The 57,671-nt window shown below is 52.7% G+C and carries 38 protein-coding genes (2 of these 38 running past the window's edge); 13 read left to right on the top strand and 25 right to left on the bottom strand.

What is annotated here, in order from left to right; all coding sequences use genetic code 11:
* Positions 1–27 carry part of the coding region annotated (locus CA13_RS35750; RefSeq protein WP_473087496.1) for a beta/alpha barrel domain-containing protein on the top strand (this coding region is incomplete at its 5' end). The annotated region extends 627 nt beyond the left edge of the window, so 27 of the 654 annotated nt are shown.
* Positions 28–96: 69 nt separating this feature from the next.
* Here CA13_RS35750 and CA13_RS27920 read toward each other — a convergent pair.
* The 5 genes from CA13_RS27920 to CA13_RS27900 all read right to left on the bottom strand — a co-directional run bounded on the left by CA13_RS27920 (position 97) and on the right by CA13_RS27900 (position 6,557).
* Entirely contained in the window at positions 97–1,203 is a 1,107-nt protein-coding gene (locus CA13_RS27920) for an AAA family ATPase (protein WP_473087495.1), read from the bottom strand.
* Positions 1,204–1,286: 83 nt separating this feature from the next.
* Positions 1,287–2,720, bottom strand: coding sequence for a hypothetical protein (locus tag CA13_RS27915; RefSeq protein WP_146402296.1), 1,434 nt, complete (start codon positions 2,718–2,720; stop codon positions 1,287–1,289).
* Positions 2,720–4,516, bottom strand: a complete 1,797-nt coding sequence (locus CA13_RS27910; protein WP_146402294.1) for a DUF4129 domain-containing protein — start codon at positions 4,514–4,516, stop codon at positions 2,720–2,722. The genes CA13_RS27915 and CA13_RS27910 overlap by 1 nt, the downstream gene beginning before the upstream one ends.
* Positions 4,506–5,603 carry a stage II sporulation protein M gene (locus tag CA13_RS27905; protein WP_146402292.1) on the bottom strand — a complete coding sequence of 366 codons (1,098 nt, stop codon included), beginning with the start codon at positions 5,601–5,603 and terminating at the stop codon, positions 4,506–4,508. The genes CA13_RS27910 and CA13_RS27905 overlap by 11 nt, the downstream gene beginning before the upstream one ends.
* 45 nt (positions 5,604–5,648) lie before the next feature.
* A complete protein-coding gene (locus CA13_RS27900; protein WP_146402290.1) occupies positions 5,649–6,557 on the bottom strand; it encodes an RDD family protein in 909 nt (302 codons plus the stop codon).
* Positions 6,558–6,727: 170 nt separating this feature from the next.
* Between CA13_RS27900 and CA13_RS27895 the strand changes: the two genes are divergently transcribed.
* On the top strand, positions 6,728–7,732 hold the full coding sequence (locus CA13_RS27895) for a Gfo/Idh/MocA family protein (protein WP_146402288.1): 1,005 nt from the start codon (positions 6,728–6,730) through the stop codon (positions 7,730–7,732).
* A 121-nt stretch (positions 7,733–7,853) separates the two neighbouring features.
* On the opposite strand, the gene rimI is transcribed toward CA13_RS27895, so the two are convergent.
* Together rimI and CA13_RS27885 are read right to left on the bottom strand one after the other, a co-directional pair.
* Positions 7,854–8,330 carry a ribosomal protein S18-alanine N-acetyltransferase gene (gene rimI / locus CA13_RS27890; RefSeq protein WP_146403938.1) on the bottom strand — a complete coding sequence of 159 codons (477 nt, stop codon included), beginning with the start codon at positions 8,328–8,330 and terminating at the stop codon, positions 7,854–7,856.
* A gap of 571 nt (positions 8,331–8,901) precedes the next feature.
* Positions 8,902–10,464, bottom strand: a complete 1,563-nt coding sequence (locus CA13_RS27885) for an alpha-L-fucosidase (protein ID WP_146403937.1) — start codon at positions 10,462–10,464, stop codon at positions 8,902–8,904.
* Between the two features lie 345 nt (positions 10,465–10,809).
* On the opposite strand from CA13_RS27885, the gene CA13_RS27880 reads away from it, so the two are divergent.
* From CA13_RS27880 to CA13_RS27870, 3 genes are read left to right on the top strand one after another with little or no spacing between them, the layout of a single operon-like run.
* A complete protein-coding gene (locus CA13_RS27880) occupies positions 10,810–11,817 on the top strand; it encodes a proline racemase family protein (RefSeq protein WP_146402286.1) in 1,008 nt (335 codons plus the stop codon).
* An 11-nt stretch (positions 11,818–11,828) separates the two neighbouring features.
* Positions 11,829–12,782: a dihydrodipicolinate synthase family protein gene (locus CA13_RS27875; RefSeq protein WP_146402284.1), complete on the top strand. Its 954-nt coding sequence runs from the start codon at positions 11,829–11,831 to the stop codon at positions 12,780–12,782.
* Positions 12,783–12,784: 2 nt separating this feature from the next.
* Entirely contained in the window at positions 12,785–14,044 is a 1,260-nt protein-coding gene (locus tag CA13_RS27870) for an NAD(P)/FAD-dependent oxidoreductase (protein ID WP_146402282.1), read from the top strand.
* A 25-nt stretch (positions 14,045–14,069) separates the two neighbouring features.
* On the opposite strand, the gene CA13_RS27865 is transcribed toward CA13_RS27870, so the two are convergent.
* Positions 14,070–17,360, bottom strand: a complete 3,291-nt coding sequence (locus CA13_RS27865) for a mechanosensitive ion channel domain-containing protein (RefSeq protein WP_419194922.1) — start codon at positions 17,358–17,360, stop codon at positions 14,070–14,072.
* 252 nt (positions 17,361–17,612) lie between these two features.
* Here CA13_RS27865 and CA13_RS27860 point away from each other — a divergent pair, with 252 nt between their 5' ends.
* Positions 17,613–18,734, top strand: a complete 1,122-nt coding sequence (locus CA13_RS27860; RefSeq protein ID WP_146402281.1) for a PDZ domain-containing protein — start codon at positions 17,613–17,615, stop codon at positions 18,732–18,734.
* The gene (gene mutY / locus CA13_RS27855) at positions 18,731–19,906 is read left to right on the top strand and encodes an A/G-specific adenine glycosylase (protein ID WP_419194921.1); all 1,176 of its coding nucleotides are present in this window, start codon (positions 18,731–18,733) and stop codon (positions 19,904–19,906) included. Before CA13_RS27860 ends, mutY begins: the two co-directional genes overlap by 4 nt.
* A gap of 34 nt (positions 19,907–19,940) precedes the next feature.
* Here the strand turns inward: mutY and CA13_RS27850 are convergent, their stop codons facing one another.
* The 8 genes from CA13_RS27850 to CA13_RS27815 all read right to left on the bottom strand — a co-directional run bounded on the left by CA13_RS27850 (position 19,941) and on the right by CA13_RS27815 (position 36,193).
* Positions 19,941–25,616: a protein kinase domain-containing protein gene (locus CA13_RS27850; protein WP_146402279.1), complete on the bottom strand. Its 5,676-nt coding sequence runs from the start codon at positions 25,614–25,616 to the stop codon at positions 19,941–19,943.
* Positions 25,516–30,363 (bottom strand): beta strand repeat-containing protein, encoded by a 4,848-nt coding sequence (locus CA13_RS27845; protein ID WP_146402277.1) that lies wholly within the window; start codon positions 30,361–30,363, stop codon positions 25,516–25,518. The genes CA13_RS27850 and CA13_RS27845 overlap by 101 nt, the downstream gene beginning before the upstream one ends.
* A 306-nt stretch (positions 30,364–30,669) precedes the next feature.
* Positions 30,670–31,758 carry an isocitrate/isopropylmalate dehydrogenase family protein gene (locus tag CA13_RS27840; RefSeq protein ID WP_146402276.1) on the bottom strand — a complete coding sequence of 363 codons (1,089 nt, stop codon included), beginning with the start codon at positions 31,756–31,758 and terminating at the stop codon, positions 30,670–30,672.
* Between the two features lie 61 nt (positions 31,759–31,819).
* Positions 31,820–32,110 (bottom strand): putative quinol monooxygenase, encoded by a 291-nt coding sequence (locus tag CA13_RS27835; RefSeq protein WP_146402274.1) that lies wholly within the window; start codon positions 32,108–32,110, stop codon positions 31,820–31,822.
* A gap of 22 nt (positions 32,111–32,132) precedes the next feature.
* Positions 32,133–32,765, bottom strand: coding sequence for a 3-oxo-tetronate 4-phosphate decarboxylase (otnC, locus tag CA13_RS27830; RefSeq protein ID WP_146402272.1), 633 nt, complete (start codon positions 32,763–32,765; stop codon positions 32,133–32,135).
* On the bottom strand, positions 32,762–34,081 hold the full coding sequence (otnK, locus tag CA13_RS27825) for a 3-oxo-tetronate kinase (RefSeq protein ID WP_146402270.1): 1,320 nt from the start codon (positions 34,079–34,081) through the stop codon (positions 32,762–32,764). The genes otnC and otnK overlap by 4 nt, the downstream gene beginning before the upstream one ends.
* Positions 34,078–34,722, bottom strand: coding sequence for a cyclase family protein (locus CA13_RS27820; protein ID WP_419194920.1), 645 nt, complete (start codon positions 34,720–34,722; stop codon positions 34,078–34,080). The genes otnK and CA13_RS27820 overlap by 4 nt, the downstream gene beginning before the upstream one ends.
* Positions 34,723–34,807: 85 nt before the next feature.
* On the bottom strand, positions 34,808–36,193 hold the full coding sequence (locus CA13_RS27815) for an MFS transporter (protein WP_146402268.1): 1,386 nt from the start codon (positions 36,191–36,193) through the stop codon (positions 34,808–34,810).
* 289 nt (positions 36,194–36,482) lie between these two features.
* Between CA13_RS27815 and CA13_RS27810 the strand changes: the two genes are divergently transcribed.
* Positions 36,483–37,424 (top strand): SMP-30/gluconolactonase/LRE family protein, encoded by a 942-nt coding sequence (locus CA13_RS27810; RefSeq protein ID WP_146402266.1) that lies wholly within the window; start codon positions 36,483–36,485, stop codon positions 37,422–37,424.
* 91 nt (positions 37,425–37,515) lie between these two features.
* Here CA13_RS27810 and CA13_RS27805 read toward each other — a convergent pair whose 3' ends face one another.
* Entirely contained in the window at positions 37,516–38,271 is a 756-nt protein-coding gene (locus tag CA13_RS27805) for a 3-keto-disaccharide hydrolase (RefSeq protein WP_146402264.1), read from the bottom strand.
* Between the two features lie 359 nt (positions 38,272–38,630).
* On the opposite strand from CA13_RS27805, the gene CA13_RS27800 reads away from it, so the two are divergent.
* Positions 38,631–38,951, top strand: coding sequence for an HU family DNA-binding protein (locus tag CA13_RS27800; RefSeq protein WP_146402262.1), 321 nt, complete (start codon positions 38,631–38,633; stop codon positions 38,949–38,951).
* A gap of 193 nt (positions 38,952–39,144) precedes the next feature.
* Here the strand turns inward: CA13_RS27800 and xseA are convergent, their stop codons facing one another.
* The 5 genes from xseA to CA13_RS27775 all read right to left on the bottom strand — a co-directional run bounded on the left by xseA (position 39,145) and on the right by CA13_RS27775 (position 47,393).
* Positions 39,145–40,353, bottom strand: coding sequence for an exodeoxyribonuclease VII large subunit (gene xseA, locus CA13_RS27795; RefSeq protein WP_146402261.1), 1,209 nt, complete (start codon positions 40,351–40,353; stop codon positions 39,145–39,147).
* The gene (dapF, locus tag CA13_RS27790) at positions 40,350–41,195 is read right to left on the bottom strand and encodes a diaminopimelate epimerase (RefSeq protein ID WP_146402259.1); all 846 of its coding nucleotides are present in this window, start codon (positions 41,193–41,195) and stop codon (positions 40,350–40,352) included. Before dapF ends, xseA begins: the two co-directional genes overlap by 4 nt.
* A 116-nt stretch (positions 41,196–41,311) precedes the next feature.
* Positions 41,312–42,523 carry an aminotransferase class V-fold PLP-dependent enzyme gene (locus CA13_RS27785; RefSeq protein ID WP_419194919.1) on the bottom strand — a complete coding sequence of 404 codons (1,212 nt, stop codon included), beginning with the start codon at positions 42,521–42,523 and terminating at the stop codon, positions 41,312–41,314.
* A 183-nt stretch (positions 42,524–42,706) separates the two neighbouring features.
* Positions 42,707–46,015: a protein kinase domain-containing protein gene (locus tag CA13_RS27780; RefSeq protein WP_146402257.1), complete on the bottom strand. Its 3,309-nt coding sequence runs from the start codon at positions 46,013–46,015 to the stop codon at positions 42,707–42,709.
* 52 nt (positions 46,016–46,067) lie between these two features.
* Positions 46,068–47,393, bottom strand: coding sequence for an ATP-binding protein (locus tag CA13_RS27775; protein WP_146402255.1), 1,326 nt, complete (start codon positions 47,391–47,393; stop codon positions 46,068–46,070).
* Between the two features lie 343 nt (positions 47,394–47,736).
* Between CA13_RS27775 and CA13_RS27770 the strand changes: the two genes are divergently transcribed.
* The 3 genes from CA13_RS27770 to gluQRS all read left to right on the top strand — a co-directional run bounded on the left by CA13_RS27770 (position 47,737) and on the right by gluQRS (position 51,300).
* Complete coding sequence (locus CA13_RS27770) at positions 47,737–48,864, top strand: EAL domain-containing protein (RefSeq protein WP_146402253.1); 1,128 nt, start codon at positions 47,737–47,739, stop codon at positions 48,862–48,864.
* Between the two features lie 94 nt (positions 48,865–48,958).
* Positions 48,959–50,356: an asparagine--tRNA ligase gene (gene asnS, locus CA13_RS27765; RefSeq protein ID WP_146402251.1), complete on the top strand. Its 1,398-nt coding sequence runs from the start codon at positions 48,959–48,961 to the stop codon at positions 50,354–50,356.
* Entirely contained in the window at positions 50,356–51,300 is a 945-nt protein-coding gene (gene gluQRS, locus CA13_RS27760) for a tRNA glutamyl-Q(34) synthetase GluQRS (RefSeq protein ID WP_146402249.1), read from the top strand. Before asnS ends, gluQRS begins: the two co-directional genes overlap by 1 nt.
* Before the next feature lie 18 nt (positions 51,301–51,318).
* Here the strand turns inward: gluQRS and CA13_RS27755 are convergent, their stop codons facing one another.
* Genes CA13_RS27755 through rho form a run of 3 tightly spaced genes read right to left on the bottom strand, consistent with a single transcriptional unit; the run spans position 51,319 to position 55,910 of the window.
* Positions 51,319–53,511 (bottom strand): hypothetical protein, encoded by a 2,193-nt coding sequence (locus CA13_RS27755; protein WP_146402247.1) that lies wholly within the window; start codon positions 53,509–53,511, stop codon positions 51,319–51,321.
* 20 nt (positions 53,512–53,531) lie between these two features.
* On the bottom strand, positions 53,532–54,515 hold the full coding sequence (locus CA13_RS27750; RefSeq protein ID WP_419194918.1) for an RluA family pseudouridine synthase: 984 nt from the start codon (positions 54,513–54,515) through the stop codon (positions 53,532–53,534).
* A 42-nt stretch (positions 54,516–54,557) separates the two neighbouring features.
* Positions 54,558–55,910 (bottom strand): transcription termination factor Rho, encoded by a 1,353-nt coding sequence (rho, locus tag CA13_RS27745; RefSeq protein ID WP_146402245.1) that lies wholly within the window; start codon positions 55,908–55,910, stop codon positions 54,558–54,560.
* Between the two features lie 976 nt (positions 55,911–56,886).
* Between rho and CA13_RS27740 the strand changes: the two genes are divergently transcribed.
* Positions 56,887–57,671, top strand: partial view of a hypothetical protein gene (locus CA13_RS27740; RefSeq protein ID WP_146402243.1) — the 5' portion only. Its footprint extends 718 nt past the window's final position; 785 of the gene's 1,503 nt are visible here — the first part of the coding sequence; it begins with the start codon at positions 56,887–56,889; its stop codon lies beyond the right edge, outside the window.

The following is a 57,671-nucleotide window of genomic DNA, read 5'->3' as shown; positions in this document are numbered from 1 at the left end:
CAACCGCCGATGACGGGTGAGGTTTAGGACGCCGGTTGTGAATTGAAACGCAATGGCCGAGGGGCACCGCGAGCGTCTCGCCGTTCGGATTGCGTCTCAATCTCTTGGCACTTCGATACCTCGTATCAGCGACTGCAACTCTTCGTCAGTCGAACGGCCTTCGATCTCGGCCTCCGCAGTCAATTGGACGCGGTGACGGAGAGCCGGCAGAGCAATTTCAACGACATCATCCGGCACTGCATAATCGCGACCGGAAAACGCGGCGAGCGTTCGCGCCGATTGCATGAGGGCAATTCCTGCACGTGGCGACGCGCCGATATGGAAGGCGGGCCACGTCCGGGTCGCTCGAACAATATTGTTGATGTAATCGACCAAGCTCTCTTCGACCAATACTTGGCCACACATCTGCATTGCCTGCAAGATCTGTTCCGGGTTGGTGATCCTTTGAATCTCATCGCGTAGTCGCTGGTTCAAATCGACCTGCTTACTATGCATTTTTAAGATCTCGGCCTCTTGGGCTAACGACGGATAATCGACTCGCAACTTGAACATGAATCGGTCGAGTTGCGCTTCGGGCAAGTTATAGGTTCCCTCGCTTTCAAGTGGGTTCTGAGTGGCCAACACCAAGAACGGCCGTGGCACTCGGTGGCTAGTGCCATCAACCGTCACTCGATATTCCTGCATGATTTCCAGCAGTGCCGCATGCGTCTTGGCAGGCGAGCGATTGATTTCGTCGGCCAACAATAGCTGCGTGAACACGGGCCCGGGGCGAAACCGAAACTCGCTTTTTTGCATGTCATAGACCGGTGCACCGGTAATATCCGAGGGCATCAAGTCAGCAGTGAATTGGATTCGCCCAAATTCACATCCCAAGGCTTGACCGAGCGTGCGCACAAAGAGCGTTTTTCCAAGTCCGGGCACCGATTCGATCAGCACATGGCCACCGGCGAACAGGGCAGTCAGAGTCCCGAGCACCAACTCGTCTTGACCGACAAACAATTTACTGATCTCGGTCGCGATTCGTTCGTAGAGTTTTTTGATCGGGGCCATCTTCGTAGACGCAGGTCGCTGAACCGCTGGAGCTGGAACCGCTGGAGCAGGAACCGCTGGAGCAGGAACCGCTGGAGCTGGAACCGCTGCTGAAACAGGCGTTTCTAACGGTGAGGCAGCGGCAGGCGATTCCGGAGTTGGCTCTGATTGCACCGGAGGTTTCTTTGGCTCACTCGCAAATTGGTTTGGACGTGGCGACGAACCTGAAGAGGACGATCCAGGAGGGGGCGGAGTACTCAAGAGCTAGCCTTATCGTGAGGTTTCGTTGTACTTGTAGGTTGGTGAGCAGTATCGGGTTGGATCCATGGCCCATTCGTTTCGCCATTGACTCGCTTCAAATATTCGCTAATTCGATTGCGAGCATACGCTTCGCCTTTCGCTCGATTCATCAAAGCAGCAACGGCGTCTAAGTGGTCGCCAAAGTTGCTGACATTGTTGTAACGAATTCGTTTAGGTCGCCCAAGTGACGGTAGTAACATCAAACAAACGATCAATCCCAGAAGTACCGAATGGATCGTCACCAAACAAATCGGCCATACCGTCAACAATTCCATTCCCGATGCTTTTGGAATACTCGGGTCCGACTCGCTGACGGGCAAATCGGACGAAGGCGAACTGATGAAACCAACTTTCGGCTGCGAGACAAATTGAGTCGCGACACTCGCTTCGGCGTCGAGCAGTTTTTCCGCCGTCACTTCCTGCGGGACTCCCGGCACGGAAACACGCACAATTTTGTCCGCCAATGCTACTGAGAACGGTTTGGCCAAGGCGAAGTTGGTTAGTAATGAACCACCTGCAACGACAATCATTTGTGAGCCACGCCATTTGTCGCTATGAATCCGAGCGACGATCGTTTCTCCCGATGAGTCCTTTAGCAGGGACTCAAACTCGACTGGCGTTGTGGTCACCGTCGCCGTCCCAATGAAAACCCAATTCGGCGAACCGGGACCCGTCGGACCTGTGTTAACGGTTGCATTATTGGTATTTGTGTTTGCCGCTGTAGTCGTGGTATTTGTTGTTGAGGTTTTTGTTGCTGATTTGTCGGATTCATAGGGATTAAGGGCATATTCCAAACTGAGTTCCGTGGAATGGCCATCCGATGGTTTCACTCGATCGGCCCATACACCTTGGGTCTTCCCAATTTTCTGTTGAGCCATTTTTGGCTCCAATTCAAACCATCCATTGGTCTTGATCGGAAGCCGGTTCAGTCGCCACTGAATCCGCTGGTTAATACTGCGTCCGGCGCGCCGACGAAATTCGACACGTTTTTCCGGAGGCGCGATTTTCATTGCTTCATTCCAATAATCGACCTCACTGCCGCTGTCGGGAATCACGTACACAAGCGTTCGTTCGCCCCGACGGAGCCACGAATCGAACCAATCCGTCACTTCGTAATTGATCGGTGTCGCATATTCTGGGGTCCATACAATCGTATCGCACCGCTCGACTCGGTCGGTCAACCGACGAATATCACGATCGTAAACACCGGCATTGGTGAAAGCGTTTCGCAGGGCACCGAAACCATTGAGGCTTTGCTGCGCGGTTCGACCAGACGATTGACCGTAGTCACTCGACAATTGCCCGCAGCCGACCGATAATACCATCGCAAACACAAGGATCGCGCACGCGCCCCTACTAAGTCGAAAGCGATTGGAAGCTGTCTTTTTCATCACGCGGCCACCTCGTGCCGAATCCGAACCATTTCTTCAAGCTTTTGGTTCTGGCTCCATAGAGAATCAAATTGGTCGCGGGTCAACGAATGTCGACCGAAGTAAGATCGCTCGAACGCGTCGGTTGTTTGCCGAAGAATTATCCCCATTTGTGGATCAACCGCCTGTGTTTCTCGCACATATTTCCCATTGGTCTTGCCACGGTTAAGCCGCAGAATCCCTGCTCGGTCGAGCAGCAGCAGTTGGTGACCAAAAAGCAAGATGACCGCTTGATTAAATTCGCCAAGCTGCATCAAACGCATTGCTTCACTTCGCAAGTCGACACCGGTACGTCGAAGTTCAGCCGGCAAGTGCTTCATCCGCGCGATGGTCTGCTCGTCCAACGATGGTGTCGTACCATTAGACTTCGATCGCGATTTCGCATTCAAATCGATTTCCGTTTTCGATAACGCATAGACAAGCGCTCCGACAACCATGACGACAATCAGAACGAGCAAAGCCCAGCCAAACAAATTGCCGAGTGTCAGGTTTGTCCCAAACCAACCGCTACCAAACCAACTGCCACCACTATTGCCACCCGCGGCGGGCGCCGTGGATGCTTTGGGCTGAACAACCTTTTTCGGTTTCGGCAACCATCGACTATCGCGGTTCACCGAATCATCGACCGTCGTGCGAACATTTACTGGAACGAGTTCGCCTGCGCCGGAGTCATACCACGGCGTGTTTGAAAGCGCATTGCGAGCAAACGATGGATCTTGCTGAGGCGTTTGCGCCATCGATGCGGAACAGCCAAACGAAAGCAGGAAACCCAAGAAAAGGATCCGAACACTGGCAGTCGTCTGTTTAGGCAAACGCGATGAAGTCTTCGATTCAGGAATCACCAACACCCCGGCTTCTTCCCCGAATTGGCGCATTGCCTCCGCCCGGACTGCGAGTTCGACTTCCCAGCCTTCCAAACGAATTCTTGTATCGAGATAGTTCAACAAACGAACCACCACGCTGACTCCCGCAATGATCCAAAGTGCTGCAGGGAAGATTCCTAGCAGGAAAACCAAGTCCCAATCCCAATTGCTGGTCGCAATACCGCGTGCCCAAACCAACGTATAGAGGACACTTAGGAACAAAAAGAACAGCACAAACGAAACGGCCAAATAGCGTCCCGCCAAATCGCTTGCCATCGGTTGATGCAACGACTTTGACCGACGCCCAGCCGTGATGACGGAGTCAGAAGATGAGCGCAAAGGACATTGTTCGAGCAACAGTATCTCAGGCATGAAGGGTCGATTACTGCGAGCAATCATCATCGCAATGACGATCAAAAAAGGAACCATCCCATCAAAAAAACCATTCGCAGGTTGGCCAAATCGAAACGCCAAGAAAACCATCGTTGGAACGGCAAACCGAACAATCGCCAAAGACCAAAACCAACGCCAAAAATGGCGACGAACTTCACTGAATACACTTTTCCACGTCGGTTGGCTCTCGAACACCGCTTGCCCCAAATACAGTGTCGTCGCGACCCCGGCTGCGGGCGTTTGTAATGTGACCAACAACGCCATCCAGGTGATATACCGCCAAACTTCCACCAACGCCTCTTCGTCACCCAGCCCAAACCGAGCTTCCGCGATCGGAATCCAATAGAGCAGCGTTCCGTTGACTGCAACCCACGGCAACGCCCCAACCAAAAAGCCCACAAAAATTGCGGCGGGATAGCGGTGCAGCATCACCAACGCCAAGTCACCGATCTCGGCAAGCGTCCGTCGACGGATCACCACATGCGTTCGATCAAGTTGCATTCGCAGTGTCCTCAATCAATTGATCTTCGAACACAGTGTTTCCATCCTCTGCGTCGTCCCAAACGTGCCGCGTTCGGTTCGCAAAATAGTCGCTTGGACCTTCCTGTCTCGGGAAACCAAGTACAACGAAATAGAAACTGATCAATCCCGATGACATGATCGCCCAACCGGCTTTGAACACATACGGCGCGGGACTTGGCGAGAGAAATCCCTCCGTGAAGGCGGCTAGAACAAACAGCATCGCGGAAGCAGCCATAACAGGGACCGCCCGGATGGCACTTCGCCGAATCGAGTCATACCGCGTCAACCCACCCGTACGAAACGCACCAAGGCCAAGGCGAAGTCCTGCGCCAGCGGAAAGTGCGATCGCCGTCAATTCAAACGGGCCGTGTGCGGTGACAAAGTGAAAAAAGTGGTCGCCACCGGTAACATCCGGACGCGCCATGTAACCAAAAATCGTCCCCAAAGAGATCGCATTGTAAGAAAGAATGAAAACGCAGGGGATGATCAGAATGCCGAAGGCGAAACATTGCAATCCGATGCCCGTGTTATGGTTGATATAGAACCCAGCCATGGTGACGTAATGGTCGAGCGAACCGGACAACGGCTTCTCGTACATGTCTTCGACTTGTTCCAATTGGCTTGCGCCGACCATCGCGTTAGCAAACTCAGGAAACAATGCTTCGTTGTATCCGAGGTACATCGACAACGCGAACAATCCGAAAAAGATCAATGTAGCCACACGTACGCAAGGATCCGCAAAAATTTGTTGAGGTGCGTCATGAAAAATCACATCGATCCAACTTGACGGTTGAAACTTAGTAGCCCGGTAAAGTTGGTTGTGAGCGCGGGCCACAAGTTGATGCAGATAAGTGACCGTGTTTGGCGGCAATTGATATGCGTCAGCCAACGCCAGGTCAGCACATGCGGCGCGATACAGCGTCGAGAACCGAGCAACGCCTTGCGCCCCACGATGCTCGCCACCCGACACATTGTCCGTTCGCCCACGATTTTCCATCGCATCGCACAACCGTTCCAGTTCATTCCACTGGACGCGTCGCTTTTCAAGTATGGATGCAACATTCATGCGGGTGGATAAATCGGATAGGAGTGAAGGAGCACGATAGCCATTCTAAATGGTATCGCTTAGCCCCGTTGGCTTGTTTACATCGCGTTGCAGAGGGCTATATCCAGCCAATGGCCCAAGGTCCGCGATCTCGGTCGATGATTCGGCAAGGAAAGTCTTATAGTATAAGGAATACATCAACAGGTCTGGGTCGACGTCTTTGCGAAACTCAAAGCGGTCAAGCAGCGGAATCGTCAAATGTTTTGCAACTTCACGGCGACGAGCTGGCGTCAAATAATGGCGTCGTTCGGCATAGATTGCCAACGTCCGGGCCATGCTTCGGGAAATCCGATAGTCGCCGGGAATAAAGGATGCCAACGCGGCGACGCGAGGATCGTCCACTTTAGCGATAGGCAACCGCCAACTTCGTTCGTCAATGATCACCATCGTCCCCGCCGCAAGATCGCCAAGTCGTTGCATCCGCCTTGTGAAAATCATCGATAACAAGCCAATCATCGCCGTCGGAATCAAGAAGGCTGGCGGAGCGTCTTCCGCACCCAATTGACTCAGTGCTGCCATCGGTGCCAAGTCCGCCACACGAAGTAAGTTTCGGATCAGGGCACGAGTCCCGCTAATGGGGTGACCTTCGACATCAATGACACGGATTCCGGTGGCCCATTTCCCCACGGTACGACCATTATAGTAGGTTTCTAGAATCGTTCCGTAAAACCAACTGACCGCGAAATTCAAGATAAATGCTGCCGCCACCACGAACGGGCCCAAGAAACTAATGTCAATCATCAACCCTAGCAGCAACATCACGATGACGACGCCAATGATGACGACCCACCGGACGGCAAAGTCGATCAGGTAAGCCGGTAAACGACGGAACGGACCAGCAAGTTGATAGTTGAACGCAATATTCTCAGGCGTTACCACTGCAATCGTCGTATCTAAAGCAGCGGCAGAGCTCATGACCAGCTATTACAAAAGTGGAGACAGTAAAAAAACAACTCGCCACTTTTCTGCGAGCCCATGCTTCGATTATCGCTTGCGATCCGGTAACCTTGCAACCATGCTTGTCGTTCAAAACGCTTGCAATGCAGAAGTTCCCGCTATTCTCTTAACACAAGCGAAGTTCAAACGTGCACGACGAATCATCACCAAAAAACCGCACCTCGCCCGTTCGTTTTGGCGTGCTCGGCACTGGCCGTATCACTCGTCGGTTGGTAGCCGATCTGCAATCAACCGACGGCGTGGAAGTAACGGCCATCGCCAGCCGAACGGCTGAAAGAGCGAAATGGTACGCGGATCAATTCGGCATTGCCGCTGGAATCGCGGGATACGACGCGCTCATCAAACGTGAAGACGTCGATGCGGTTTACATCGCGCTGCCTCCTTCAATGCATGCCGAGTGGTCGATCGGTGCAGCGGCTCAAAAGAAACACATCTTATGCGAAAAGCCGTTAACGGTTTCGTGTGAGGAAGCCGACGCGTTGGACCGTGCTTGCCGTGAAAACCAAGTCCGTTGGCTCGACGCGACCGGATGGCTACATCACGAACGAACCGAGACGTTTGCAAAGTGGATCGCAGAAAAGCATTTCGGCGAGATTGGTCACATCAGTGCTGCGGTATCATTTTACCAACCGTTCCAATCGGACGAACACCGGCTCGATCCCAAACTCGGTGGCGGTTGCTTGCTCGACCTAGGCTGGTACTCCGGTGGCTTGATCCGCTTTGTCACCGGAAAAATGCCAACCGCAATCTATGCCGACTCGGTAATTCGCGAGGGAGTACCGCAACGGATCACGGCAATGATGTGGTTTGATAACAACGTAACGGCGACGTTATCATGTGGCTACGACACGGCCTCAAGAAAATGGTTCGAAGTGGCCGGCAGCGTTTCATCGTTAATCTGCGACGACTTCACGAGACCATGGGCCGACCGCCCAGCACGATGTTGGGTCCATGATGCCGCAGGAACGGCCCAAGAACACTCGTTTGAAGGACAGCAGCAAGAGCGGCGAATGATCGCAAAATTGATCAGTGACGAACCGCTTGAATCACTACAGCGGCAAGCACTTGATACGCAAAGAATCATCGACGCAATGGAGGAATCGATCCGCCAAGAACAGCGGATCGTGATCTAATCGTAGCACCCAATCTTTGTGGGCGTTTCGGACGTCGGGTCACCGAACGCCTTTCGAGAAACCGGGTCTGTTATTACCCGGGCTGGACACCAACTCACTCGCACAAACAGCGACGAATCGCTTAACCAGCCATCCGCGAGATGCGGTTGTGAGGCTGTGCCAATTCTTCGACAGTGGGTTGATAGCGGTACTGCATCAAATAGGCGTCCTCGACCGTGTCTTCGTAAAAGTCACGAAGAACCGAGATGGCACGGAAGCCAAGCCTCTTGAAGAAGAGCTGAGCCTCGAGATTCGTCTCACGAACTTCCAACATGATCCGATTGCGACGCTCCTGCGACAACTTGCCTAGCAGCTTATTCAGCATCGCATCGGCGACGCCTTTGCGGCGAGCGTCGGGGTGAACAGCAAAGTTCAAAATATGCAATCGGTTCTTGTGCAATTCATAGATCATGAATCCGACGACTTGGTCGTCCAATTCAGCGACCATCCCGATGCAATTCCGTTGACGAAGACAGCGAATGAAATCTTCTTCGGTCCACGCAAATTCGAAACTTTTGTTTTCAATCCCAAGTACAGCCGGCATATCGCGGCGAATCATCCAACGAATATGAACGCTGACAGACGTTTGTTTGGTATCCACGCTGGACTCCTTTCCACCTGAATGAACCATTTCACTCTTCTGTGGTGCGCCCTCTTGGCGTCCCTCGAGTTTCTGAAATGTGTCGCAACCAACGACGTAAGCGGAGATTAGCAGATCACCCAACCTGCACCAATACAGAAGTCTGATTTTCCCAAAATTTTAAAGCGACGAAAAATGCCGCCCCCAAAACGCGGGCGCAAATCGGATCCACCGCGTACGGAGTTAGCGAAAAACCGCTCAAAAGACCGGATGCAAACGTAGCGTTGCTACAATTCCGCTGCGTTCATTTGGAAAAGGGGGCATCCTGGCCGACGAATGCTTGTTTCAAAATGCTCGTTCATGCCCCTGACAACGTTCATGCCCCTGACAACGTTCATGCCCCCGACAACAAGGAACGCGGCATTCATGCTATTCCGAACGAGTTTTTGCCGAAGCGGAACGATATCAAACGAGCTGCTGGCGGGGTGAAAGTCTTCGATACGATCGAGACAATCCTCCCGCCGGAACAAACGCCTGAATTGGTGACGCGCTATTTCGTTACCTTCAAGACATATGCGAATTCCGAAGGCCTTTCGGTTGGCAACGCCACTTCCAGCGAATCGGAATTGCGAGTCCACTTCACGGTTTCGTCGGACCCGAGCATGGTGATCGTACCGATTTCGCCATCGTACAAGCCCGAATCTTTCCCAAGAGACCGAATGTTGATTCGGTTATTTTCGGGCCAAGCAAGCCCCGTGACGTAGAGCACACCATCGCGTGTGGTGAACCGCAAATCTCCCGCGGTAAACGGTTTGTCCTTGGCCTCCGAGACGTGTCCAGTAGAAACGGTGGTGGGGCCTTCGCCAAAGGTCTTCCAGTAGGTTGTTTCGTAGATCGATTCGCCGTTGATTTTCAGCCATCCGCCAATCGCTCGCAGAATCGCCTGATCTTGCTCGGGGATCGTGCCATCAGGACGAGGGCCGACGTTGAGCAGTAAGCACCCATTTTTGCTGACAATATCGACCAAGTCGTCGACCAACCGATCAGGATTCTTGTATTTCTGGTTTTCCGTGTAACCCCACGAACTCGAACTCACCGCGGTGTCGGTTTGCCAGAATGGCTTGCGGATCTCGGCCATCTTCGATCGTTCTTTATCAAGCACGGCGGCTGTCTCAGGAAACGCGTCGAATTTGTAGTTGATGACCCCAATCCCATCCTTCCACTTCGTCGACTGGTTGTAGTAGTAAGACGCAAACTTCTTCAAGTGCCCCGCATACGAGTTCTCTTCGTACGACAAATCACGTTTGGGAGTGATGGCAAAATCGAACCAAAAGACTTCGGGTTTGTATTTGTCAACCAATTCACATGAACGAGCCAACCAATCATCTTTGAATTGATCGTCTTGTGGCGGAAAGAAGTTTTGGTAGTCCCAAGCGTTCTCTTTAAACAGAAACGGCATTGGTCGCCCGTAGAGGTCCGCATACTGTGGATCGGCATTATCATACGATTCGTCGCGGACGTAGAACATCCAATTGAATGCACGGTGACTACTCAACCCGAACTTCATGCCTTCGTCACGAACGGCCTTTGACAACTCAGCAAGCACATCTCGCTTGGGCCCCATTTCCGATGCATCCCAACGCGTGAACGAACAATCGTACATGGGGAACCCATCATGGTGCTCCGCGACGGGAACGACGTAGCGTGCGCCGGTCTCCTTGAACAACTTCGCCCAACTGCTTGCATCAAACTTTTCAGCTTTGAATTGGGGAATAAAGTCTTTGTACCCGAATGTCTTTTGAGGGCCATACTTTTCCGAATGATGTTCAAAGAAGTTGCTACCTCGTCGCCCCTTGTTGATATACATTTGGCGTGGATACCATTCGCTGCCGAACGCCGGAACGCTGTAGGCACCCCAATGGATAAAGATGCCAAACTTGGCGTCCTTGTACCATTGTGGAACTTCATACTTCTTCAACGACGACCACTCCTCATCATAGGGTCCATCCTTGATCGCAGCGTTGATTTTCTCGACCGCTGGTGCAACAGCGGGATGAGGGGCAGTCGCAGGGTGTGGCGATTCCGCGGACACACATGCACATAACATGGTCATCGAAAGAACAGATGCCAAACGTCTCAAAAACATAAAATTGTCTCGCTAGAAAGCTGGGTCGTGGTGTTGACCGCACTGGTCAGAATTTTTGAAAAGTCCAGATGCAAAGGAACGGCGATACTCTAATCATCTGGGGGTCGAGATTATAGCAAAAAATCCCTTCCACTGTCCGGTGGTCGATTTTTTGGTACAAGAACATGAAGCGATGCCAAGACTTTGAAGTTGGCGACCAAGAGGCCCCTTGGCGAGACCACGCGACGCGGGGAATCGAGCCAGTATTTCGTGGTGTTTTGTGGTTTCGATTGGCTGATCACACTTGCGCTTTTTGCGGCTAACATACGAATTATGGTACATCAACGCAGCATCCGAATTGTCGACTCTCATACCGCTGGGGAACCGACTCGTGTGGTCATCGATGGCGGCCCCAAACTGACCGGACGAACGGCCTTTGAAAAACGGGAAGAACTTCGCCGGGATCATGATTGGCTGCGGACTTGCGGATTGAGTGAACCACGTGGGTACGAAGCAATGGTCGGCGCGTTGTTATGCGAATCAGACCGGGACGACTGCGTAGCGGGCGGGGTTTTCTTTAATAGCGTCGGCTACCTTAACGGCTGTATTCACGGCACCATAGGTTTAGTCCAAACTTTGGTTCATCTAGGAATCATATCTGCGGGGGACCACGGTATTGAAACACCCGCCGGACGCGTGACGGCACAAGTCGACGATAGCGGCTCGATCTCGGTTCGGAATGTCCCAAGCTATCGCATCGCCGCTGGGGTGTCGGTATCCGTGCCTGATTGGGGTACCGTCGTCGGCGACATCGCGTGGGGTGGCAATTGGTTCTTTCTGGTCAACAACACTTCGGGGTTTCCCTTGCATTTGGAACACGCAGGGAGGTTAACCCAGTACGCAATTGCGATTCGCCAATCACTCGCCGACCAAGGCATTGTTGGAACAGACTCGGCCGAAATCGATCACGTGGAAATATTTGATTCGCCCAGTGACCCGGCGTCAGCCGACAGCAAAAACTTTGTTCTCTGTCCCAGCAACGCCTACGATCGGTCACCTTGCGGAACCGGAACGAGCGCAAAGTTGGCTTGTCTATTTTCAGATGGCCGGCTCCATCTTGATCAAACTTGGCGACAAGCTGGAATCCTTGACACTCGATTCTATGGATCCGTCGAAATGGCAAACCAAGCAAACGATATTCCGCCTGGCAGCATCATCCCAACGATAAAAGGCCAAGCGTTTGTCAACGGCGAGTTAACATTGATCATTAACTCGGCAGACCCATTTCGTTTTGGCATCCCTTATCACCAAGCTTCACTGAATCAAAAACCTTCAACGTAAATAGTTTCCTGATGGCTGATTCCTCGAATATCTTTTGTGGCTGCGTTCCGGCACTGATGACTCCCTGTTCCGCTGACGGAACACCTGATTTTGACGCTCGCGTTAGGAAGGGGCGCGACCTGGTTGAAATCGGGATGCGAGCGGTTGTCTATTGTGACTCGATGGGTGATTGGCCACTGCTGACCGATACACAACGACAAGAAAGCGTTGAGCAACTTCTCAAAGCATGTGTTCCGGTGGTGGTTGGCACCGGGGCACAAAATCCGCATTTGGCGGTCGCTCACGCCGCACACGCCAATCAAGTCGGCGCTGCGGGGTTAATGGTGATCCCCCGATTACTTTCGCGGGGCAATTCCATCCCCTCCCAAAAAACTCACTTTCAAGCAATCTCAAAGGCCGCTGCCGACGTTCCCGCTGTGACTTACAATAGCCCCCACTACGGATTCCAAACTCGTGCCGATTTATTTTCCGATCTCCGTTGTGACAATCCAAACTTAATTGGCTTCAAAGAATTCGGCAGCTCCGATGCGTTGAGCTATGCGGCAGAAAACATAACCAGCGGCTCGGCGGACTTAACCCTGATGGTTGGCGTCGACACACAAGTGTTCCATGGTTTCGTCAATTGCGGTGCCAAAGGAGCGATCACGGGCGTCGGTAATGCGTTGCCGCGTGAAGTGCTACGGTTAGTGGAATTATGCGAAAGAGCGGCTTTAGGGGACGCCCAAGCAAGGCGATTGGCCACCGAACTTGATGCAGAGTTAAAAATCCTCTCGACGTTTGATGAAGGCCCCGACTTAATTCTCCACTACAAATACTTGATGGTCCTCGAAGGCAATCCGGAATACCAATACCAACTCAACCCATCAGATGCTCTTAGCGACAACCAACGTGAATTCATCCATGCCCAATGGACGTTGTTCAAAAGTTGGTACAGCAATTGGTCAGGTGGAACCAACAACGTTTGACGATGAACTCACCAACCCCCACCGAATCAGCCATTGTGGTCGGCGCGGGCGTGATTGGAATCGCGTCGGCCCACTATTTATCTAACGCGGGGATGCAAGTCACCGTGATCGATCGCTATCGAATTGGCGCGGGATGCTCGCTTGGCAATTGTGGTTACATTTCCCCAAGCCATGTGTTGCCGCTAACCGAACCTGAGGCGATTGGCGTTGCTCTGAAATCACTACTAAATCCTAATGCACCGTTTCGAGTAAAACCGCGGTTAAGTTTGCATCAGTGGAAATGGTTCTGGGAATTCACTCGCCGCTGCAATCGGCGACAAATGCTCGCAGCAGGGAAGCATCTAAAGGCGATTCTTGATTCGTCAATGAGCGAATATCGATCGATAGTTGCTGAACAGAAATTGTCGTGCCAGTGGAAAGAAACGGGACTGCTTTACGTTTTGCAAAGCACAGCGGGCATGCGAGCGTTTAGTCATACGGAACGGTTTCTGGCGGAACACTTTGGTGTCTCGAGCGAGCAAATCAGGGGTGGTGAACTCACCGATTTTGATACCGCGTTGAAACCAGGATTGGCTGGTGCGTATTATTTCCCGGGCGATGCATCGGTTCGCCCCGACTTGCTGTGTTCGTCGTGGTCAAATCAGCTGAAGAGTCGCGGCGTGAAATTCATTGAAAATTGCGAGTTGCAAAACGTGTCGAAAACGTCCGGCAAAATCACTGGCGTGCAAACTTCGCATGGCCCAATGACCGCCGACCACTACGTATTGGCAACCGGTGCCAAAAGCGTCCTTTTATCCAAGGAATTGGGGTGCCGCATTCCTATCGAACCTGGCAAGGGTTACTCGGTGACGATGGCCCGACCCAATCGGTGCCCTCAACACCCGATGTTGTTCCCCGAACACAAAGTGGGGGTTTCACCATTCGATGATGGTTATCGCCTTGGTTCGATGATGGAGTTTGTTGGCTTTGACGAATCGATTCCCGAGCGGCGTATTGAACAACTGCGGCGTTCGGCCAAACCCTATCTCGTCGAACCTTACACGCCTGGCAAACAAGAGCCATGGTTCGGATGGCGACCAATGACGTGGGATAGTTTGCCGATCATCGGGCAAGTGCCGAGACTATCGAACGCTTTTCTGGCGACCGGTCATAACATGCTCGGATTGAGCCTAGCGACAGCGACTGGAAAGTTGATCACGGAGATCATCCAAGGCCACCCCACGCACATCGACGCGACTGCGTTTTCACCAAGCCGGTTTTAGGGAATCGCTCGCATGGGAATCGGCTTTAGGCTGAACGTCTGCCGCTTCGAGTTCGTTTCCTTCCGTACGGATCATCTCCGTGTAAATCCTCGGTCGATCCATGGGCAAACTCGCTGATCGGTCGTTGGGGCGGTTGAGCGGGTGCTAGCCAATCGTTCTCACGCAAAAATTTGGTAACCAGCTTTAATAACGTCGACCGATAACTGGATGCATCGTGTCCCTCTTCGATCCATGCTTGAATCTCAATCCGCTGAAAACTTTTTCCAACGCATACCAACGTCGCTTGTGGTGACGGAGACAGCAAAACATCTGGCTGATCGATTACTAACTCTTGCAACATTCGACAAAGATCGGCGGGTCGCTCATCGCGAGTCGCAGCGACCTCGACTGGGATCACACTAAGTCGACCGGCGCCCATCCAATTGACAACATCTTCGCTGACGAAATTCTTGTTCGGCACAATCACCTCGCGTCCCTTTTCATCCGACAATACCGTTGTGCGAAGTTTTTGAGAGGCAACTCGTCCGGTTGCTTTACCGACGGTGATCAAATCACCGAGCCTCGCAGGTTTTTCAAATAGCACAATGATTCCGCCAAACAGGTTGCGAACGATATCCTGCAAACCAAAGCCGAGCCCGATGGTTAGGCCAACCGCCAACCACTGGATCGCTTGCCATCGAATGCCGATCCATTTCCCAGCCACAAAGCAACCAACGCCAAACAACAGGCATCGTCCGAACACCAATGAAAGATGCTCCATCCCTTCATCGAACGATACTCGTTGAAGCACCAAAGCGTCGAACAATCCGGGCAACAGACTGGCCAGTTGAAACGCAACGAACAACGTCGCTGCAGCCAACAACAAGTGCATCGCTGTAATCGGCGTTGTTTCGGTAACCGTCTCCATCACCGTCTCGCCACTGGCATCGACCAAGGCTTGTTGGACCGTATCGTCCACGGTCCAGACCACCGGATTTCCCATCCGAACATTTGGGAACACATCAATCCACAGCCATCCTAAGCTGGCAATCGCACCAACAACCAAAGCACATTGGCACAGAAACGCCATTTGGTGCTTAAGCTCAAGCGAATGTTCCGCCAACGTCCCGGTGACGCGTTCGGACTTGATCTCGCCATACTCATCGAATTTGCGTTCTTGCTTTGATCCGGTCAACCACAACCACGAAGTAGCAGAGAGAATTTTTACCGCCGACCATAGCGTGCCGCCAATCAAAACAGCAACCATCGTGATCATCGCACGCTTGACCAATTCATTGGCAGTGAACCCATACCCGAGTACCGACAAGACACAGACCGCAAGCGGAAAACCGATCGCGGCCAAATAGACCACCAAGCGAATACGATGGATCACGCTGCCGCCGTACTTTTCGATCAGTGGTTCTAAGAATCCGCCGGAGGGACGAAACGCTAAATGGAAGGTCCATGCAACCAATAGCATCGACGCCAAAAATCCGAACCGCGCAACACTGCCGCGCCACATTCCATGATCGATCAAACCCGACAGCGTGATCACGTAGGCCGCCAATCCCAAACCGATACCGATCAACATTAGATAAGTGCAAGCTCGTTTGCGGCGTGGCAACTCCACAGCAACGTGTTTGTCAAAGTACCCGAAGGTGCGAAACAATTGCCGCGGCACTTCGACGGACAACACGACCAAACATGCTGCATAGAAGGCACTGGACGCATTGAGCGTCGCTTCCGACACGTACCCTTCACCTAGCCACCGCGCAATGGAATACAGAATTGTCGGAAAAGCAATCGCAACAACGGTGGTTAAGATGCCTGCCGCAACCTTTCGCAACTCGTCTGTTGACTCACGCATACGAGTACGGCTACCGATTCCAACCAACCACGATTTTGCTCGCCATCGAATCATCAAAACCAAAACGATCCATGCCAATAGACCAATGCCCGCAACGGGATCGGTTCGCCATTTTTGGCCAAGCGAATACCCAAAGTCGGCACTACGCTTGGAATTAAAAAATGCTCCAAGCCCGGTGCTGAATTTGCGAACATCGTCCACAGCCAGCGCGTCGTCGCTGCGAATCCAGATAACTTGGCGATCGATTAAACGCTGGTAATCGTGAGTCAACTCGTGCAATGCAGTGGTCGACGAGTCAAGTTCACCCAATTTTTGTCGATAGTCTTGATAGCCTTCGCCCAACGCCACAAGCCAAAGTTTTCTTTGACGCAGCAATTCCTCAATTTGTGATGCCATGGCGGCGTTGGAGCCCACCATTCTATTGGGACCTTCCGAGGATTCGTATCGATTCGCCGCCATCATCTGCTGCGTCTGCTCGACCGGGTTAGAGCCATCATAGTGGACCATTTCGATGTCCAATTGCTCGGCTCGCGAGCGACTCAGTTCATCGTTGGTGAAAAGTGTCACGGTGTCATGAGCTTGCCAATGAGCCAATTGCTCCTTCTTGTGTCGCAACAACATCCCCACCGTCGGAGTCAAACCATAGTGATCAAGCTTGGCTTGGACGTCCTCGTAGTCGCGAGTGGTAGTGGCGAGTCGAGTGCTCGATTCGTGGACTCGATTGGAAAGAACACCATAGCGCTCGGCCAAGAGTGCCCATCGGTCTGCGAATTCGCTGTTTTCCGTAGCCACCGACGCGGTAATTTCCGAACCGACGCCGGATGCGTTTTGTGCAATCCGACGAAATTGGGCTGCACTAAGCCGAGCCGATTCGATCGCCGTTAGGTCGTACTCTGATTGATAGGGACGATCGTTGACCGAAGTGAACGGTGACGGCGCGATCGGTTGCGAGGTGAAGGTCTTAGGGGAATTCAACCAATCGCTTTGCCCGTGCCCGGTTTGTATGTCATACCGAGATGCCAGTTTTGGCTCGGCAATGGCTCTCCGTGGTAGGTCCGTTGTTGGAATCGTTGTGTTTGATGCTGTCGATTGATTCGATGCGGCGGAATGGACCGGAGTCGAGGCCACGGATGTTGATTGGGCAGGGTGCTCCGCCGGATAGGAGTTGGTTGGATAGGAGTTGGTTGGATACGAGTTGGTTGGATAGGAGTTAGTTGGATACGAGTTAGTTGGATACGAGTTGGTTGGATACGAGTTGGTTGGATACGAGTTAGTTGGATAGGAGCTCACCGGTTGAGAAGCGATTGGATACGAACTCGGATAGGTAACGTATTGGCCGTTGCATCGGTTGGTCCACGATTGAAAAGCAACCAAGATCATCATCGCGACACCAATAACGCCCTGGCGAGATATCGGGCCACCATCGTTCCAGCAGTCGAAATCGGGGGTGAGATCCAATCGAAAGGTCATAGTAGACCGCCTAATTCAGTGTCGAGGGCTTAACAGATGACTCGCGAAAATGCGAGATTTCAGACAATCGTGCCGCTCGGGCGCAGAACGGCGAATGGAGAAATACGCAAAATCAGGCAAAGAATCTAGCCCGATCGTGTTTCACAACGCTCATCCCGGACAACCGGGTTGGACCGTATCGGCGGTTGTCGATACGATACAACTGTCCCAGAAAAGCCAATCTTCGTTTTCGTCATCTCCATCGGTCGCCGCATGAATCGACTTTTGCTTGCTATTTTCCTAGCTTGCCTGACTGGCCCAATTTTTTTGTCAAAATTGACGGCGCAGGCCCCCCCGAACGATTCAATTACGAAGTGGGTCGAGCAACTCGGCGATGACCAATTCCACCGGCGAAAATCGGCAACCGGCAAACTCATTGATGCAGGTCCCTCGGCAGTGCCGAGGCTCGTGGGGGCACTCGACCGGGGCGATTTGGAAACGATTGACCGCGCCATTCATTGCCTGACAGAGATCGCGCTAAAACAGCCGCCCGACGAGGTGGGCGGCGCGTGGGACGCTTTGACAAAGGTGAGCGAGTCGGGAGCCACCAGCCGTGCATCGTTGGCAAAGACCGCAGTGGAAGAGATTCGCGAGATGCGCCAATCGCAAGCTGTCAATGTGTTAGCCCAGGCTGGCATCACGATTGGGATCGACAAATTCCTCGTTCGTGCCATCAGTACTCCTGAGATGGTCGTCCAGATTGACGAAGGTTGGTCGGGCGATCTAGAGCCTTTAGCTTGGCTTCGTTGGATTAAGAAGATTGAATTCGCACGTGTCAAAGGAACCGCAATTCGCTCCGAAGTGATCGAGCGGTTAGTCGAAATGCCCGACTTGAAGACAATCGCGATCGTCGAAGGAGAAGTCGACACCACCTGTATCCGGCCGCTCCAGCGAATGGAGCGAGTCAATTCGCTTGAATTTCGCTACGTTCATTTGACAGCCGAACTCGGTGATGAGATCACCAAGATTCCAATCGCCGTCTCATTGAGCCTAATGGGAACCGGCATACCCAAAGAGAAAGTCGATCAGATGCGGACGCAATTGCCCGGGCTGCACATCGATTTCAAACAAGGTGGCTTTTTGGGAGTACTTTGTTACAACGGAATGGACACATGCCGAATTAACGAAGTCACGCGCGGCAAACCAGCCGAACAGGCCGGTTTGCTTCGGGGCGACGAGATCGTTGGGATCAACGATACGACGGTCACCAAGTTCGAAGATTTGCAGGAAGCGATCAATCAAAAAATGCCCGGTGACGAAGTCGAAGTAAAATTCCGTCGAGGCGTAGAATTAAACAGCGTCATACTGAAACTCGGAAAGTACGACAACGAGTGAGCAAACGCAAAAAGCCGGCTAAAAAAGCGGCAAAATCCGATCCGCTCATGTCGTCCGATTTCCCGCCACATGATGTTGTGTGGCAAACATCAGCATGGCGAAGCCGAGTCCGCAAACGGCTGTTGGATTGGTACGCCTCTAACGCACGCGACTTGCCTTGGCGCAGTCGACCCGGCGAACCTCTAACGAGTCCCTATCGGGTTTGGGTCAGCGAAATCATGCTGCAACAGACTCAGGTGACAACGGTTGTTCCCTACTACGAGCGATTTACGACTCGTTTCCCGACGGTGGATGCGCTGGCCGCAATTGACGAACCGACACTGATGACACTTTGGGAAGGTCTCGGTTACTATCGCCGTGCCCGCTCGATGCATGCAGCGGCAAAGCATATTTGCGACCAACACGACGGAGAATTCCCCACGAATTACGACGATACTCTCGCCCTGCCGGGAATTGGCCGCTATACCGCAGGAGCCATTCTTTCGATTGCCACCGATCAACGTTTACCGATTCTAGAAGGAAACACACAGCGCCTTTTCAGTCGCTGGATCGCGATGCAAGGATCGCTGGGCGAGAAACCGACGATGGATTTGTTGTGGTCGGTTGCCGACGCGATGTTGCCACAAACGGGTTCAGGCATATTCAACCAAGCGGCAATGGAACTCGGCGCATTAGTTTGTACGCCAAGAAACCCCAAATGTGACGAATGTCCCGTCGTGCGAATGTGCCGAGCAAAAGAACAGGGACTCGAACAATCGATTCCTGGAAAAGTGAAACGAATTCAATACGAAGACCGCACCGAATTTGCATTTGTGATTGCCAACGACAAGAAGGACCGCTATCTAGTCAGGCCAATTGCCGCGGGCCAGCGATGGGCCGGTCTATGGGATTTCCCTCGCGTGACGAGTGGCAAGTTTGACAATGTCGATGATGCCGCAGCATCCATAGGCCACGAAATGTCGGGCGTCGTTGCTCCGCTTAAGCAGCTAGCAACTCTGAAACACGCAGTGACAAAGTATCGAATTCGGTTAGACGTCTTCGTTGCCTCGGTCAGCGGAAAGCCCCCGAAACGATGGAAAGCGACACCGCCGTGGCAATTCATGACAAAGCAGGAATTGGTTGACTTACCTCTTAGCGTCACCGGTCGAAAGATCGCCCAAAAGCTGCCTTAGCAAACACCGCTCCGTTTGCATTGGTGCGAAATTGCTAAGGTGAATTCCGTGAGACGGGCCAAAGCATCACTTCGGCATCTCGTCCAGCGCTCAACAGCAGCTCGCCACCGGGAGCCAAATCGACCGCGGTAACGCTCGACGTATGCCGCTCGAGGACGAGAACTTCGCGAGCGGTCAGCCCCGCGTCCTTGCTTCGACTCGTCGTTCGCTGTATTCGCGGATCCCAAACACGAACGGTTTGATCCTCGCTGGCTGTGAAGACACGCATCGGAGCATCACCATCTTGCAGGATCGCGATGTCCTCAATCCGTTGCGCGTGCCCGTTAAGTTCGATTGGGCTTCCCACCTTACCGGTTGGTGTTTGGGGAACGTTCCACAAAATCCCTTTTGCTTGGCTAGTTCCAACCGCGATCCACATCCCGTCATCGGAGATTGCTGCACATGTGAAATCGCCAAGGCTATCTGCCTCAAAGATGATTGCGTTTTCCGGTGAATCAAGTCGAAACAATTTGGCCACACCACCGAGCCCCGCGGCTAGTACGAACTTACCGTCTCTGGTGAATCGGACTACCTCGACGACGCCACCAAAATTCAATTCTTGGATTCGTCTCACCTGATTCGCCTTCGGGTCAAAACGCCAAACTCGGACAAAGCCATCGTCACCCCCGGTGACCAACCGATAGTCGGGCTTGTTTCCATCAATCCCTGACGCGAATTCGACGGAACGAACGGGGCCAGCATGTGCAACTTCCAACTTCGCAACCGCTTGCATCGACTCCGCATTCCAAATCTTTATGGAACGACTTCCCGTGGCAATGTATTTGCCATCCGCCGAGAAGCTTGCTTGCTTGATCGCACCGTGCGCCCGGAAACTTCGCTGGTGGGTTCCACTTTTTACGTTCCACAAGAAGGCCGAATCGCCGTTGAGGGTTACGAACTCCTGCTGCGAAACAGGCATCACCGAACCCGAAGATCCAAGTTCGCGAGGCAATTCAATCCATGGTTGCTTGGTCGCCGTTTCGACCGAATCCGAAAGCTTCCAAACACCAACGCGAGAGGGGGCCCCCGCCGTGCCTGCGTGAGAGATCATCGCCAACCGGCCACGATCTCCGATTTCCGCTGAGGTAATCCGCCCCCGCGGATTTGTGTCAGCCGCTTGATTCCCACTCGTCGCTCGCGCGATCATGCTGCGATCAATGACTCGACCTGCGCCGGTTCCCATCTCCCACAACGTGGCAGTCGTTTTAATTTGGTTTTCGCTTGTGCTCTCGCTGATCGTCAAAGCAAATTTGCCGTCGCGAGCTAGCGACAATGAAGTCACGAAACCATCATGACTCATCTTTGCGGTGCGTTTGCGCGTTGCCAGGTCAATCCGCGACAATTGTTGATCATCCGCAGCGACGAGAACCGATCGAGCGTCAGGCAGGAATCGAATCGCATTCATTCGGTAACCGCGCAGGTCGTCAAACGGCTGACCAATTGGTTTACCTGTTTTCGCGTCCCACAATACACCTCGTCCGTCACGATCGCCTGTGAACAAAAACTCCCCATTGTCCGAAATTGCAAACGCCGTCACTGCTTGGTCATGCGATTGGTCTTGGTCATTGCCTTGCAAACGATGAACGATTTCGGGCCGTGGGAGACCAGACGGATTCAGTTTCCATAGCATCGCCTTGCTGTCCTCGCGACTTGAACCGGTAAGCATTAGCGTACCATCGGCGGAAAGGGCGATCGATTGATTCAAGCCGGTGCTAGGCATTCGCCCGATCTCGGTTCCCCGCTTCAAATCCCAGATTCGAACAACGGCATCGGCACTTCCGACATACAACCGTCCACGCCGTTGATCCACCGCCATCGACATCGCCACAAATGAAGTCCCTTCGCTGAGTACTCCATTCTCCACATCCACATCCGAGTCATCCACTTGCAACCGTCCAACTTCCTCAAGCGTCATCGTGTTGCGGTCAACGCGAAGCACCCGGGCCGTTCGGTCACGGCTAGCGGTCACGACGCGGGTCCCATCGGGACTGAACCGAGCCGACCAAATTTCATCCCGATGGGCTTGTTTTTCGTTGGCTCCCAAGGAACGACCGTTGTCACTGCTCAAATTCACCAACTGAGTAACCGAAGCATCGCCGACGTATGATTTTGGAGTCCATGACCGTACGCTCTTGTCGACCGAACAGGACAATACGTGCCAAGCGTCACCGGCAAGGAAATCGGCATCCGTAACCCACCCACCATGGCCACGAAGCGAGCTAACGAGATCACGCGATTGGGCATTCCAAAGCTTCACTGTGTAGTCGTCTGAAGCAGTCAACAAAGTGTTGCCGTCATCAGAAAAACGAATTGCGCGAACCGCGTCGCTATGAGCATGCCCCGCTTGGGACTCTATGCCATTCGCACGTTCGCGATTGATTGAGCTATCTGAAATGCCGGCATTCAGTTCCCCATCCACAAGTCGCAACGCCGTCAAACCGCGTTTCGGGCGAGATCCAGTTTGATTGCGTTCAAGATTCTTGATCGCATCGCCAATCTGTTTCGAATAGTCAATTTCACCAATAGTGGACGGACGCCAAATCATGACCGTCCCCGAAACGTCGCCCGACACCGCCATTCGGCCATCCGTAGATAATGCCACGGCTGACACGGGATAAGCGTGGGAATCAAATTCACCCCTACGCGTGACGGAGAGCGTGTTCTCGTTAGGGCTCACATTCCACAACACAACTCGACCTGCGGACGCGTCAGCCACGGCCGTTGCCAATGCCCAATCGTTGGATCCATTGAGCTTAACAATATCCAATTGTTTGACGGGCGCAATGTGCCAACAATCCGCTAGCGATGTGCCCCGGTGGAAATCCCAAAACCGAACAGTACGGTCCGTCGATCCTGACACGAGCATGGAACCGCCAGCAAATTTCAGTGACGTTACGCCACGCGTATGAGCATCGATAATCGGCTTTCCGTTTTGCAGTCTCGCATCCCAAAGTTGCACTTTGCCAAGATCGGTTCCAAGTGCAACCCATTTTCCATCATCCGATATGGCAACGGTGTTAATCCGGGCGTCGCCGAACGATTTCGTGGACTGCGAAAGGATCTTACCATCGGGCGCAAGCGTTAGCCGCTGCACCGAACCGTCTTCGGTCACACTGATAGCGAAGTCCGCAGATGGACTTGTCGCTAATTGAATTACCGCGTTACCAGTGTTAACAAACGATTGTGATTGGCCCACTTGACGCTCAAGCCAACGATATTCCCAAGGAAGTGACCTCGCATTCCTTACACCTAAACGCTGCTCTCGGATCGCGGTCAATGTATCGCGGGCTTTGTCAAAATTGTTACGCTCGATGCGTGCCTTTGCTAAACCAATGCGTGAAAGGTAAACCTCATATTCAGCCAGTTTACGTTGCGTTTCTGCTTCATCGCGAGCGACCAAAGCGTCGCGTTCACTAATTTCTGCGGCAAGCTTTGCTTCATCGGCTTCCCGTTTTGCATCGAGCGCTTTTTGTTCGCTTTCTTTTGCGAGTCTCGTTTGTTGTTCGGCGATAACCCTTTGTTCTACGGCATCCTTTTTTGCTTTAACCGCCTCGACTTTTTGCTGTCTCTCGTTTTCCTCAGCCACTCTCGCGAGCTTCGTCTTCTCTTCTGCTAGCTCCGTCTGCTCATTGGCTAGCCCCGTCTGCTCGTTGGCAAGCTCCGTTTGCTTAATGGCTAGCTCCTGGGCTCGCTCGGCTTGACTTCTTTTCTCGTTGATCACGTACAGCGAAGCGGAACCGCCGATCAAAATGACCGCCAACATTGCCATGGCGACCGTCCGAAGGATGCCAAGACGTTTGATCCGTTGTTCGCGTTCCTTGATTCCCGCCTGCAACTTATCGATCCACGGTTGATGGTGCTCGATGGATGGATCGAGCACTTGTAGACCGTTGTCAAAGTCTTCGTTTAGAAATGCCGTTTCGGCGTAGAGTAAACGCGATTGATCGAGCCCCTGCTTGGCTGGAACATTGCCATCCCATAGCGACAGAGCCTCTTGGAATCCAAAAATGGCTCGCGAAAAATCAGCGTACTGCTGGCTTGTTTCGCCTTTCTTCAAGTCCTCCGCTGCGTGGGAAGCAAGCGAAATGCTCTCCGCATGCGAGCGGTAATCGCGGATCGCTTGTTGAAAGCTAACGACGTTGGGGTAGCGATTAGCCGGATCCGTGGACAACGCTTTGACGGCAATATCCATCAACTCCCCACGATGTTCGTCCTTGATCTCGCGAATCGTGTTGGCCGTTACAGCTTGAATGCATTCACGCACCGAACCGCCATGATGCGGTGGCAAGCCGGTGATGATCATGAACAACGTCGCGCCAAGCAAATAGACATCACTCGCCGCCGTGATTCGACCGATCGGTCCCGTCGCCATTTCAGGCGCCATAAATGCGGGTGTCCCGCCAAGTCCGGTGCTTGGGAACACCGAATCATGCTTCTCAAAGTCTTCGGTCGGAAGCGCCAATCCCCAATCCATTACCATCACCACACCGAAATCGCCGAGCATGATGTTTTCGGGTTTGATATCGCGATGCACAACACCGCGAGTATGGGCGAAGCCAATAGCATCGGCTGCCTTGAGCAAGATCTCGAGATTTTCATCGCGAGTCTTTTCACCGATCACCTTCGACCAAGGTGTGCCGACGACCCGCTTCATCGCATAGAAAAGCGTTTCATCTCCCATCACAGCAATGTCATGGATGGGCACGATATTGGGGTGATCAAGGTCACCGGTGACAACCGCTTCGGAGAGGAATTGTTGGCGTCGATCGCCCTCGACGGCTTCGAGTCGTCCGGCCTTCTTAAGTTGTTCGCGTTTCCCCTTCGCGAGAGGCCGAATGATCTTTACTGCGATCATGCGGTCAAGCGATCCTTGGCGAGCGACGTAGACGTTGCCCATGCCGCCTTTGCCGAGCAAACGTACTAGTCGATAGTCCGACTTTTCAGCTGAACTCAGATTCCCCTTGGTGACGGTTCGCGGATTAATCCGAAGATTGGTTTCTCGCAGCGACCGCTCAATCGCGGGCGCCAATTGACTCGGCTCGCGACGACTGCCACTGACGCCCGTGATGGAATTCCAAAGCTCCGCATCTTTTTCCGAAAGCTCGCGCGGGTTGATCGTCGCGCCGATCTTCTTACTACCCAACAGTGAAATCGTTTCACGCTCACTGATTCCAGTGGTCATTTCGGATTGCTCGCCGTCGATCGCCATGGCAATGCTGACGTTGGATTCGCCCGGCCCAATTGGCGTGGTGTCCTGAATCGTCGATTCCAAGTCCGAGGCGCCAAGTGTCTGATCGACATCCTCGGCATTTGGTGGCTCTACCGGTGTACTCGCCCTTTCTTCATTGACAACGACCGTTTTTTCCAATTCAGCGTCCGAGACGGTTCGCTCGGATGACTCTGAAACCGTTCGATTTTGTTCGTCTTCGCTTTCGATTTCCAACGTCGCATCTAAGCGCGGATCATGCGTATCATCATCAAGGCCGCCTTCGTTTTTTTCGTCAGGCAACTCGTCCTCAGAAGACGGTTGGTGGTTGTTTGTTCTATCGGACATAAACTCGTTCGATCGTTTAAGAAACCCCAAAATGTTGCCGATTGTGATGTGCAAACCGACTGGCACGCGAGAACCGTTGTTCGGAATCGAATGGTCGATGCCGTTCTGTGTTGACATGCTCCGACGAATCCGACCTCTCGACCGCCGAAGATTCAAGTTGATTTTCTTCCGGAACCTGCTCGCCGGGCAATTCGTCCAGCAACTTCAATTTCAAATAGCCACCTTCGATTTCCTCACCGGGCACAATCGGCTCGCCATCCCGAATGTCCACTTCGATGATCGTTCGTTCGTTGCCATCGCCGAGAACATATTCAATGGCATAACGGCCATCGGGAAGATCGGCGAACAATTGTTTTAACTTGTCACCTTCTAACACCGCATCGGGTAGCCGCTCGGGGGCCGCTAAGTCATCCCCATCGGGATCGGGTGACAAAACACGGATTTGGAAATACTCTTCTCGACTGGCGGACGATGTGGCGGATGCCTCCGTCGCCTCGATACTGGCTCCCTTAGGCGCACTTGTCGTTTCCGTTCGAGCGAACACTTCCAATGGTTCTGGTTCCGGCAACACATCACGGACTGGAAAAAAGGCAACGGGGACGGTCAAACTTGGGATAATAAACTGAGCATGCCCGTTCAAGTGCGTAAGGGACGCGTTATCCGAAACGGTGTTGGTTTCGAAACTTGCATTCAAATCCGGTCGGAGGGGATTATCGTTATCAGTGGCCGAAACCACGCCCGCAGTCACCTGCTCCGTTTCACCAGGACGAATTGGCAACGGTTGCTCGAGTGGTGTCGCATCCGGATCCAACACTCCTTGAGTGATCGTATTACCAGTCACGATGATCGATTCATGGTGACGAACCGAAAAACGAACCTCCAATGGCGCAGTAGCCGATCGCCGACCGTTGAGCTGAGTATCAAGAATGTCTTGTTCAAGGTAAACGTGCGAAAAACGGTGGGACTGATTGCCTGCAAGCAAATCTTCCTGTTGATAGCGGGCGGTCTCGGCACCCCAGTCGATATTCAACGTTAAGCCGCGTTCGCCTTCTTGGCCGACAAACACCGTCAAGATTCCAGTCCCATCATTCTCGTTGGCTTGCTCCAAACGATTGGTAGTGACCCCAGTGGAATCAAAAAATGCGGTGCCTTCGACATCGTCGATAGGCCGAGGTGAAAAGACGCGAGCGACGCCAATGCCCGCGCCCGTTCGGATTTCAATTTGTTCGCCAAACACAAACTCCGCTGCATCCAACTGTACTGAACCAAGTGACGTTTGCTGTGCAACGATCGACGCCCCGTTACCAAGCGTCATTGTGTCGCCAGAGGCGTTTCCTGCATCGAGGTGAACCCGTCCATTTTCACCCATAGCCAATAGTTTCGGCGTGACTGCAAAGTCAACGTTCTCTGACTGCGGACGCTGATCGGAAATCGTGATGTCGTGTTCGGCAATGACACGGACTTCACCATTGCTGGTTTCCACCGTCAAGTTGTCCGACCGCGTATCATTTGCTGCCAATTCAATGGAATCCGATTCACGGATTTCGAGATCCCCTCGGTTCACGCCACCAACGATTGCCGAGAGAGTCTCAATGGTCGTGTTCAGCTCAATTGCATTGTCGCCGTCAGCGTTCTGGTTACGACTTTCCAGTGATAAATCATCGGCGAGCACAATCGAATCGTTGTCCCTCGCAAGAATGTCATCATCGGAATTGAGTACCACGTCGGTTGGCCCCGCCGCCAAAATTTCACCGACGTATATGTCACCACCACCGCTGCTGGTGAGTCGAATGTCTCGGGACAACTCCAACCCATTGCCTAGTGGATCGTCGCTGCCTAGAACGTTGACGGATGAGACATGAATGGCGTCAATCGTCCCGCCCGCAGATACGTTGATGGGACCATCGGTAGCGATAATCGATTCAAGTCGAACAGCATCGCTTTCAACGATGCGGATTGCTCCGCTTTCGTTCGACACCGCTTCAATCCCTCCTGCTGCGGTCTCGATAGCATTTTCAGCTCCGATCCCAAAGAGACTCGATAGCGTGACTTTTCCGAAGTTAGCATCGATGTCGATCAACGAATCACCTGCGTCGACGATGGATCCCGAGACATTCGCAGTAACCGTAATCGCATCGTCCGCAGCCGATAAGGTCGAAAGGCCCGTCAGTGACACATCGCCAAACGAATGGAACGTTATCGTGCCAAAAGCTGCGGCGACCGAGGCGTCGGGTTGCATGATGATGCTGCCCAACGCGTTTAAGACGATGTTTCCACCAACGCTAATGAGAGAATCTTTAAGCAAAATCTCAGCCCCGACCCCACTCGTTTCGATAGAGATGCCACCACCTCCCGAATTGACTTGGCCGATGGAGATCCCTTCATTGCCATCGAACACCCGAACGTCGCCACGTGCCATCAATGACTCAACGGTGCCGATTAAATTACCAAGCTGCGAAAGATCCACAAGGTTCTGGCTAGACACGCTCAATCGATCTACATGGATCGCCGTTTCGTTTGCTTGCTCGATAGGGCCCGCGATATCCTGCCACGTTCCAATGACTAAATTTCCCTTCGCGGCTTCGAGCACCCCAAGTGTCACCGCACCAGCGTCTTCGATCGTCAGTACATCAAAAGCAAAATCGCTAGTAAGATGGCTTGCTCCGAGATCAACATTGCCGCCGCCTGCGATGATCGCGATCCCTTCGTCAAGTATGAAGTCGCCCTCAACGATGACATTTCCACCACCTGAATCAACTGCAATGCGAACGGCACGTGTCGCATCGCCAATCAACCTGACATCGCCATTGCCAACGAGATTGAGTTCGTCTGCATCCACATTGGCGGCAAAGGTCACGATGCCGTCACCTGCATTAACGATGATGGAATTTGCGACGGAAACCGTGCTCAAAAACGTGACATCGTTATTCGCATTAACGGTGAGATCGTTGGTTTGAACCGCTGACTCAAACAGTACGACTCCGGCAACCGAAGTGATCGCGATTTGCTCAGCGGTGGCTGTATCGCCAAGAAAGCCAATGTCGCCGTTCGCGGTGACGAGGACTTCCGACGCTTCAACGTTTCCACTAAATGTGACCGCGCCATCGCCGGCGTCGACCGAAAGGACGTTTGCTACCGTAACGGTGCTAGAAAAGTTGACATCGTTATTCGCATTAACGGTGAGATCGTTGGTTTGAACCGCTGACTCAAACAGTACGACTCCGGCAACCGAAGTGACACCGATTTGCCCAGCGATGGTTGTATCGCCAAGAAAGCCAATGTCGCCATTCGCGGTGACGTGGACTGCATTCGCCTCAACGTTTCCACCGAAGGCAACCGCTCCGTCGCCAGCGTCGACCGAAAGGACGTTCGCTACTGTAACGGTGCTGGCAAAGTTGACATCGTTGTTTGCGTCAACGGTAATGTCGTTGGATTTAATCGCTGAATCAATTTGCACCACTCCAGCGCCAGAAGTAAGAGCGATTTGCTCAGCCGTGGTTGTCTCGCCAAGAAAGCCAATGTCGCCGTTCGCGGTGACGAGGACTGCAGTCGCATCAACATTGCCACCGAAGGCAACCGCACCATCGGCTGCGTTGACGGCAAGCATATCTAGTGCTGTTACGCTGTTTGAGAACACCACCTCGTTATTTGTTTCGACAATGATGTCGTTCGCTTGAACAGATGACGCGACCGCAACCGTTCCACTTGTGGAATCGATCGCAAATTGATCGGTCACGACTGAAGCCCCCTGGAGGCTGACATTACAATCCGAGCTTACGGAGAAATTACTCGCGTTGATGTTGTCTGCAAATGTGACCTTGCCAACGCCAGCGTTGACCGAAACAGCGTCGGTCGCAGTTAGCCCACCAGAGAAGTTCACGTCGTTGTTTACGTTCACAATGATTTGGTTTGCATCGATCGCCGTATCGATGTTGGCCATTCCGCTTTGACTGTTGATCCTCAAGTCGCCAACTACTTCGGTCGCTTGGTTGGAAAACAAAACATTTGCGGCCGAGCCGACTTCAAGGTTCTCAATCCGACTGCCCCCTGAATCATCCGCACCACCAAAGAACAAGTTTGCACTTGACGTATCACCAAGTTCGAACCGCAAGTCGACATTGTCACTCGTTGCGGTCGCGACTGCGTCAGTCATCATGACTTGGCTACCATCGCCTATGACGTTCGTGTCGCCACGAACGAGCAATCGACCGTCAATCGATAGATCACCTATTCCCAGATCGATCGTCGACGATATACCTTCGCTGCCGATAAACACGTCGCCCGAAAGGGCCATGCGATCATCGACTAATCGAATCGTGGGTGAGTCTTGCTCGACCGTGATCGTCTCGGCAGTGATCGAGTAGGTCGCCGTTCGCACGGGGCCTCGGTCGGTCAATGTTAAACTTGCCGAATCATCGCCACCACCATCCAAAAGCGTCACACTAAGACTGCTAGGCAATTGAGCAACGAAAACATCGTCACCGCCATCAAGAGCAACCTGGATTTGGTTGGACGTGATCGCTTGCTGAGGAAGTGGATCCGTTGGATTCAATCCTGGGTTGCCGGTGATACCGATCAGTTCGTTGGCTTCATCGCGAAGCGTCAAATTGCCGTTCGCGTCGATCTCCATTTGAACGGTTTCAGCCGTACCGGTACCCGAGATGAGCAATTGCCCAATCGCGTTCAACTCGGCCGACGCGTTCAAGACGTAACGGGCCTCAAGCGAACGCAGAGACGGTTGAAATGCACGACGTGCCCGAATCGGCCCCAGCGATTGGCAAGCTCGCGATTGGCAAGCTTGCGATCGGATCAGTCGTGCGAGGACTAACCGCGCAGTCGAAGTAAAGAAACGGTCAAGATTCATTGCAAAAGGGGAAGCGAGCCAGGAGGAGTCGACGGGGATTCGCAAACCATTTCTGCGTCGGCTCCGTCTAGTGTGGCTCTATCATAGTCAGTTTGACCGTTTTTCCCTTTTCAATCACCAACCAAGACACGTCAATTTACCTGTTTTCACATGATGTTCAGGCAAAACGTAGCGGCGATTCCTTAAGACAATCAAAATCCAAACAATTGGAATGAGGAATAATATCGGTACTCGGTGGGATAAAACCCCCGCTACTCTCCATCCGCGTGCTCTCGAGGGCAAAAACAAGCACGCTAACCAGAGCATTCAAATCCCGTCGGCGACCGCTTGGGCGATTTCGGTGGTCGTTGCTTTTCCCCCAAGATCAGGGGTCCGGATGTCGCTATCACTCAGTAGTTTTGCGACTGAGTTTTCCAGCGTCACCGCCGCTTCGACGCAAACCGATTCATTGTGCTTGTCGCCAAGCCAATCGAGCATCATGGCTGCCGAAAGGATCGTCGCGAGCGGATTGGCGACATTCTTACCGGCCAATTGAGGTGCCGTTCCGTGTGACGGTTGGAACAAACCATGATCTTCACCAATTTCCGCTGACGGCCCAAGTCCAAGACCGCCTACGAGTCCGGCACCAAGATCCGACAAAATGTCCCCAAATTGGTTCTCCATCACCAACACGTCAAAGTCCCAGGGATTCTGAACCATGTATAGACTCATGGCATCGACATAGACCGCATTGCTGTCGATATCGGGGTATCGCTTTGCGATGTCAAAAAAGACTTCGCGAAAAAACGCCATCGAACGAAAGACGTTGGCTTTATCGACGCACGTCACCATCTTCTTGCCGTCCACCGTACGCCCTTTGCGACGCTGAGCCAATCGAAAAGCAAAATCGGATACAAGCGATGTCCCTTTACGCGTGACGACCATTGTATCGGTCACCACCTCGTTACCCACTTTTGCACCGCCGCCGAACGATGCAAACAAACCTTCTAGGTTTTCGCGAATGACGATAAAATCAATCCCTGGGCCAGTGTCTTTTAATACGCACGGCGCGCCTGCGTAAAGCTTCACCGGGCGGACTGCAGAATGCACCTGGAGTGCACGGCGAAGTCCAACCATCATCGTTGGTTGCACTTCCGTTCCATCGGGTTGCCGCACATCAGGAAGTCCGATCGCCGACAATAAAACCGCGTCCGCATCCAAGCAATCTTCTAAAACCGCAGCAGGCAAGGTTTCGCCCGTATCGCGGTATAGCTCAGCTCCGGCACGATGGGATGCAAACGTCAAATCCAGTCCAGGGATTTTGGAGACCATCGCATCAAGCACAATGCGAGTTGCGTCCATACACTCGGGGCCAATGCCATCACCGGGAAGCAAAGCGATTCGAAAAGATGTCATGTTCAGTTGTGTTTGTTGAAAGGTTGTGTGAGGAAAAACTGAGTCAGCTTGTAGATCGCAGCTAGGCGGATTCTTGGATCCAAGTTTGGACCGATTTGCTAACGATCCATGGCCCGACGGTCAAATCGAATTGCTTGAAATGGTCACTGGCCAAATGTTTGTCGAATGCAGCGCGGTCGGCGTATTTTTCATACAAGAAACACTTGGCCGAATCGACCGAGTCGTAGCAGACATCGAATTGGTGGCATTCGGCTTCCAATTCGAGTGAATTTTTCGCTTGCGTCTGCATCGCATCGCGAAACGCTTGCAGTTGGGGCGGGCTGACTTCGAATGTGACAGTAACAATAAACATGATGAGTCGTCTTCAATGGAGATTAGTTTGCGAAACGTTCTCGCAACTGGTTCACTTGGTCGTCGCTGAGAAAACGTGTCCGTTCGTTTCGCAACATCAAAAATAGCTTGGCGGTCTCTTCAAGTTCCTCCGTCGCATAGACCGCATCATCAAGGCTCTTCCCCGAAACCACAGGACCATGATTGGACAACAACACAGCATGGGCAACCTTAGCGGCTTGTTCTACCGCTTCGGCCAATTTTTCATCACCTGGCGCAAAATACGGGATCAAAGGCAAAGTGCCGACTCGCATTACATAATAGGCTGTAATTGGTGGCAAGACGTCCGACGTATCAAGCCCTTCCAAGCATGAAACTGCGACGGAATAGGTGGAATGCAAATGGACAATCGCTTGCCCCGTGGGGCGCGATTTGTACATCGAATGGTGCAAAAAAGCTTCCTTGGACGGTTTATCACCTGCGACTCGATTTCCGTTCTGGTCAAGCTTTGTGATTGCATCGGCATCAAGATTTCCAAGACAACAATTCGTCGGCGTGACTAACATTCCATCTGGCAACCGCACGCTGATGTTCCCAGAGCTTCCGCCGGTCAGACCGCGGTCATAAATCGACTTGCCATGCATCGCGATTCGTTCGCGCAACTCACGTTCGCTCATCCGAGCATCTCCAATGCAGTTTGAAAGAAATCCTCATCGCCAAAGTTGCCTGACTTTAAAGCCAAAGCCAATCGAGGCTGGCAACCAATCGTTTCCGTCCAAGGCACACCAGCGCATATTTCCGGTCCAATTTGCAGAGAGCGAATTCCAAGAGACGAAACGACCGCACCCGATGTTTCACCGCCCGCCAGAATCAACCGGCGCACGCCAAGTTCATCCACCATCATTTTGGTCAGCGTGCCCAAGAATTGTTCGATCGCCTTGGCCACCGCTTCGACGCCAAAACGTGTTTGCATCTCTCCGACCGATTCGGGATTCGATGTCGAAGTCACAAGCAACGGCGCACCATTGTTCGCCGTTTCGTCCCAAGCTTTGCCGGCCCAAGATTTGACTCGAGTCAATTCAGACTCGTGGTTTTCCATCAACGCATCGACATCGACGTGCCATGATGGGCATTGCGATTCCATCCGCTTCACCTGCGTCCGAGTCGCGATCGAGCAACTGCCGGCAACAATCAGGCTTCGTCCGTCAACCGCGGGCAAGGGAGGTACGAATGGCGAGTCGTTGAGAACCCCCACTTCGCGATAGGCATCGGGCAAAAACCGAGCTAAGCCCGATCCGCCGGTTACCAATGGCATCGAAGCGACCGATCGAGCTAACATACGGAGATCGGAATCGTCACAAGTATCGACGATCACAAGCGATTCCCCTTGCTCCCGAAGCGTTGCCAAACGATCACGAATTGCGTCGACCGATTCCACCGCCAGCGTCTGATGAGAAAGGAGCCCCACTTTTCGAGTTGACTGTTTTGCTAAGAAGCGGACCAAATTGGCATCGGTCATTGGATTGAGCGGATGATTCTGCATGCCGGATTCGCTAAGCAATTTATCGGCGACAAATAGATGTCCCTGGTACACGGTCCGGCCCGCCCTTGGAAAGGCAGGACAGAAAACGGTTTGCTCGACGCCAAGCGCATCGATCAATGATTCAGCCACAGGCCCAATGTTGCCTTGCTCGGTTGAATCAAACGTCGAACAATATTTGAAATAGAATCGCTTGATCCCATGCGATTGGAATGCCCGCAGCGTTTCGAGCGATTGATCGATCGCATCCTGTTTGGGAATCGACCGTGTTTTCAGTGCAACGACAATCGCATCGACGCCGTCGGATTGGGAGCCGTCGGATTGGGAAAGGACGTCCGCATCAGGCACGCCCAAAATCTGCACCACTCGCATGCCGCCTTGGACAAGGTTGATGGCCAAATCCGTTGCCCCCGTCACGTCGTCGGCGATGCACCCCAGAACGATTCGGTTCATGACTCACCTCGACGCTCAATCGCGATTGCTCGCACCGGTGAACCGTCACCGCCGACAATTTTCAACGGCAAAGCGATAAATTCAACGATCTGGTCGGAGAGTTTGTCCAAATTCGCGAGTCCTTCCACAATCAGGACATTTCCGCGAAACAACGTTTGATGCACATCGGTCAATTCGCGAGCATTGTTGACGTCGGCAACCGACGGTGGCTCTACGCCAATCATCGCGACTTGCCGATTGACCAACCACTCGGCTAGCTCCATTCCAATGCGTGGTAACTCATTGCGATATTCGGGCGTCCCGTATCGTTTGTACCAATCAGTGCGAAACAACAGGCGGTCTCCTGGAGCAATTGAATCAGCCAGACTGCCGAGATCTTCAACCGCAAGCAATTGTTTCGGCCTTGCGGGAGCCACGTTGACGACAATTGCATCGCCCACACAAGCATCAAGGTTCTGCTGGTCTAGCGTCGCACCGTCAGTGACAAAATGCCACGGTGCATCCATGTGGGTTCCGCAGTGCGAATAGAGGGACAAGGTGGTCGCGTTCCAACCTTCGGTTTCAATTCGCTTGGCTGGCGAAATGGCGACGCCAGGCATGTCGTTATTGACGGGCAAACTGAGGTCGATGACTCGCATCATTTAGTTCCTTCCCAAACGGCTCATGAATGCTACGCCACAAAGAAGCAAGGGCGCCATCGAAATTCTTTTGCGCTTTGTCATTCGCTTACTTTAGCACGATATTTGTATAAACCAAAGCAGTGATCACAACGACGAACAGAACTAAGAAAAGAATCAATCGTGTTCGCAGGGCTGCAGACGAAATCGCTTTCAACTCGCGAAGCGGATTCATGAACAACCACGCAATCATGGCCAACACGTTGATGATCGCGGCGAATAGAAAGAACGAATTGGCGGTGCCTGGTGTCTCGGCGATGCCAGGAAAGGTCACCTTGGCGACAAAGAACGGAAACGCCACTGCACTGACCGCCGCCCCCATGTTTCCCACCATATTCATTGCCGCCGAGACTGCGCCCGAACGTGATCCGCCAATGTCCATGCAAAACGACCAACTCGGGCTGAGCGTCATTTCAACACCAAACGTGGCAAGTGAAAAACAAGCGACAAACGTCCAAACCGACGTCGACTCAACCGTTTGGGTGCAGAGCAACAATCCAATCGCGCCAAGCAAAAAACCGATCATTGCAGGAAGACGCCGCGACATTACCGGCAATCCCAAACCATGTAACTTCGTGACCGTGTATCCGGAAACCCATTGGGCCACGGCACCACAAAGCAGCGGCAACGAGGCCAACAACGCGTAATCGCTGCCCCAAGTCTCCACCAAATAGGGTTGCAGCCACGTGATGCTAATAAAAAACGTGATGTTGCTGGCGGCGTATTGAAACATCGCAAGGAGGACGTTGGCGGAGGTCACCAAATGGACATAAGGAACCTTCGTTTCGGAAGACTGTGCTTCGGCAAGGCCACGCTTAATGATTTCGACTTCTTCGGAGTTCACTTTTGGATGATCGGCGGGCTCATCCCGATACCAAAACCACCAAACCAACCCCCAAACCAAACCGACGACTCCGTTTGCGAAAAACGTCATCCGCCAACCAATCGTGTCAATCAGCCACGGCATGATTAAAAGCGATAACGCAGCGCCGACACGAGCACCCGAATGGAAAATCCCCTGCCCAAGGCCTCGTTCATTCGCTGGCAACCAATTGTACATCGCCCGTGTTGCTCCCGGGTAAGCACCTGCTTCACCCGCACCAAACAGGAAACGAACGACTAACAAACTGATTGCGGTAAAAACCGCACCAGTCATTGCAGTGAAGATGCTCCAAACAATCACAACGATCGTCAGGGCGCGGCGTGGTCCCGCGCGATCACTGAACCATCCCGCGGGGATTTGAAAAAGAGCATAGCCAATCGCAAAAATGCCAAACACGTACCCCATCATTTGGTCATCAAGGCCCGCGATGTCATCCTGCATTGACCCTTTTGCGGCCGAAATGCAAACGCGGTCCATGTAGGTGTTCACGGTATGCAAGAACAAAAGAAAAACGAGCCAGTATCGTTGTCGTGAGGGGCCGTTCGAGTTCATTTGCGTTCCGCGAGTGCCGGTTTGTGTTGGAGGGAATTGAACCTGAGAGAAGGTTGGTGTCCAGCTATTCCGCAACGGTGGTGTCGGTATTTCCTACAACCGCAAGCGGCTAAAACCAATACATCAGGCCAACAACATATCACAATTTCCTTCAACGATGTCTCGGGACTGGATTTCCTTTCACGCACTCGCATGACGAAAAGGAATGGACTAGGCTTATTGATTGCGTTCTGCCTATTTTGTCAGTTCGAACCTACCCACTCCTCCCAATGCCCACCGGAGCGAATCGATGGATTCCACGCGCACCTTCGTCGCAAGACTTCTTGCCTTTGCCTTTCTCAGCAACTTGTTTCTGTACTCCCCGAGCGCCGTAAAACTGTTGCTGGCCGAGTCACCGACGACCTCTATCCTGGCACCGGATGCCAAGGTTGAATTACTTGCGGATGGCTTCAAATTTACCGAAGGCCCTGCCTGCGACGACAAGGGGAACGTCTTCTTTACCGATCAACCCAATGACCGAATCTGCAAATGGTCAACCGCTGGAGAATTGACTACCTACATGCAACCATGCGGCCGTTCCAATGGGTTGTGCTTTGACGCCAAAGGCAACTTGTGGGCTTGTGCTGACGAGAAAAACGAGCTTTGGTGCATTTCCGCCGACAAGCAAGTTGAAGTCGTCGTGAAAGAATACAACGGCAAACTGCTTAACGCACCCAACGACCTATGGATTCGCCCCGATGGAGGCATCTATTTTTCGGACCCATTCTACAAACGCAACTATTGGAAACGTGGACCGAGCGAGCAAGATGTCCAAGGAGTTTACTACTTAACACCCGACCATAAAAACTTGATCCGCGTGGCGGATGACCTGCAACAACCAAACGGTTTGATTGGTACGCCGGATGGAAAAACGCTGTACATTGCCGACATTCGGGCAAAGAAAACTTACCGCTATACGATCGAGCCCGATGGTTCGATTAGCGACAAGGAATTCTTTTGCGACCTTGGTTCCGACGGAATGACAATCGATGAAAAAGGGAACATCTACCTCACCGGCAAAGGGGTCACGGTATTCAACCCCGAAGGGAAACAGATTCAGCAGATCGATATAGACGCCGGCTGGACCGCGAATGTGTGCTTTGGCGGTAAGGATCGTAAGACCCTCTTTGTGACCGCCAGTGACAAATTGTTTGGCGTTGCAATGTCAGTCCGCGGTGTCGATAGCCAATAAGATTGGCACACGAACTTATCGCCTTTCGCTCCGTTGCCTTTCGCTCCGTTGCCTTTCGCACTGCGAATGGCGACGCTGTCTCGATTTGCGTTTAAGGCAATTCGCGATAACGCAACTTGCGGAATTGGATCGGCGAGCCCTCGCTTTCCAAACACAAGTAGCCGCGAGCCGGATCAGCTCCGTTGCCACCGGAGACTTCTTCACCGTTGACCCATAAACGGACTTCACCGTTGATTGCCCGAATGTAGTATTGATTCCATTGACCATGACCTTTGGCCAAATGCTTGCGAGGGAAACTACGGCTGCCATCGGGCGAAAGTGGCGGGAACGGGTTTAGCTTCACCTTCACGGCAAAAACGTCACCATTCGTGCCGAACCAATCGGTTTTCCGACCTCGCGCTTTCATCATGTCAGTGAAGGCATGGTCAAGTACTTGGACTTCAATTCCCGCTGGCAGGCCAGGTTTACCCGCCTTTGTCAGCTTTTCGATTGATTCAGGAGTGGTCCAGAGGAAAACACCCGAGTTTCCCCCCGGTTTCTCGTGCATCCACTCGACCACCAATTCGACGTTTTCAAATTGTTTTGTCGTCCGCAAAACGCTCACCGGATTCCCGGTGCAATGCAGAACCCCATCTTTCCAGCTCCACGTGTCATCGCCACTGTTGACTTTTGAAAAGTCGCTCTCGGTGAACGACATCCAACCAGGCCCGGCGTCATCGATGTACGGCCGAACACCTTCGCTGCTCACAAGGTTTGGATTTTGCGTGGCGGCCTCCTGAGCAGACCCCAATAGACTCAAAAGTGGCAAAACCACAACAAAGAAACCGAGGCGGAGCAGAACAGTCATGACGGGGATCCATGGAGAAAGGCGGGTGTAACAGGGCATAAAACGTCCCCAAGCATGATACCAATTCAGCCGAGAGATATTGGGGCAAAACGCTTTTAAGCATGCATTTTCCGTTTCGTGGACCAGCCAAAATGTAGTGTTTTCCATTACATTTTGTCGCTATTGTTGATCAAAACGAGCGCAAATTGGACTGCAGAACCACTTTTCGACGAAAAACCGCGGAAAACGTGGGGTTTTTGGTGTGAAGCCGGGTTGCGTGTTGGGGGCGAGGAACATAACACTTTGCCGTTATGAAATTGCGAGCAACGACGCTCCATTGAAATTCACATACCCCGTCAAAGAAAAAAGGTTGTCGCACAATGGCTAAAGCCACACCGCTAAAGGCACCGACCAAGACTCAGATCCTGGCGAACATCTCCGAAACGACTGAGCTTACGAAGAAGGACGTCGCGGCCGTCTTCGATGCACTGACCCTTGAAATTGAAAAGGCTCTCGTCAAGGGAGGCCCTGGCCAATTCGCAATCCCTGGTCTTTGCAAGATCATCCTGAAGGACGTTCCGGCCAAGCCGAAGCGTAAGGGACGCAACCCTGCGGATGGACAAGAAATTTGGCTCAAGCCAAAGCCAGCGAGCAAGAAGTTGTCGATCCGACCGCTGAAGGGCTTGAAGGAAATGATCTAAACAGATCACGTTCCTGTTTTATTGGGCGTCAGCAGAATGCCGCCACCTGATTTCCGACTGCGATCTCCGCAACAGATCGCTCGATTATCGGTCATTCGTCAAGAAGACGCTGTTGCTATTGGCCACAGCGTTTCCTTGACTTCCAATTTGCACTTCGACGCATCCAAATCTCACGCCAAGAACTGACGTCGAATCATTGCCCGACTTCGCTAATCACGGAGACGACGCGGCCCGTGTTGAGTTTCGTTTCGATTTCATCGCCCACGGATAGCGAATCAGCTCGAGTGACCGCTTTTCCGTCAGGGCCAAGCGTGACACTGTATCCACGCGCCAGCACCGAGAGAGGCGAAAGCGCCGAAAGCGCCGTGGACAACTCTGCAATTTGACTACCACTGCGCTGAGTTGTTGCCAACATCGCACGGCGAAGCCGCCCATCGTATTCGTCCAACAAACGCCATCGCATTTGCACGATTTCCATTGGCTTCCGCAAAATCGGACGCCCCATGATCGACTCGGTTACTCGACGCCGCTGGTCAATCGCTTGTCGCATCGATCGATCAAGTCGATGACGAAACAGCGTCACCGAAGTTGCTAACGAGCGTCCATCAGGCAACACGCATGTGGCTGCATCGGTCGGTGTAAGCGCTCGTAAATCAGCCGCTAAGTCGCACAACGTGACATCGATCTCGTGCCCCACTCCCGAAACGGTAGGGATGGAACAATCGGCAACAGCGCGAACAACGGGTTCTTCATTAAAGCACCACAAATCTTCCATACTTCCGCCGCCCCGCGAAATCACCAACACATCCAAGTGGGGCTCAAGCCGTTCAGCCGCTTCGATCGCCGCCACGATCGATTTGGCCGCACCTTCGCCTTGCACAAGCGAAGGAATAACGACAATGTCCGCGCCGCGATATCGATTCGATGCAGCCTTTAAAAAGTCACGAACCGCAGCGCCAGAAGCACTGGTCACAATCCCAATCCGCTTTGGAAGTGAGGGGATCGGACGTTTTCGCTCAGCGGCAAACAAGCCTTCGCCACTAAGTTTGGCCTGCAATTTTTCAAAAGCCAACTGCAATGCACCAACGCCTCGCGGTTCAATCTTTTTAACGACCAATTGATAAGTCCCGCGTGGACCATAGACTTCCACGTCACCGAAGCACAAAACATCTTGACCTTCAGTCAATTCATGCTTCATCCGTTCGACGTTGCTGCGCCACATAACGCCGCGAATTTGAGCATCGTCTCCTTTGAGCGTGAAATACAGATGCCCGCTGCGAGGACGAACCAAGTCCGAAACCTCGGCCGAAACCCAAAGCGATGGAAAGGTTTGCTCCATTACCGCTTTGATATGTCCAGTTAACTCGCCAACCGAAATCGCTTGTCTTGGTGGGCTACTCATTCGTTCCAATCTCCTGAAAAGACCTCCGTTGCACCTCCGGTCATCATGACGTGGTTGTTGGAATCATCCCACTCCAAAACCAAATCACCTCCGAGCAAATGGTTTGTAATACGACGATTCGTTCGGCCTGTTAACACTCCTGCCACGCAAACCGCCGAAGCCCCCGTCCCGCAGGCCCACGTTTCACCGCTGCCACGTTCCCAAGTTCGTTGGCGAACTTCGTCAGCAGAAATCACTTCAACAAATTCGACATTTGTTCGATTTGGAAAACGCGGATCGCTTTCAATCGTGGGGCCAAGTCCAAGAACCAATTCATTGCTCGCTTTAGGAACAAACAAAACGCAATGTGGATTGCCCATGGATACACACGTGGCGGTAAAGGCATGTCCCCCGAATTTAACTTGATGATCAACGACGGGTCCGTTTAAGACCATTTTGGTAGGAATCAAAGCTGCTTCGAGCGTCGGTTCCCCCATGTCAACGGTAACGGACTCCGTCTTACCGTCGTCGCCAAGGTGCAGTGAAAGGTCGAGAACGCCCGCACCGGTTTCAATTTTCATTTGGGCATTGGTGCTTATCCCGTGATCGAAGACGTATTTGGCCACGCAACGGACGCCGTTTCCGCACATCTCGCTTTCGCTTCCGTCCGCGTTCAACATCTGCATCTTGGCGTCAGCGATTTCACTGGGGCGGATTAGAATCAAGCCGTCCCCACCAACACCAAAATGGCGGTGAGCAATTTTGCGGCTTAATTCGGACAGATCGACGGAATCGAGGTTTTCTGTGAAGCAATCAACGTAAACATAGTCGTTGCCAGCACCGTGCATCTTCGTAAAACGCATGACTGAGGTCGTGATGTAGAAATTTTTCAAAGGGAAATAATGAGGAACGCGATGAGTGGTTTTACACTCAAACCAATCAACCTCGCAATCAGATGACTTGAATCATCTACAATCATCTACGCCGCGCAAACCGCTTCGACCGTTTCAATAATCACATCGGCTAGCCGCTGGTATTGTTCAATATGGTTGTAAACCTGCGCAGAAATCCGCACACAGGGAAGATCCTCTTGGAACAGAAAAACGGGAACTTCGATTCGATGGGTTTGGTAAAGTTCTCGCTGAATGGAGGCCATATCAGCCGGATGAAGACGTTTGGTGACAGGAATCGGGATGGTTGCCAGACTGCCGATCATCGACTCGGGCGATGCTGACTCAACACCAAACCGTTCAAGCAAAATTCGCCGTCCCGCCAGCGCGAGTTGGTGATTGGCTTTTAACAAGGGACCGATTCCATCATCAAAAAGTTCGCTCAGAAAATGGATCGCGGCGGGCAAGGCCAAGATCGGAGAAGGGTCAAATGTCCCGGTCCAGTTGAATTCGCCTAAGAATTTGGAATCGCCAAAGCCATCCAAATTTGCTCCATGGCTGATCGATGTCGGTCGCACTTCGCTCTGCAAATCGCTTCGTACGAACAGGAATCCCGACGATTTCGGGCCACAAAGCCATTTATGGTGATTGGCCGTGTAATAGTCGGCATCGATTCGATTAAGATCCACCGGCAACATTCCCGGTGCATGCGATCCATCAACCATGACTCGAATGCCGCGATCGCGAGCCCGGCTCACAATGCGTTCGACGGGGAACACCAAACCCGTTGGACTTGTGACATGATCAACGAGCAGCAGTCGAGTTTTTGGTGTGAAGCTTGCGTCGATCGCGTCGATCACATCGTCGGGCGACTGAAGAGGAAAAGGAACTTTTGCCTGGACGACTGTCGCACCGACTCGCTCGGTGGCAAACCGGACGGCATTATTGCATGCGTTATAACCGTGATTTGTAATCACGACTTCATCGCCACTCGCCAGCGGAAACGACCTCAAGACCGCGTTAACGCCCTCGGTCGAGTTGCGAACCAATGCGATGGACCGAGCATCGCCTTGAACGAAATTTGCAACAACCGAACGCACGTAATCCAGTTTTGGCAAAAGAGATCGCTCTGGCGCAAGAAACTCGATCGGATCATGTTCCTGGCGGAGAATCCAATCCCGCTGTGTTTCCAGCACGACCTTCGGCGTCGCCCCAAACGATCCGTGATTCAAAAAGTCGATATTGGGATTTAATCCCCAGTGATTCGCAAAAGGGCTGCGTTTCGTCAACAAATCGGCCAATGGCGAGGTCCTTTCGTGGGGATCACGACATGAGATCGAATATCAACGATGCTGTGCCGCGACGCATAAACCTGAGAGGCCCAAATCATCATTGAGTCAACAATCGTTCGCAATACCACTGCCGATGAACTCCACATTGAAGCTTCGTTGTGGCAAATTCGCCAAAGAGCAACTACCGCGAACCTACTTCGTTGCCACCGCACTGGGTCGTGCGTTGGCCTTCCGCCAATCGATGTCCGAACGCGTCAACAACCGCGTGCTGACTTGGGCGTTACCCGCATTCAGGGTCGCAAGTCTCGCAATCACGTCGCAAAGTTGAATTTGCTGAGCCTCATGCACAAGTTTTGCCGTTGTTCCAGGAATCACCGTTACGGTTAATGCACCGTTGTGGAATTGACGCAATTCCGCTTCGAGGCGAACCTGTTCGCTGTGCGTCCCCACCGACAAAATCAATCGTTGGACCCCGCCATAATCGAGCAACGATGGACGTGCCATTTGAAGTGCAGTAGCCATTGAAGTGATCGGCTGGTCGTCTCGTTTGCCGCCCGCATCGACGTCGAATGATTTCGATTCACTCGAAATCGCCATCGTACTGGTCCCCTCGTCACCACCACCGTGTTGTGTTGGCAAGACCGCCGTCACATCGCCGAGCGATTGTGTTGCTTGATCAAACGAATGCGATTGCGAAATCGATCCTGCACAGCACACTGCGAGTGCACTACCAACCAGCGGCGATGCGGTATCCGCTAAGCGTTGTTCCAACGCCGTTGGATCGATCGGCATCGCATTCTTTCCGAGCGATCGAACAATAATCGATGACACACACGCTTTGTGAAGTTCGCTAACCGTATGTTCAAACTTTGCTGCGACTTGCGCCGGCATCTCGTCCCACGGATTGTCCGTCGCATCTCGTTGTTCTGCCAAGACCGAGATTGCTACGGCAAAAGACGTCGCCAGATCTCCAAGTCGTGACACCATCCCATTAACATTGCGTGCAAACCGCTCAACCTGTTCTGCGGCCAAACGGTAGATCGTATGAGTCACCAAGCGAGAAGCGATGAAGACTTGCTGCATCGATTCATCCGACTGGCAACTACATTTACGTTCGTCACAGTTTGCATCTTCGGAACCACCAAGTGTCTCGGCCTGACTCCTCAATCGAGCCGACTCAGCGCCGATCTCCTTTAAAAATAGCCCAAGCGTTTCGATCGCCGTCGTGACATCGGTACTGTTGTGCGTAAATCTGGCTGACAACTCACGAGTCACCTGTTGTGTCAAATCATCGACGAACCGAGTCACCTGTGGCAAATGCATGACTTCATTGGCCCACTGAGTCACCATCGCGGCAACCTGCTCCATGCCCAATACATGGTCGTCAGAGTGTTCCGTCAACGAAGCGGACATTTCCGCGAGTCGCCGTTCGATCTCCGCGTGCCGATGCGTATTCGCGGAACCGAAAGCACTTGAAATGATTCCCGAGACAAGATCGCCGTCAAAGAAACAACGGCGGGCGAGTCGTTTATGCAGTAACGGTGCGTTAAGCTTCGCCTCACCAGGATGCCCGAGCCAGCGGAGCAACAGATGTCGGACCGTGGCCGGCGTCAGAATTTCTTCCTCAGGACGGCGAAAAACGCCAAGAGGAACGATCCCAACCGAACGCACTTGCGGCGTGAAGACTTGCGATGAGGAAGCCTCGACATCGATACTGCGTGCCTTCTCCAGCAGCGAATCAGCCCCCGTAGAGTCCGTCCAAACATAGTCGCCAATCACCTGTACTGGCGACGGGGCATCTGGGTCGAATTCGTTGCTAGCCACTAAGTATGCATCTTTCAACGGCGTACGAGCCGCTGGAACACTTGGCCATCCCGCTCCCTCGTCCCCTGGGTAGCCGTTACCAGGCTGAAGGTAATGATTCATTTCGATCAACGTCGAATGCGCATCGTGGTGAGCGAGCGAAAGCGCGGGATCGTGAACCATTCCCTTCATCGCCAGCATCGAAAACACTTTGGACTGTTCCAAACCGTTTGTATCAAGCAAATGGCGAAGCAAATGAACGACGTCCAAGTAGATTCCGCTACCGGTACCGCCGCAAAGCGATCCGACCACAAACACTTTCGGTATGGTTTCGGATTCGCCACGTCCCAATTGCTCAATCGCTCGCCGTAGCGAATCCGTTACTTTCTGTCCGTGGTCGACCAAGGCAAGACGTCCGAGCGGTCGCATCCCTTCGGTGCTAAGCGATCGTGGTACGTTGTAAATCCAGCGTCTTGAAATCGTTCGCAAGCGGTTAGTCGACATCGAATCGCGATAATCAGCCGCCGTGCGAAGCGGAATGTGAACCACTTCGCAACTCGGCAACGCATCGCACCCATTTCCAATCCTTGCGCCACGAATACTGGCCTCATCCGTATCGATCAATATCGAATGCAACTGAATCGGGCAAGCCGAATGAAGACTGCCGATCCGGCTTCGAATGTCGTGCAAAACATCCGCACCGACGCCGCCTAATGCAACCAAAAGCACTTTGGATACCGCACGACCATCGCGTTGAATCCGGCCGTCGCCAAGTGAGGGTAAATCCTCAATCTGTCTTGCGTTTGCCTCGCCCGCAAATTCCGGATCCGTATCGTCGTTATCGAGCTCCGTATTACATCCGATAGGATCCGAAACGCGTCCACGCGGATTCATCAACGCTTCAACGAAGCTGCGGCAATCCGAAAACCGGCGTTCTGGGTTTTTCTCGAGCGCACGCGCCGCCGCCGGACGATCGCTCGGCGGTAGTGGTTCCAAGTCTGGTGCATTGTGCACGTGCTGAGTTGCTAACTGGGCAATCGTTCGACCACTAAACGGCCGTGTCCCCGTCAGAAGTTCCTGGTACATGACGGCCAGCGAGTATTGGTCGCTATGCAAACTGGGACGTCCATCAAACACTTCCGGCGGCGCGTACACGGGCGTTAAGCCGCCCACAACACTGCACTGGTCGTCTCGCAAATCCTTTAGCAAACCAAAGTCGGCGACTTTGACGTGACCGCCCACAACCAACAAGTTACCTGGCTTGATATCCAGGTGTTGCAACTGATAGGACCCGTGCAAATAGTCTAACGCATCGGCCGCATCCATTAAATGCGACAGCAATTTGTCGCGTGGAATGCCACAAGATCCACGCTCGCGATGGTCACGAAAAACTTCTTCTAACGATCGATCCGCAAGTTCGGTGACGATCACCAATTGGTCGTCAACGATTCCAAATCGTTCGAGTGTCAGCAGAAACGGATGGCTGACCCCCTTTATTCTTTCGAGCGATTTAAGCTCTCGTGCGGCTCGCTGTTGGTCGTGTGCGCCAAAGACAAATTTGACCGCTTTCTTGATTCCTCCGGGAGCATCCGCACGCCACACTTCGCCAAATCCACCACGGCCGACTAGCTTTTCGAGGACATAACCAGGAATCGGTTCATAGCCTGCACAAATCTTTCGTGTATTGGTTGCGGTCATCGCGAAGGTTAGTTTGGGTACGAAGGTGAATAACGGACGTGAAGGTCAAACACTAAAGTTGGCTAAAATAGCTCTTGCACGCTTGATCCAAGTAGTCGGGATTAAGCGTGAGCGGAAACTTTCGGTATCGGCAAAAATTGGCAACCTGCGTCAACAAGTCGCGCGGATGACACCGTCGCATTTGCCGCCCACTGTCCTCGTAGAACTTAAACAAATGGTCGGCCGCTTGCGGCGTTTCTGCAAATCCAAGTTGCTTCATCACAGTTTGCATCAATTTGCGGTATTCGTCATGCAATGGATCATCGACAAAAATCTTGTACGGAACCCGCCGCAAGAACGCTTCGTCGACCAGCGAACTTGGATCGATATTGGTCGAAAAAATAATCAACTGTTCGAACGGAATTTGAATCTTTTTGCCTGTAGGCAGCGTCAAGTAGTCGCATTTGTTTTCCAGTGGAACGATCCAACGGTTCAACAGCTCCTCAGGTGCGATCCGTTGACGACCAAAGTCATCGATCAACAGACAGCCGCAATTGCTTTTCATTTGAAGGGGGGCTTCGCAGATGTTCGAGCGTTGGTCATGGCGAACTTCCAAGTTTTCCATCACCAATTCACCACCAACGATAACGGTGGGTCGGCGAATTCGAATCCAACGATGATCCCATTCTTGTCCCTTCAGCAATTCACCCGAAATCTCAGGAACGGGCGCGGGTCGATGAAACGCGTCGTCTTGCAATTTGATCAAATTGCCATCATCTAAGATCGCGTTCGGAATCCAAATTTCTTGGCCAAGACATTGCGTCAAGCAACGGGCAATGGTCGTTTTGCCGTTTCCCGGAGGTCCAAAAAGAAACATCCCCGTATTGCTATTCACAGCTGGCCCGAGGTGATCGAGCAATTCGTTTTGATAAGAAATCGAACTCAATGCAGCGCGCAACTGGTCACGATCAATCGGGTCGAGACCTGCGGCTTGGGCTTCAACGCTAAGAACGTAGTCCGACAACGGCACTGGCGCAGGACCGCTGTAGCGGCACTGTTGCATTTGCGCATTTGCACTTTTTTGCCCAGCGTCGGTTAACGAATAGTAATAGTCATTGAAGGGTGCGGGTCGAACATGGGTAAGCAATTTCCGCGTGCGCATTGAATCCAGCAGCGGCTCGATGACTCGAAACGGAATCCCAATTCGCTCGGCCGTGTTCCGTCCGCTGACCGTTCCAGCAACGAGAATAATCTTCAGCAACAGTCCGTCGACATAGGCCGCACTTAATCCGGTTTCGTGCATATTGCGGGGTTGTGACGGCCAGAACGTATCGTCGGATAAAAGTCCGCCGAGCATGCTCGGCTCGAAAGAATGTGTATCGGCGGCTGTGAGTGTCATAGCGATTGTAGGGAACGTGTTAGGAGTGCGATCGTGCATGCGAATCGATAACTTCGATACTCAAGCCCGTGTTTTTCGGTGCAACGAATGTACCGATGCATTTCCGCTGCTGAAACTTAGCTTGCGATTAGACCGATCGCCCTTAGCAGATAAAAAACAGCAAAGCACGAAGAGAAAATGGACGGTTCTACTGACGTGCGACAAATTGCGACCTACATTTGGGTTGGTGAGGCGTGTCGATCCCCGCACAGGGGGTGACTTGTGTCGGGACATAATGACACGTAAACGAACATTTCACCGCATACATGTTGGAACCACTATCGCCCCGTAAGCGTGATTATTTATGGCCACAATCGACAACTTGACGTTAGAACGTTTGCGACGCAGCACAGCGTTGGTGGACGACGTTTGGTTTTTGTCCGGCCCAACGCAGCCCGGCGAAACAATCATTCATCTGCCGATCGATGACGAACCCTATGTGATTGGACGAAAACCAGGCGTCTCGTTAAGGCTCCAATTCCGCACCGTTAGCGGCCAACATGCCGCGCTGAGTATCAAAGAAGGCGTTCTATACCTGACCGATCTCGGCAGCACAAACGGAACGTACATCAATGGCAAACGAGTCGAGCCCAATAATCCGGTTAAGATTTGCGAAGACGAGTTGATTCATTTCGCCGAAGCGCCGTTTCGCGTCTATCGTCAAAGTTCGACGGGAGCCACAAATGGAACTTTTGCGGAAAACATTTGCGATCAAGCCCTTGCATTGGTGCAATTCGATCGCTTGATGTCGGAACGACTGGTCAGACCGCATTTCCAAACCATTGTTGACTTGACCAAGGAAACACGCGAGATCATTGGTCACGAAATCCTTGGACGTGGCAGCGTGTTCGGACTCGAATCGGTCTCCGCAATGTTCCATGCGGCCGAACAACTTAGTTTGGAAGTGGAACTGAGTCGCTTGTTGCGTTGGGAAGGCATCCGTGTCGGACGCGATTTCCCAGAGGGACCACAACTATTCGTCAATACACATCCAAAAGAAATGGACGACTGTGACGGTTTGATTGAGTCGTTAGCGCAAACTCGCGAAATGGCAGGTAATGCGAATATCGTCTTGGAGATACACGAATCGACGGTGACCGACCGAGCCGCAATGAAAGATCTGGTATCGGCTCTTGAGGAACAAGACATCAAACTCGCTTACGACGATTTTGGTTCAGGCCAAGCGCGTCTAGCAGAATTGATCGAGGCACGTCCGCATATCGTCAAGTTCGACATCTCACTGATCCGAGGAATTGACAAAGCCGATAGCTGTCGCCGCAAGATGCTGTCGAATCTGGTCAACATGGTTTGCGACTTGGACATCCTGGCACTCGCGGAGGGTGTGGAAACCGACGATGAATCGAAGGCCTGTATTGACTTAGGCTTCCAGCTAGGCCAAGGCTTCTTCTATGGGCGTCCTGCGCCAGGATAGTGAACACCAATTCTTGACTCATTTTCGCCGCGGGCGTTTTGGATTAGACTTTCGTCGAGGACAGACTCGCAAACCTATTGAAAATGAGTGAAACATGAAAACGGATTGGATTCGAATTGTTGACGCTCGCGCTCAAGACGCCGTTGGAAAGCGTTGTGAAATTCGCGGCTGGGTACGGACGCGGCGGGACAGCAAGGGCGGTTTTAGCTTCATCGAAGTGAACGACGGCAGCTCGCTCGGCAATCTTCAAATCGTCGCTCCGGCCGAATTAGCAAACTATGCCGACGAAGTCCAAAAACTCACCGCTGGATGCAGCGTCGTCATAGCAGGCGATCTCTTGGAGTCCCCCGCCAAAGGCCAAGACACCGAGCTGCACGCAACGTCCGTACGGGTTCTCGGATGGGCTGACCCTGACACCTATCCACTGCAAAAGAAACGTCACTCGTTCGAAAAACTACGCGAATGGGCACACCTGCGCCCACGCACCAACACACTCGGTGCCGTCATGCGGGTGCGGAACCAAATATGTCAATCGATCCACGACTTCTTTCATGAAAATGGATTTCTTTACACGCACACGCCGATCATTACCGCTAGTGATTGCGAAGGTGCGGGGGAGATGTTTCGCGTCACCTCATTGGACCTCGAAATGCTCGCCAAATCAGGGGGGCCGGTTAAATACGAATATGACTTCTTCGACAAACCAACTTTTTTAACCGTTAGCGGACAACTCGAAGGGGAAACCTACGCAACCGCTTTGGGGCGGATCTACACATTCGGGCCGACATTCCGCGCCGAGAACAGCAACACGTCAAGACACTTGGCCGAATTTTGGATGGTCGAACCGGAAGCAGCGTTCTTTGATTTAGCCGACGCCATGAAGTTGGCCGAAGACTTCTTGAAGCGGATCTTTACCGATTGCTTGAACCACTGCGACGAGGACATGCAGTTTTTCAACAAGATGATTCAAAAAGGCGTTCTCGATCAAATACGCAGCGTGATTGAGCGTCCGTTTGGACATATGACCTATACCGAGGCGATCAAGGTTCTGGAAACGTGCGATGCAAAATTCGACTACCCCGTTTCGTGGGGTACCGATCTTCAGGCCGAGCACGAGCGGTACTTGACCGAACATCATGTCAAAGGGCCAGTAATTTTGACGGATTATCCATCATCAATCAAACCTTTCTACATGCGAGTCAGTGATGACGGCAGAACGGTTGCCGCGATGGATGTGTTGGTCCCTGGGGTTGGCGAAATTATCGGCGGAAGCCAACGCGAAGAGCGGCTCGATGTCTTGACCGGCCGCATGGAGGAGGCGAGGTTAGACAAGGCCGATTACGGCTGGTACCTGGATTTGCGGCGGTTTGGGACAGTCCCACATGCTGGGTTCGGGTTAGGACTCGAACGAGCAGTTCAATATGTCACAGGCATGACAAATATCCGCGACGTCATTCCGTTCCCGCGGACTCCTGGAAATGCAGAGTTTTGATGACCGCAGGACGATTAGCTCCTTCGCCGACCGGGGCTCAACACCTCGGAAACGCTCGTACCTACTTAATCGCCTATTGGTCCGCTCGCAGTCTTGGGAAACGTTTGGTATTGCGAATCGAGGATATCGATTCACCGCGTGTGAAACCGTGGGCGGTCCAGCAGGCAATCGACGATTTGCGCTGGCTGGGCATCTCGTGGGACGAAGGTCCTGATATCGGTGGACCGCATGAGCCTTACATCCAAACGCTTCGTAGGAGTCGGTATGAAGAGGCTCTCGAACATTTGATTTCGATAAACCGTGTCTATCCTTGCACTTGCTCGCGGCGTGATATTGCCGAAGCGGGGTCGGCACCTCACTTCGAGCACGAAGGACATGTTTACCCAGGTACTTGTGCAACTTGGTCCAAAGGTGATCCGCTGCCGGAATCGGGTTCCTATTGCTGGCGGTTCCGGATCACCGAAAACTTGGTCCATTTTGACGACTTGGTTGGCGGGTCTCAATCGTGTTCCCCCGCGCGACATTTAGGGGACTTTCCCGTCACCCAAAAAAGCGGAAACATCTCGTACCATTTGGCGGTCGTATGCGATGATCACTCGATGGGAATTACCGAAGTGGTTCGCGGAGATGACTTGTTGCCGAGCACGTTTCGCCATTTAGATTTGGCAACCGTGATTGGAATGACGCCACCGCAATACGCTCATGTTCCTTTGGTGCTCGGTCCCGATGGTCGCCGATTGGCAAAGCGTCATGGTGACACTCGGCTCGCTACGTTGCGGCAACGAGGGATCACACCTGAGCAAATTGTTGGCTGGGCCGCACATAGCGCCGGCTTCATCGATGATCTTCAGAGATGCCAAGCGGATGATGTAATCGAATCGTTTTCATGGGACAAGTTGCACCGACAACCAGTAATCGCAGATGATACGTTCGGTTTGAGTTAGCAACACACGATCGGCCATTTAACCGCGCAGCTTCGCCAATTCATTCTTCAGCATCATTGCGGTGCCCGCATCGCCCGCTTGTTCAAATCGATCAATTCCGCGTTTGTACATTTCCATACAATAGTCACTCGCCGCGTTACCTCGCTTTTGATCGATCAAAGGCAAGAATCGTCGATAGAACGACAAAACCTCTTGATTGGCCCCTTCGACGTCGCCAGCCAATTGCTCCATGCGATCGAGCATCGATGGCACATAGCGACCTTCCTGCGGGAATTTCAAAATCGTGAAGGCCAAACCGGTAATCGCCGCAGGCACTTTTTCCTGTCCAACCAAGTAATCTGAATAACGAAGCCTCGCTTTGCAAGATAAATCGGGACGACCAGCGTGTTCGTAAAGGGCCACGAGTTGTGAATAGAGGGCGTCCCGCTTCGCAGCAAGCTGTTGGAAATGAATCAAGTCATCAAAGATTTCCCAAGTGAAGTCAGGAAAGCTTGCGAAGCTTGAGAAGAGACCGTTCATGGTCGCGAGCATCAACTTCTCGTGACGCGGTTCAATCACACCGTCGCGAGACATCTTGGCCAAGGTTCGCCAAGCCCCTTCGTTCAGCGGCGATACCTTCAAGACTTGGCTCAGATAACGGATTTGATCGAGCACATCAAGCTCTTCGGATTCGCGGATCATCGAGAACAAATCCATCAGCCAATCCGCCCGACGCTTTGCCCAAGGGTTCATCCCAACCGATTGAAGCCGAAGCTCTAATTGGCGGTCTGTGATTCGTTGGCCTGATTGCGGTTCGATTAAGTTGCCGACGTAATAGTGGTCACCCCGATAACGTCCGTGGGACTCAAGAACAAATTGGATTCCCTGCAAGCTCGCCGATTTGATTTCCACCCACATCACCCATGCGTGCCCGCTGCCTCCAAAACGTCCGCCGCCACTGACGTGTGCCGCCGGGACGCCTAGACTCTTGCCGACGCGTGTGGCAAAGTCAGCTTGCATCGAACAAACGCCGCCGAAGCTGCGCAAATTTGCAAGGGTGTACGGTTTCCCTTCTAATCGACACACTTGGCCTCCCGTTTCCAGCATCACTCCGTCGTAGGGTACCTCTCCGTAACATTTGCCAAACATGATTCGTTTGGGCAAGTACTGCAGGACGGCCCATTTCCGCTCTTCCATCGGTGTCGGATGGTTGACTACATGAACGAGAAATTCCCACGGCAGAAATTGACCGCGACCTTGCATGACATTTTCTGCAATCAAGAAATACTCGAAGTTGTCAGCCGCTTCCATCAATCCATCGGGCATTTGTGAATGCGTCCGCCGAGAATGGCCCTCGTAGCGATAGACTCCTTTCTTGTTGTCCCAGACGACGGACGTAGCAATCGCGAGAGGCAAATAGGAAACGATTTGCTCAGGGTATTTTTTTCGCAGCGAATCGAAAATCCGAATCGCTTCGATCACATTGTCAAGCTCGGGATCAATAGCAGTAAAAAGCTCGTCGCGAATTTCGGCGTGTTCATCGAACCACTTTTTGGCAGCTTCGTTGTCATCACCGAGCGCCTCGCCAATGTCTTTTGCATTTTGCTTGGCAAATCGATCCGCGAAGATCGACCGCAGGAGGGTGTACTGCGCCTCTTTGAACAGCGAACGATCGCGATACAGTTCAAGGATCGTATCCTTGCCAATTTCGTCTGGGTCATCGTGTTTGATAATATCGCCACCCAACGATCTCCCCACCGACGGTTCCTCCGGAGTTACAGGCGATATAGCGGAGGTATTATCACTGCTATCCGCAAACGGCATCTCTTTCAAACCACTGGCCAACGACAGGTCTTTTGGAGCTGATTCCGATGGAATCTCTTCGACTTCCGCAACACTTTCTTGGCTTTGGCTGGAAGGCTCAACCAACGGTATTGGTAACCCAACCGAGCCGTTTCGGACTTCTTCATTTGCCACCGCTGGCTGTGTCGAGTTAGCAACTTCGAGTGGCTCTTTCGAGGACAACTGCTGCAATAGTACCATCAGGCCCGAAAAAGTGCCGATCATCATCAGTGCCATAAACACCAACAAACCAATCGGCCGTTTCCTTTTTCCATGCTTGCCTTTGGAACGCGTGATTTTTTTCGACGCCTTTCGGCGCGAGGCGTCACCAGCGTGATTGCCGCTTGAATCATTCAGTTGACTGAAATCGAAAGAATCCTTATCAGGCATCGTCTTACCAGAATGTTGAGTTATTCGGTGTCGGTCGGGACGGCCCACCATGATGGGTCATCACTTTTGAATGCGGTTCGCCGCAGCGTCGTCGGGTCAACAAGGCTGAGTTGTTTCGCATGCAGGCATAGCGGCGGATCGTCGATCGACAACGTTTGCTGGTCGCCGAGTTCCCCGTCGGCTCGGTATAACAGGTCACCCATTATAGGATACCCAAGCGTCCAAAGATGGACACGAATCTGGTTTGTGCGGCCGGTGACCGGTTTGGCATAGACAAGCGTTGTACCATCACCGAGCCGACCAGCGACCTGAAAATCGGTCCGTGCAGGTTGTCCGTTTTCATCGGCACATCGGGCTCCAACGTTTCGCCGCATCTGTTTCCGCCCAGCGGAATTAGCGATCGGAAGCTCGCAGCAATGCTCGTCCCACGGCACAGTGCCCTCAACACGAGCAAAATAGAGTTTTTGTACCTCGCGGCGTTCGAATTGAGGTTGAATAAACCCGGCTGCCTTGGCGGTTCGACAAAGCAGAACGACGCCGGTCGTGTTCGCGTCGAGCCGATGGGCGATGCGAAGTTTTGCCCCGCCGTAAACATTTTCGAGCATCGACAAAAGTGTATTGCGATTGAACCTTCCGCATGGATGAATCGGCAACGGCGCGGGTTTGTCGACGACGATGACAGCATCGTCCTCGAAAAGAATCCCAATGGATGCATTCACATCGGGTTCGGTCACACCACGCATCACATGGGTGAAGCGTTCGCCTTCACGAACGATCCGCGCAGCGCGTGCGGGAAACGAATCGATCGAGATATCCCCTGCTTCGATCCAAGAGAGCCAAGCTTCGCGCGGGGTGGGGGGATGGTAAAGACAAAGAAAGTCGATGAACGCCATCCCCGCAAATTTTGATTTGACATGAATCGTCCGCCGGTTCTCGTACGGAATCCGGCCAGGCAATGGTTCAACACAAAATCGCTTGATCACGACACGGTCTTCATCTTTCAATATCGCTTTTCGCTAGCGCAACCGGCAACGATGCACGGACCGCTAGAGCGACGTTTTTGCACCGCTGATCAATTTAATGAACTCATCATTGGAATCAAACCGACCAAGTTGTTTGGTCAATTGTTCCATCGCATCGACCGGGTGCATGCTACTAAGCGTCCGTCGGAGCATCGTGACCGCTTCGTAGGTTTCCGGATCATGCAGCAACTCCTCGCGACGAGTTCCACTTTGACTGATGTCAATCGAAGGCCAAACGCGCCGGTCGGCTAAACGTCGGTCGAGGACCAACTCCATGTTCCCGGTACCTTTGAACTCTTGGAAAATCGCTTCGTCCATGCGACTATTCGTGTCCACAAGCGCGGTACCGACAATCGTTAGCGAGCCACCTTCGTCAAACGCACGAGCAGTTGCGAAAAGTTTCTTAGGAATGTCCATCGCCTTGATATCCAAACCTCCGCTCATGGTCGCACCACCACGCCCGCCGCGTCCAACCCATTTATTGAACGCACGAGCGAGTCGTGTGATCGAATCGAGCATCAAGAAAACGTCTTGCCCCATTTCGGCGAGCCGTCGAGCACGGTCTATCACCAATTGGCTCAACCGAACATGGCTTTCCACGTCCATATCAAGGCTGCTAGCGACGACTTCGCCTCCGTGGACGCTGCGCCGCATATCGGTGACTTCTTCTGGTCGCTCGTCGATCAACAGCACGATTAATTTCACGTCTGGATGATTCTCGTAAACTCCCTGGGCAAGGTTTTGTAGCATGACCGTTTTACCGCTCCGTGGCGGTGCAACAATCAAGGCTCGTTGACCGCGACCGAGAGGCGACAGCAAATCAATCACTCGATTGGTGAGCGGTTGGCGACCGCATTCCATCTTCAACCATTGCTCAGGATTGATCGCAGTGAGTGAATCGAAGTCCTTTACCTCAAGGAACTTTTCGGGCTCCATGCCATCGACGTCGATGATTTCACGAACGCGGGGCCCCTGTTGGCGGCGAGCTTGTTGGACCATCGCCTTAAGCATCACACCTTGGCGAAGACCGAATTTCTCGATCATCGTTCCCGGTACAAACGCGTCACTACGTTCTCGCGAGTAATTATTCTCGGGACTACGCATGAAGCCATACCCATTGGGATGCAGCTCCAAGATGCCGACATTTTCTTCCAGCGGCGCGTCGCTGGCGAAATCGGCTGGCTCTCCACTCGAATTCCCTTGACCGCCGCCTTGACCGCCGCCTTGACCACCTTGGCCTCCACCGCCACCACGACGACGTCGGCGAACACGGGGTTTTCCGTTGCCACCACTATTGGAATTGTTGCCGTAAGAGCCACCGGACGAGTTACTGCCCGAGCCACCTCGGCCGCGATTGCTGCGCTGTTTTTTTGCCATGTTTGATCCAGATGCGCCAAATGGGCTTGTTCCAAGCGAATCGAAGAAACGCTTTGTAGCCGGCTTCAGCGGGAAATCGAAGAAAGACCGCAATAAGTTGAAAGGGAAATGGAAACCTCTAAGGGGCCACGGCGGTTGCGTGTCCGAAGGGGTAAACGGTGAGAGTGTTTGATCAGGGCTGACGGAAACGCCACATGGAGTTAACTGCCAATATGATCTCGTTCAGTTATTCCGTCCTGAAACGTGCGACACAACACAACGGCTTGCGGATCAAATACCGCGAAAACCTGAATAATGATTGTTTGGAATCAGATGCTTGATGGCGTTCCAGAACCCTGTTGCTGAACGCGCTTTTCGTCGATCCTCGCTGTATCGATTTCTTCCTATCTATCGATCTTTATCGAATTGGATGCGTCGCTTGGTACCGCATTACCTAGCCGCGATGACTCTGCTGTGGCCGACTTTTCTTTCTCTCTTTATCTCAAGCCATTTTTCGTCCGGCGAGTGCAACTGCTTTTCCGAAGCGGTCTGCAAAAAGAGAGGATGCGGTCGAAACCGTAAACAGAGAGAAGTTGCTCGCCATCGTTGGTGACAAGCTTCATTCCTTCTTGAAATATACGCCAATCCACTCCACTGTCAATAGTGTTTTGCCGCAGCGGACCGCATTTTCATACTTGCATCGAAAAATCTGTCCGTTTTTGTTCGTTCCTTCACCCCTGATAAGCTGTGCCGGTTGTACGGGTCTTGGGGCGCATCCCCGATACATGAGTGGCCACAACCGGACTTTCACAGGCAGTCGGCGTACCGATTATCCGATCTATAACCGCATGTCAGAAGACAGGGACTGCACGGATTGTTTGTATCAAGACGATTTCCGGGCTGAACGACTCCAAGAACAGGGACTCGCATCGTGATCTCGAACCGGCAAACGACTTCAAAAACTCCGAAACATTCCGGATCAACACTCACCAAAGTTGTGTCTATCTTATTGACCGTCGTTTTGATCGGGCTGGTGGCTGTTGATGTCGCAATTTCGTACAAGGTTAAAAAAACAGCCTCGCAGGAACTCGATCGAAACACGGCTGCATGCGCACTTCCCGAGCGTCCCCGGCTGCCCGAAGCGATCCATCAAGCAGAAGAATCGGGTGAATCGAGGTCCGTCGAACGAACCACGACAAACATGTCTGACGCAATCGCGATCCTGCCAGGCAAACCAATCGCGGACAAACAGGACGAGTTGAATACTGAACCGACCGCAGCGTTTCCGAAAGTGCCAAGCCGTCTTGCAAGTCATCTGTCAAACCCAACGTTGATTTCGAACCCGCAAAATAATGAACTGTCGCTCGACAAGCCGACAGGCGAGACCACTGCGATCGACAAACCACTCGCGGATTTAGCGAAAACGTATACGCCTCAATTACCGGCATTCCGATCGGCGTTGCCCTACAAATCAGCAGCAGAATCACAAACCCGTTGTCGCCAGACGCTCGATGAAGCCGCTCATGAATACCGCGTAGGCGCTTGGTTATCAGCCGAGGCATCCGCATGGCATGCACTGGCAATCGCTGTCGATGCAATTGAGATAACGGATGATCATGGTTCGAATTCGGACGGCTCCCAAACAGATCCCGTCTCCGACTTGCAACTGGCCCGCGCCGCTCTCATCGAAGCACGCGATTTTGCTCAACAGTTAAGCGCCGAGACGCAAGTGAGCCTCGAAACGATCGTGCGATCACACCGCATGAAACTAATTGCCGAAAA

It is taken from the genome of Novipirellula herctigrandis (genome assembly GCA_007859835.1).
GTDB lineage: Bacteria > Planctomycetota > Planctomycetia > Pirellulales > Pirellulaceae > Novipirellula_A > Novipirellula_A herctigrandis.
The sequence above is the reverse complement of the archived record's forward strand: the minus strand, read 5'-3'. Positions and strand labels throughout refer to the sequence as shown.

Bases quoted from the DNA above. Each gene is read 5' to 3' on its own strand.
- CA13_RS27850 (WP_146402279.1), bottom strand. From the start codon at position 25,616: ATGTCAACACAGAACGGCATCGACCATTCGATTCCGAACAACGGTTCT.
- CA13_RS27845 (WP_146402277.1), bottom strand. From the start codon at position 30,363: ATGAATCTTGACCGTTTCTTTACTTCGACTGCGCGGTTAGTCCTCGCA.
- CA13_RS27770 (WP_146402253.1), top strand. From the start codon at position 47,737: ATGGCCACAATCGACAACTTGACGTTAGAACGTTTGCGACGCAGCACA.
- CA13_RS27875 (WP_146402284.1), top strand. From the start codon at position 11,829: ATGGCTGATTCCTCGAATATCTTTTGTGGCTGCGTTCCGGCACTGATG.
- CA13_RS27815 (WP_146402268.1), bottom strand. From the start codon at position 36,193: ATGAACTCGAACGGCCCCTCACGACAACGATACTGGCTCGTTTTTCTT.
- dapF (WP_146402259.1), bottom strand. From the start codon at position 41,195: ATGCGTTTTACGAAGATGCACGGTGCTGGCAACGACTATGTTTACGTT.
- CA13_RS27910 (WP_146402294.1), bottom strand. From the start codon at position 4,516: ATGCAACTTGATCGAACGCATGTGGTGATCCGTCGACGGACGCTTGCC.
- CA13_RS27835 (WP_146402274.1), bottom strand. From the start codon at position 32,110: ATGTTTATTGTTACTGTCACATTCGAAGTCAGCCCGCCCCAACTGCAA.
- CA13_RS27840 (WP_146402276.1), bottom strand. From the start codon at position 31,758: ATGACATCTTTTCGAATCGCTTTGCTTCCCGGTGATGGCATTGGCCCC.
- rimI (WP_146403938.1), bottom strand. From the start codon at position 8,330: ATGATTCGCCGCGATATGCCGGCTGTACTTGGGATTGAAAACAAAAGT.
- gluQRS (WP_146402249.1), top strand. From the start codon at position 50,356: ATGACCGCAGGACGATTAGCTCCTTCGCCGACCGGGGCTCAACACCTC.
- CA13_RS27805 (WP_146402264.1), bottom strand. From the start codon at position 38,271: ATGACTGTTCTGCTCCGCCTCGGTTTCTTTGTTGTGGTTTTGCCACTT.
- CA13_RS27820 (WP_419194920.1), bottom strand. From the start codon at position 34,722: ATGATGCGAGTCATCGACCTCAGTTTGCCCGTCAATAACGACATGCCT.
- CA13_RS27860 (WP_146402281.1), top strand. From the start codon at position 17,613: ATGAATCGACTTTTGCTTGCTATTTTCCTAGCTTGCCTGACTGGCCCA.
- xseA (WP_146402261.1), bottom strand. From the start codon at position 40,353: ATGAGTAGCCCACCAAGACAAGCGATTTCGGTTGGCGAGTTAACTGGA.
- CA13_RS27885 (WP_146403937.1), bottom strand. From the start codon at position 10,464: ATGACCATGTTATGTGCATGTGTGTCCGCGGAATCGCCACACCCTGCG.
- CA13_RS27865 (WP_419194922.1), bottom strand. From the start codon at position 17,360: ATGACCTTTCGATTGGATCTCACCCCCGATTTCGACTGCTGGAACGAT.
- CA13_RS27880 (WP_146402286.1), top strand. From the start codon at position 10,810: ATGGTACATCAACGCAGCATCCGAATTGTCGACTCTCATACCGCTGGG.
- CA13_RS27915 (WP_146402296.1), bottom strand. From the start codon at position 2,720: ATGAAAAAGACAGCTTCCAATCGCTTTCGACTTAGTAGGGGCGCGTGC.
- otnC (WP_146402272.1), bottom strand. From the start codon at position 32,765: ATGAGCGAACGTGAGTTGCGCGAACGAATCGCGATGCATGGCAAGTCG.
- CA13_RS27870 (WP_146402282.1), top strand. From the start codon at position 12,785: ATGAACTCACCAACCCCCACCGAATCAGCCATTGTGGTCGGCGCGGGC.
- CA13_RS27775 (WP_146402255.1), bottom strand. From the start codon at position 47,393: ATGACACTCACAGCCGCCGATACACATTCTTTCGAGCCGAGCATGCTC.
- CA13_RS27905 (WP_146402292.1), bottom strand. From the start codon at position 5,603: ATGAATGTTGCATCCATACTTGAAAAGCGACGCGTCCAGTGGAATGAA.
- otnK (WP_146402270.1), bottom strand. From the start codon at position 34,081: ATGAACCGAATCGTTCTGGGGTGCATCGCCGACGACGTGACGGGGGCA.
- CA13_RS27755 (WP_146402247.1), bottom strand. From the start codon at position 53,511: ATGCCTGATAAGGATTCTTTCGATTTCAGTCAACTGAATGATTCAAGC.
- CA13_RS27800 (WP_146402262.1), top strand. From the start codon at position 38,631: ATGGCTAAAGCCACACCGCTAAAGGCACCGACCAAGACTCAGATCCTG.
- rho (WP_146402245.1), bottom strand. From the start codon at position 55,910: ATGGCAAAAAAACAGCGCAGCAATCGCGGCCGAGGTGGCTCGGGCAGT.
- CA13_RS27780 (WP_146402257.1), bottom strand. From the start codon at position 46,015: ATGACCGCAACCAATACACGAAAGATTTGTGCAGGCTATGAACCGATT.
- CA13_RS27900 (WP_146402290.1), bottom strand. From the start codon at position 6,557: ATGAGCTCTGCCGCTGCTTTAGATACGACGATTGCAGTGGTAACGCCT.
- CA13_RS27810 (WP_146402266.1), top strand. From the start codon at position 36,483: ATGGATTCCACGCGCACCTTCGTCGCAAGACTTCTTGCCTTTGCCTTT.
- asnS (WP_146402251.1), top strand. From the start codon at position 48,959: ATGAAAACGGATTGGATTCGAATTGTTGACGCTCGCGCTCAAGACGCC.